The sequence below is a fragment of the Actinomycetota bacterium genome (assembly GCA_018333515.1).
Taxonomy (GTDB): Bacteria; Actinomycetota; Aquicultoria; order Aquicultorales; family Aquicultoraceae; genus Aquicultor.
On sequence record JAGXSZ010000022.1, the window covers coordinates 1 to 57399 of the forward strand.

At 54.8% G+C, this 57399-nt stretch carries 57 protein-coding genes; 8 read left to right on the forward strand and 49 right to left on the reverse strand.

The genetic code is table 11. The features are described 5' to 3' along the window. Window positions 1–280: 280 nt before the first annotated feature. The 4 genes from KGZ93_04660 to KGZ93_04675 all read left to right on the forward strand — a co-directional run bounded on the left by KGZ93_04660 (window position 281) and on the right by KGZ93_04675 (window position 4795). Window positions 281–1831, forward strand: coding sequence for a hypothetical protein (locus KGZ93_04660; GenBank protein ID MBS3908900.1), 1551 nt, complete (start codon window positions 281–283; stop codon window positions 1829–1831). Window positions 1832–1837: 6 nt separating this feature from the next. Next, entirely contained in the window at window positions 1838–2458 is a 621-nt protein-coding gene (locus tag KGZ93_04665; protein ID MBS3908901.1) for a hypothetical protein, read from the forward strand. Between the two features lie 325 nt (window positions 2459–2783). Beyond that, a complete protein-coding gene (locus KGZ93_04670) occupies window positions 2784–3131 on the forward strand; it encodes a hypothetical protein (protein ID MBS3908902.1) in 348 nt (115 codons plus the stop codon). A gap of 62 nt (window positions 3132–3193) precedes the next feature. Continuing rightward, the gene (locus KGZ93_04675; GenBank protein MBS3908903.1) at window positions 3194–4795 is read left to right on the forward strand and encodes an O-antigen ligase family protein; all 1602 of its coding nucleotides are present in this window, start codon (window positions 3194–3196) and stop codon (window positions 4793–4795) included. Window positions 4796–4869: 74 nt separating this feature from the next. Here KGZ93_04675 and KGZ93_04680 read toward each other — a convergent pair whose 3' ends face one another. Then, window positions 4870–5028, reverse strand: a complete 159-nt coding sequence (locus tag KGZ93_04680) for a hypothetical protein (protein MBS3908904.1) — start codon at window positions 5026–5028, stop codon at window positions 4870–4872. A gap of 123 nt (window positions 5029–5151) precedes the next feature. Here KGZ93_04680 and KGZ93_04685 point away from each other — a divergent pair, with 123 nt between their 5' ends. After that, on the forward strand, window positions 5152–5496 hold the full coding sequence (locus KGZ93_04685; protein ID MBS3908905.1) for a DUF2304 family protein: 345 nt from the start codon (window positions 5152–5154) through the stop codon (window positions 5494–5496). Between the two features lie 89 nt (window positions 5497–5585). Continuing rightward, window positions 5586–5942, forward strand: a complete 357-nt coding sequence (locus KGZ93_04690; GenBank protein ID MBS3908906.1) for a hypothetical protein — start codon at window positions 5586–5588, stop codon at window positions 5940–5942. 5 nt (window positions 5943–5947) lie between these two features. Here the strand turns inward: KGZ93_04690 and KGZ93_04695 are convergent, their stop codons facing one another. Next, complete coding sequence (locus tag KGZ93_04695; protein ID MBS3908907.1) at window positions 5948–6409, reverse strand: transposase; 462 nt, start codon at window positions 6407–6409, stop codon at window positions 5948–5950. 255 nt (window positions 6410–6664) lie between these two features. Here KGZ93_04695 and KGZ93_04700 point away from each other — a divergent pair, with 255 nt between their 5' ends. Then, entirely contained in the window at window positions 6665–7021 is a 357-nt protein-coding gene (locus KGZ93_04700) for a DUF5615 family PIN-like protein (GenBank protein MBS3908908.1), read from the forward strand. A 117-nt stretch (window positions 7022–7138) separates the two neighbouring features. Here the strand turns inward: KGZ93_04700 and KGZ93_04705 are convergent, their stop codons facing one another. The 4 genes from KGZ93_04705 to nrdR all read right to left on the reverse strand — a co-directional run bounded on the left by KGZ93_04705 (window position 7139) and on the right by nrdR (window position 10935). Beyond that, complete coding sequence (locus tag KGZ93_04705; protein ID MBS3908909.1) at window positions 7139–7870, reverse strand: anaerobic ribonucleoside-triphosphate reductase activating protein; 732 nt, start codon at window positions 7868–7870, stop codon at window positions 7139–7141. Further along, window positions 7861–8106 (reverse strand): thioredoxin family protein, encoded by a 246-nt coding sequence (locus tag KGZ93_04710; GenBank protein ID MBS3908910.1) that lies wholly within the window; start codon window positions 8104–8106, stop codon window positions 7861–7863. The genes KGZ93_04705 and KGZ93_04710 overlap by 10 nt, the downstream gene beginning before the upstream one ends. 17 nt (window positions 8107–8123) lie before the next feature. Beyond that, a complete protein-coding gene (gene nrdD / locus KGZ93_04715; GenBank protein ID MBS3908911.1) occupies window positions 8124–10322 on the reverse strand; it encodes an anaerobic ribonucleoside-triphosphate reductase in 2199 nt (732 codons plus the stop codon). A gap of 166 nt (window positions 10323–10488) precedes the next feature. Continuing rightward, entirely contained in the window at window positions 10489–10935 is a 447-nt protein-coding gene (gene nrdR / locus KGZ93_04720; GenBank protein ID MBS3908912.1) for a transcriptional regulator NrdR, read from the reverse strand. 277 nt (window positions 10936–11212) lie between these two features. On the opposite strand from nrdR, the gene lexA reads away from it, so the two are divergent. Beyond that, window positions 11213–11833 (forward strand): transcriptional repressor LexA, encoded by a 621-nt coding sequence (gene lexA / locus KGZ93_04725; GenBank protein MBS3908913.1) that lies wholly within the window; start codon window positions 11213–11215, stop codon window positions 11831–11833. 85 nt (window positions 11834–11918) lie between these two features. Here lexA and KGZ93_04730 read toward each other — a convergent pair whose 3' ends face one another. The 43 genes from KGZ93_04730 to KGZ93_04940 all read right to left on the reverse strand — a co-directional run bounded on the left by KGZ93_04730 (window position 11919) and on the right by KGZ93_04940 (window position 57347). Then, window positions 11919–12323, reverse strand: coding sequence for a BlaI/MecI/CopY family transcriptional regulator (locus KGZ93_04730; protein MBS3908914.1), 405 nt, complete (start codon window positions 12321–12323; stop codon window positions 11919–11921). Between the two features lie 178 nt (window positions 12324–12501). Next, window positions 12502–13797, reverse strand: a complete 1296-nt coding sequence (gene hflX / locus KGZ93_04735) for a GTPase HflX (protein MBS3908915.1) — start codon at window positions 13795–13797, stop codon at window positions 12502–12504. A gap of 41 nt (window positions 13798–13838) precedes the next feature. After that, window positions 13839–14996, reverse strand: a complete 1158-nt coding sequence (locus tag KGZ93_04740) for an LL-diaminopimelate aminotransferase (GenBank protein MBS3908916.1) — start codon at window positions 14994–14996, stop codon at window positions 13839–13841. 174 nt (window positions 14997–15170) lie between these two features. Further along, window positions 15171–16010 carry a diaminopimelate epimerase gene (locus KGZ93_04745; protein ID MBS3908917.1) on the reverse strand — a complete coding sequence of 280 codons (840 nt, stop codon included), beginning with the start codon at window positions 16008–16010 and terminating at the stop codon, window positions 15171–15173. Between the two features lie 2 nt (window positions 16011–16012). After that, a complete protein-coding gene (gene miaA / locus KGZ93_04750; protein ID MBS3908918.1) occupies window positions 16013–16957 on the reverse strand; it encodes a tRNA (adenosine(37)-N6)-dimethylallyltransferase MiaA in 945 nt (314 codons plus the stop codon). Beyond that, window positions 16950–18320, reverse strand: a complete 1371-nt coding sequence (amrA, locus tag KGZ93_04755; GenBank protein ID MBS3908919.1) for an AmmeMemoRadiSam system protein A — start codon at window positions 18318–18320, stop codon at window positions 16950–16952. The genes miaA and amrA overlap by 8 nt, the downstream gene beginning before the upstream one ends. 40 nt (window positions 18321–18360) lie before the next feature. After that, window positions 18361–19689, reverse strand: coding sequence for a tRNA (N6-isopentenyl adenosine(37)-C2)-methylthiotransferase MiaB (gene miaB / locus KGZ93_04760; protein ID MBS3908920.1), 1329 nt, complete (start codon window positions 19687–19689; stop codon window positions 18361–18363). A 73-nt stretch (window positions 19690–19762) separates the two neighbouring features. Further along, complete coding sequence (locus tag KGZ93_04765; protein MBS3908921.1) at window positions 19763–20581, reverse strand: PHP domain-containing protein; 819 nt, start codon at window positions 20579–20581, stop codon at window positions 19763–19765. A gap of 139 nt (window positions 20582–20720) precedes the next feature. Next, on the reverse strand, window positions 20721–20981 hold the full coding sequence (locus KGZ93_04770; protein ID MBS3908922.1) for a stage V sporulation protein S: 261 nt from the start codon (window positions 20979–20981) through the stop codon (window positions 20721–20723). A 161-nt stretch (window positions 20982–21142) separates the two neighbouring features. Next, window positions 21143–22237 carry an ATP-binding protein gene (locus KGZ93_04775; GenBank protein ID MBS3908923.1) on the reverse strand — a complete coding sequence of 365 codons (1095 nt, stop codon included), beginning with the start codon at window positions 22235–22237 and terminating at the stop codon, window positions 21143–21145. Between the two features lie 221 nt (window positions 22238–22458). Next, window positions 22459–24003, reverse strand: coding sequence for a ribonuclease Y (rny, locus tag KGZ93_04780; protein ID MBS3908924.1), 1545 nt, complete (start codon window positions 24001–24003; stop codon window positions 22459–22461). Between the two features lie 322 nt (window positions 24004–24325). After that, window positions 24326–24973 (reverse strand): RecX family transcriptional regulator, encoded by a 648-nt coding sequence (locus KGZ93_04785; protein ID MBS3908925.1) that lies wholly within the window; start codon window positions 24971–24973, stop codon window positions 24326–24328. An 8-nt stretch (window positions 24974–24981) separates the two neighbouring features. Continuing rightward, window positions 24982–26016 carry a recombinase RecA gene (recA, locus tag KGZ93_04790; GenBank protein ID MBS3908926.1) on the reverse strand — a complete coding sequence of 345 codons (1035 nt, stop codon included), beginning with the start codon at window positions 26014–26016 and terminating at the stop codon, window positions 24982–24984. 274 nt (window positions 26017–26290) lie between these two features. Beyond that, window positions 26291–26851, reverse strand: a complete 561-nt coding sequence (thpR, locus tag KGZ93_04795) for an RNA 2',3'-cyclic phosphodiesterase (protein MBS3908927.1) — start codon at window positions 26849–26851, stop codon at window positions 26291–26293. Further along, window positions 26851–28119, reverse strand: coding sequence for a competence/damage-inducible protein A (locus KGZ93_04800; GenBank protein MBS3908928.1), 1269 nt, complete (start codon window positions 28117–28119; stop codon window positions 26851–26853). Before KGZ93_04800 ends, thpR begins: the two co-directional genes overlap by 1 nt. A gap of 26 nt (window positions 28120–28145) precedes the next feature. Continuing rightward, complete coding sequence (gene pgsA / locus KGZ93_04805; GenBank protein MBS3908929.1) at window positions 28146–28697, reverse strand: CDP-diacylglycerol--glycerol-3-phosphate 3-phosphatidyltransferase; 552 nt, start codon at window positions 28695–28697, stop codon at window positions 28146–28148. Continuing rightward, window positions 28681–30039 (reverse strand): 30S ribosomal protein S12 methylthiotransferase RimO, encoded by a 1359-nt coding sequence (gene rimO / locus KGZ93_04810; GenBank protein ID MBS3908930.1) that lies wholly within the window; start codon window positions 30037–30039, stop codon window positions 28681–28683. The genes pgsA and rimO overlap by 17 nt, the downstream gene beginning before the upstream one ends. 162 nt (window positions 30040–30201) lie before the next feature. After that, on the reverse strand, window positions 30202–30882 hold the full coding sequence (locus KGZ93_04815; GenBank protein MBS3908931.1) for a dienelactone hydrolase family protein: 681 nt from the start codon (window positions 30880–30882) through the stop codon (window positions 30202–30204). 223 nt (window positions 30883–31105) lie between these two features. Beyond that, a complete protein-coding gene (locus tag KGZ93_04820) occupies window positions 31106–32194 on the reverse strand; it encodes a hypothetical protein (GenBank protein MBS3908932.1) in 1089 nt (362 codons plus the stop codon). Window positions 32195–32384: 190 nt separating this feature from the next. Next, complete coding sequence (locus KGZ93_04825) at window positions 32385–33647, reverse strand: insulinase family protein (GenBank protein ID MBS3908933.1); 1263 nt, start codon at window positions 33645–33647, stop codon at window positions 32385–32387. Between the two features lies 1 nt (window position 33648). Further along, window positions 33649–35811, reverse strand: coding sequence for a polyribonucleotide nucleotidyltransferase (locus KGZ93_04830; GenBank protein ID MBS3908934.1), 2163 nt, complete (start codon window positions 35809–35811; stop codon window positions 33649–33651). Between the two features lie 75 nt (window positions 35812–35886). Continuing rightward, window positions 35887–36156, reverse strand: coding sequence for a 30S ribosomal protein S15 (gene rpsO, locus KGZ93_04835; protein ID MBS3908935.1), 270 nt, complete (start codon window positions 36154–36156; stop codon window positions 35887–35889). A 190-nt stretch (window positions 36157–36346) separates the two neighbouring features. Next, window positions 36347–37285 (reverse strand): bifunctional riboflavin kinase/FAD synthetase, encoded by a 939-nt coding sequence (locus KGZ93_04840; GenBank protein MBS3908936.1) that lies wholly within the window; start codon window positions 37283–37285, stop codon window positions 36347–36349. 136 nt (window positions 37286–37421) lie between these two features. Further along, window positions 37422–38330: a tRNA pseudouridine(55) synthase TruB gene (gene truB, locus KGZ93_04845; protein MBS3908937.1), complete on the reverse strand. Its 909-nt coding sequence runs from the start codon at window positions 38328–38330 to the stop codon at window positions 37422–37424. Window positions 38331–38335: 5 nt separating this feature from the next. Then, window positions 38336–39310, reverse strand: a complete 975-nt coding sequence (locus tag KGZ93_04850) for a bifunctional oligoribonuclease/PAP phosphatase NrnA (GenBank protein MBS3908938.1) — start codon at window positions 39308–39310, stop codon at window positions 38336–38338. Further along, entirely contained in the window at window positions 39303–39662 is a 360-nt protein-coding gene (gene rbfA, locus KGZ93_04855) for a 30S ribosome-binding factor RbfA (GenBank protein MBS3908939.1), read from the reverse strand. Before rbfA ends, KGZ93_04850 begins: the two co-directional genes overlap by 8 nt. Before the next feature lie 110 nt (window positions 39663–39772). Then, on the reverse strand, window positions 39773–40066 hold the full coding sequence (locus KGZ93_04860; protein ID MBS3908940.1) for a DUF503 domain-containing protein: 294 nt from the start codon (window positions 40064–40066) through the stop codon (window positions 39773–39775). Window positions 40067–40068: 2 nt separating this feature from the next. Beyond that, window positions 40069–42372 carry a translation initiation factor IF-2 gene (gene infB / locus KGZ93_04865; protein MBS3908941.1) on the reverse strand — a complete coding sequence of 768 codons (2304 nt, stop codon included), beginning with the start codon at window positions 42370–42372 and terminating at the stop codon, window positions 40069–40071. Between the two features lie 16 nt (window positions 42373–42388). Further along, entirely contained in the window at window positions 42389–42649 is a 261-nt protein-coding gene (locus KGZ93_04870; protein ID MBS3908942.1) for a YlxR family protein, read from the reverse strand. A 33-nt stretch (window positions 42650–42682) separates the two neighbouring features. Then, the gene (nusA, locus tag KGZ93_04875; GenBank protein MBS3908943.1) at window positions 42683–43858 is read right to left on the reverse strand and encodes a transcription termination/antitermination protein NusA; all 1176 of its coding nucleotides are present in this window, start codon (window positions 43856–43858) and stop codon (window positions 42683–42685) included. A 23-nt stretch (window positions 43859–43881) separates the two neighbouring features. After that, window positions 43882–44352, reverse strand: a complete 471-nt coding sequence (locus KGZ93_04880) for a ribosome maturation factor RimP (protein MBS3908944.1) — start codon at window positions 44350–44352, stop codon at window positions 43882–43884. 181 nt (window positions 44353–44533) lie between these two features. Further along, a complete protein-coding gene (gene hpt / locus KGZ93_04885; protein MBS3908945.1) occupies window positions 44534–45112 on the reverse strand; it encodes a hypoxanthine phosphoribosyltransferase in 579 nt (192 codons plus the stop codon). Window positions 45113–45179: 67 nt separating this feature from the next. Next, complete coding sequence (locus KGZ93_04890) at window positions 45180–45593, reverse strand: hypothetical protein (protein ID MBS3908946.1); 414 nt, start codon at window positions 45591–45593, stop codon at window positions 45180–45182. A 73-nt stretch (window positions 45594–45666) separates the two neighbouring features. After that, window positions 45667–46443: a ribonuclease HII gene (locus KGZ93_04895; protein ID MBS3908947.1), complete on the reverse strand. Its 777-nt coding sequence runs from the start codon at window positions 46441–46443 to the stop codon at window positions 45667–45669. 36 nt (window positions 46444–46479) lie between these two features. After that, window positions 46480–47130, reverse strand: coding sequence for a signal peptidase I (gene lepB, locus KGZ93_04900; protein MBS3908948.1), 651 nt, complete (start codon window positions 47128–47130; stop codon window positions 46480–46482). Between the two features lie 29 nt (window positions 47131–47159). Continuing rightward, on the reverse strand, window positions 47160–47504 hold the full coding sequence (gene rplS / locus KGZ93_04905; protein MBS3908949.1) for a 50S ribosomal protein L19: 345 nt from the start codon (window positions 47502–47504) through the stop codon (window positions 47160–47162). Between the two features lie 69 nt (window positions 47505–47573). Then, window positions 47574–48326: a tRNA (guanosine(37)-N1)-methyltransferase TrmD gene (gene trmD, locus KGZ93_04910; GenBank protein MBS3908950.1), complete on the reverse strand. Its 753-nt coding sequence runs from the start codon at window positions 48324–48326 to the stop codon at window positions 47574–47576. A 218-nt stretch (window positions 48327–48544) separates the two neighbouring features. Further along, window positions 48545–48982, reverse strand: coding sequence for a heavy-metal-associated domain-containing protein (locus KGZ93_04915; GenBank protein MBS3908951.1), 438 nt, complete (start codon window positions 48980–48982; stop codon window positions 48545–48547). A 162-nt stretch (window positions 48983–49144) separates the two neighbouring features. Next, on the reverse strand, window positions 49145–54181 hold the full coding sequence (locus tag KGZ93_04920) for a hypothetical protein (GenBank protein MBS3908952.1): 5037 nt from the start codon (window positions 54179–54181) through the stop codon (window positions 49145–49147). Window positions 54182–54184: 3 nt separating this feature from the next. Beyond that, window positions 54185–54871, reverse strand: a complete 687-nt coding sequence (locus KGZ93_04925; protein ID MBS3908953.1) for a tetratricopeptide repeat protein — start codon at window positions 54869–54871, stop codon at window positions 54185–54187. 196 nt (window positions 54872–55067) lie between these two features. After that, window positions 55068–55646: a hypothetical protein gene (locus KGZ93_04930; protein ID MBS3908954.1), complete on the reverse strand. Its 579-nt coding sequence runs from the start codon at window positions 55644–55646 to the stop codon at window positions 55068–55070. A 30-nt stretch (window positions 55647–55676) separates the two neighbouring features. Continuing rightward, window positions 55677–56945: a SpoIIE family protein phosphatase gene (locus KGZ93_04935; protein MBS3908955.1), complete on the reverse strand. Its 1269-nt coding sequence runs from the start codon at window positions 56943–56945 to the stop codon at window positions 55677–55679. 12 nt (window positions 56946–56957) lie between these two features. Continuing rightward, on the reverse strand, window positions 56958–57347 hold the full coding sequence (locus KGZ93_04940; GenBank protein ID MBS3908956.1) for a PAS domain-containing protein: 390 nt from the start codon (window positions 57345–57347) through the stop codon (window positions 56958–56960). Window positions 57348–57399: the final 52 nt, after the last annotated feature.

The window sequence follows — 57399 nt, forward strand, 5'->3', positions numbered from 1 at the left end:
AGCGGTATCCCGTAAGAGCGATATCGCTAATTTTTAGCAACGCTTAGTGCCCTTATTCACAATACTAGACGCAGCCTTCATTTTGAAAACCTTAAGACCAAACCCGACAAGCGAAAAAGGATAGTATGGGTGTTTTTTACTCCATAGCAAGTCAAATACCGCGCGTTCCCACTTTTTTAAAGTTTGAATACTCTATTTATTCTATTCCCTGTTGAAAGGAGGTGAAATATTTATGAAAGATGTTATTAAATCGATTTCAACGAAAAAGGAGGTGAAAAGTATGAAAAAAGCATTGGTTATAATGATGGCTTTGGCGTTGTTGTTCGCGATGGGCGGCATGGCGCTCGCGAAACAGGAGCCCGCAGGCGCTCCGGGCAATATCGTCGCTAGCGACTATGATATTTCCGGCAAGAACTGGTTGTACTACGAGGAAGGCAAACCCGCTACCTCAGGTTCCTACACCGGTTCGACGGGTTTTGGCTTAAGCACCCACCCCTACGGCACCTGGAACAGCCCGTATACGGCCGGCGTTGACGGCTACAACTACAACGACGCCCAGGACTACGTTGCGGGCGGCAAGATGGTCGACCGCGACGGCGACGGCGAATTTACCGATGACGGCGTATTCACGTCCGGCCCGCACGGCGGCTACCTCACATCCACCCACAGGTGCCGTGAGTGCCACGCGGTCCACCGCGCGGCGGGCAAGTTCAAGTTGCTCCGCTCGGACACCAGGTTCGAGGCGTGCGATTGGTGCCACGGCACCGGCGCGGGCTCTGGATACAACATCCAGATGGACAACAACGACGCCTTTACCACCGAGTACAACGTTGGCCACACCATGGGCTTCGGCATAAGCACCGGCAAGTGGAAAGCGCCGGACGATACCTACCCGGCATTTACGCCTAACTACTGGCAGGGCGGTTTCTCTTGCTTCGACTGCCACAGCCCGCACGCCAACCCGGCGCGCATGCTCGGCTTCAACAACGCCGGCAGGCCGGTCGGTATCGTCGCTATCGACGGAACCGGCAACGTAAAGGGCCAAGTATACGGTATCGTAAACTCAGGCGGTGACGACTGGGCTACCGCGCTCAAGAAGGATGACAACCCGCAGGGCACCAACAAGCCGTTCTGGAAATCCGGCAGTTGGCTCTTGATCAAGAACCCGGACCGCGAGATCGCAAGTACTACGTCGACAATCGAGAGCGGTATCTTGAAGCTCGGCGGCAAGAAGATGTCGGAGATAACCTTCGACGCGAAGAACCAGCCCATACTGGACGCGGAGGTTTCCTCGATTACCATCAATCCGGGCCAGGAGATTCCGGACAACATAGTTGGTGGTTTGCGTGAGTTCGACAAGAACACGAGCTATCCGGTCAACAAGATAGCCATCGACTGGGACGCCCCGATGGGTAACGCCAGGACGCTCTGGAAGCATACAACGGCCGGCGTAACAGCGAAGTTCCCCAAGAGCACCGGTGAGGCAATCGGCTTCCTCGGCATGAACGTGCGCCGCTCAGAGGCAATCGCTACCTGGATCAACACAGATACCACAAGCGACTATACCTTCACCGAGAAATACACGACCGACGCTACCAATTCGAAGGGTGTCGCTTTCAGCGCGACAGCACCGTGTAACGTCTGGAGCGTAAGCGACTTCTGCACCGACTGCCATGACGGTAACGCCGGCAAGCACACGGTGCAAGCCCCGCTCTTCAGCGAGGACCGCGCGCTCAGGGGTACTACTACCTCGGGAAGCGACGGCAACACGGTTAACGACAGGGCGCACTACGACCTGGCATACGGCCACGACTCGCAGCCAAGGCACTGAGGCCGCATGATGGTGTTCAATCCGGAGGATGAACAAAATTTCGGCCCACACTGCCGCAACTGCCACAAGGGCTCGAGCAGGTGCGCAACGTGTCATAACACGAGCAGCACCGGCGCTGTCGTAACCAACGCCATCACGGCTTCCGACAACACTACAAACAAGTCGACCTACACGATGGGCGCGACCAGCGATGGCCAGCCGAACACGCTCGCTCAAAACATCGGCTCGCTCGAGACAAGCAGCACCTCGTTCGCGTTCTTCAAGAAGTCCCGCACCGCTAACTGGAATTCAGACTGGAGGCAGAGCGGTACCGCGAAGACCGCTGCCGACATCGATGCGATGTGCGCCGACGACGGCTTCAGCTGGCCGCACCGCACCCTCGGTTGGAAGATGCTCAAAGACGACCTCTTCGGTCTCGACTTTGACAACAACAGGTGGGTCGGTGTTGGTGAGACAAGAACCGCTCCTAATGGCGTCGTCGCTGTCGCGCACGACCTCGACAGCGTCTGCTTGGACTGCCACAACCCGACAGTCTGGAACGCTACGAGCGCAAGCGATCACATCGATTCGCCGACGCTTACTACAGACAACCACGACGACGAGTTGCTAACCCGCGGCTTGCCGTAAAGTTGAGTTGTTGGTTTAACAAGGATTACTCGCAAAGGCTTGCAACGGATGACATAACTAAATATCGCAACGGATGACTTGCAACATAGAATAAAATAGAATAAAACACAAAAGAGACCCGCATAATGCGGGTCTCTTTCTTTTAAGGTGTGAGAATGGTGTTTCGCAAAGAAACATCTTATGGCTTGATGCTGGTCTTGTCGCTATACTAACAACTAGTGCAAGGAACCGGCTTGTTCCCTGAACCGCAATAAAAAGCAGCCAAGAGTGTAGGTCGCTGACTACAAGAGATATAGCCTCTCTCAAGCTGGATGATTTCTGGAGTATGAAAGTGCAAATAACCCTCGAGAAGAAGTTGAACGAATGGATGCTCTATGCCCTCCTGTCCATTGCCTTTATTATTCCCCTTGCGATATCGAGACCTCTATTGATGATGCACGACCAGTTCGACTTACCAAAACTGTTAATACTTCGAATACTAATATTGGCCGCTCTGTTGATTTTGGCCCGCAAGATACAAGTCTCCAAGAAGCTGGAGTTCAGATGGAGCAATATCGATTTCGCGCTTATCGGTTTTCTGGCGCTGGCGCTGGCTTCAGCTGCGGCCTCATTCACCTGCCGACCGCGATTCACGGCCGGTATGAGCGCTATGAGGGGCTCCTTACTCTGCTAAACTACGGTATTCTCTATATGCTCGCCGTGCAAGTATTCTCAGACTACGGAAAGCTTTCCCGATTGAATAAGACAATAACGATGTCCGGCCTGTTGGTTGCGCTTTACGGGGTTATGCAATATTTTGGCATAGACCCGCTGCCGTGGACCATTGTGCCGTTTGAGGAGCGCCGAAGCTTTTCCACATTCGGCAACCCGGACTTGCTCGCGGGTTTTCTGGTGCTGGCAATTCCGATAGCTTTGGTCGAGTTTATGCGAGCTAATAGCACCAAAGATAATGTTATCTTTGGGGGCAGCCTGTTTCTGCTTTTCGTCTGTTTGCTGACCGCTTTTACCCGCAGCGCGTGGATTGGTGCGGTGATATCGCTCTTTGCGTTTATAGCGTTTGGTGGCCGTGCGATTCTGGTAAATCCTCGTAAGATAATATTTATAATCATTCTTGCTGCCTCCGTTTTCGCCGCCTTAGCCGTCTTTTCGATAAGTTCCGGCCATGATGTCACGAATCTCGTTGAGCGCATAATATCCACAGTTCAGATTGCTGAGGGCAGCGCGAAACAACGAATCGAGATTTGGAAAGCCGGGTCGAAAATGGTTTCTGACAAACCCCTTCTCGGTTTTGGGCCGGATACTTTTAGGCTTAGCGCTAGTCGATATGAAACGTTAGAATTTGTTAAGACGACCCAAGGCGCAACCGTCGCCGACAACGCTCATAACTACATCGTGCAGCTCGTGACGACCGTGGGCATCCCCGCTGCCGTGTTACTGGTGCTTTTCTTTGTCTTAGCCCTCTTTCTATCGGTCAAGCGTGCGCTACAGGTAAAAGAAGGCGAAAGGCTGACTTACCTAGGTTTGCTAGCAGCGTTTATTGGCTACCTTGTCCACTTGCTCTTTGGCATAAGTGTTATTGGCAGCAGCGCAGTGTTTTGGATTATATGCGGGGCGCTTATAGCAGCGACCGCGAGTGTCAAGAAGACAACTGTAAACCTCGACGATGCGCGTTCCGCTAGTTTCAAAGTCGTATTGTCCATAATGGTGTTATTTTCGGCTGTCGCGGCTTATTTCTCGTTCACGATGGTCGCGGCCGACCACCACTATCACCAGGCATTATATTATACAAATATCGGTAATCCCAATAACGCCGTCATGAGCTATGAAAAAGCCATTAGCCTATACAGGAATGGGAAATACTATGATGATTACGGCGCTTACCTTGAAAAAGTCGGCTGGGAGTTGAGAGACTACAACTTGACTCGCAGGTCTATTATAGTGTTAGAAGAGGCCATAAAGTTCGAGCCCGACGAAGCAGACCATTACATTTATCTAGCCAATACTCTCTTGGGCGCGGCGCCCAGTGCCGCTGCGCCGGAGTTAAATTACGCGGCTCAAGCCCTAGACGTTGCGCTAAGCAAGCGCCCAAGATCTATACCCGCGCGCGTCGTTCTTGCCCAAGTCCGGTTTGCCCAGAACCGGTATGAAGACACAATCAACGTGTTGCGGTTCGTTATGGACGTGAACCCTTATGATATAACCGCAAATATACTTATGGCGAAATCTTACGCGCGCTTAGGCAAGCCTGCGGACGCTCGACTCCATTATGAAAAGGTCTTGTCTGTCCAACCCGACAACCAGGAAGCGAGAGACGCCATGGCTCGGATTGGTGGATAATTGAACCAGAATACCGGCAGCATGAAACGTATGGCCGGCATAGTATGATGAGTAAATTGACGCAGCGACACTCTTTAAAACCTCAAAACAATCTCATCCCCCGCAATTACGTCGTAGTAGAGCCTTGCCGACATCGTCTGCCGGAGCTGTTTAGCCATATTGCCGTCGTTATAGGCTTCGTGTCGGCTCAAACTTCTGACGGTTTTGTTCGGCTCCGGCTCCGGCTTGCCCATTTTAGAGATACCCCCTATCCAGAAGTTCAGCAATGGCGCGGCCACGATGTATTTAAAGCCATCAGCGTTCAGCTATCAGCCGGCAGCCGTCAACAGAACATATAGGAAGGCGTTGAGCGCTAAGTGATAGTCAAGATAATCGCTATGTTGTTCGCAGTATATGCTTGGAGTAAAGTATACAGCCGATACCGGAAGCACGGCGCTTCGATTCAGGAGTTGCTGCTTTGGACATTTCTCTGGCTTGGAATCGTTGCGGTAGTCTTCGCACCGAACAAAACAAACTTATTAGCCCATCTAATCGGCATGGGGCGGGGTTTCGACGCGCTAGTCTTTGTCAGTATGTTGGGCGTCTTTTACGCGCTCTATAAGGTCACCGCTAAGCTAAAACAAGTTGAAACCGAATTGACGCAGCTCGTCAGCGAACTCGCTCTTGCTGGTGACAAGACGAAAGCCCCGGAGCAGGATTGAGAATCCCCTAGCGCCCTTAATGGATAAGATTTTCTTAAGCTTTGGGTATATTTATTGACAAAGTTGTTTGCCAATCATAGCATAAGAGCATGAGCCAAGGCCAAGATAAAATTATCCAAAAATTAACTGAGCACGATCAGCAATTTGAAGCCATCAACGAGCGGTTCGACAAGGTCGATCAGCGGTTTGAGGCTGTCGATCAGCGGTTTGATAAGATCGATCAGCGGCTAGACGGCATTTCCGTGAAATTATTTGAGCACGACCAGCGACTCGATCAAATGGTCACAAAGGATGAGTTTTACGTTTTTCGCGACCAGGTTCTGACTGGGCAAGACGAAATGATAGCCATTTTGCGCCGTCTTGATCAAGAACATGTTTTCGTAATAGAGCGAATCAAGCGAATCGAAGAGGACGTGGAGGAACACAGAAGGAAGTTAGCTAAATAGTTCTTCTACGGACGGTAATCCTTACCACCGTATACGAAGGAATGGGAATAATCCATGGCGCTGTCAACCAGGCCTCCTCTTGCCGGGCTTTCGAAGATAAACAGGGCGGTATCTATTATCTCTTCATGTGATAAAGGATGCTCTTTATAATCAGGTTGCCATATGGGAGTCTGATATCCGCTTTTTGTTGCAAGGTATTCGTATCTAACCCTCAGTAGATTTATGAAGTGACTCGTGAGCAAATCGCCTGGCCGGCAAAGGATATGCACATGATCGGGCATAATACAAAAGGCGAAGAAGCTGTACTTATGAAGGACGGCTATTTCAAATAATAGGTAGGCTAGGTTGTTGCATTTGCCGGAAGAAGTAAAATGAGGCGCTTGGTTGTGTGTTGAAAGGATAACGTGGTAGGTAAGAGGCATTGGACTTACATTGCCGGCTTGCTCCTTTTCCCCTCTGCTGTGCAAGCGTCTGCCCTCCATAAGATATTATAATATTGTAATCGTATGTTTTGTGCAATAACTAAGGACAAAATTTAGATATGTTTCTAAATTTAAACGGTTGCACAAAACATATCACTGGCTTACCGAACAACAACTTAGGTCGGCTATAGGCTATTACAAAGCTTATCCCGAAGAGATTGATGGCTTAATAGCTGAAAACGAGGGCTGGACTTTAGAGCGAATTCAAGAAAGGCACCCTTATCTTTCGGTTGGTAGATCGTGAAATTCTACCTGGACGAGGACTTAAGCCCTAAAATCGCTAAGATTCTAAGAAAACAGGGGGTTGATGTGGTGAGCTGCCACGAGGTTGACATGGTCCAGGCCTCTGATTCAGAGCAGCTAGAATATGCCGTATCGCAAGGAAGACGTCTGGTGACCAGAAACCGTAATGATTTTATTATGCTAACGGTTCAATTCTTCAATGATTGTAGACCACACTCCGGAGTGCTTATCGTGCCGCACTCTCTTCCGTCCGATAGATTTGGCCTAATAGCCAAAGCGCTTGAAGTATATGCGTCAAAACACCAAAAAGAAGCAGGGTCCTACTCAATAAACTTTTTAACCCGAACCCTTTGAGACGGGGTTCACTCGCGCAGTCTAAAGACTAACTGGTGAGGCAATGTGTGGGATTATTTACAGGGTTCAGGGTTGCTATAATCTAAAACTAAAAATTAAAGACCTGACCCTATACTACTATACTATTGCGGTGGCCGGGACAATGCTCGATATCTCCGCTGCGAGTTTCTCAAGCGCGTCTTTTCTGAGCGGTTTAATGGAGCCCGCCTCCGCCCGCATGACCGTCTTCGGGTTGAACTGTTGCAACATATAGCGTCCAGCTCCCGCGTCTCGCAAATATTGCGCGACCTCGATTACGTCTTCACGCTCGACGATAGTCGGCACGACGGTAGTTCTGAATTCGGCGTCGAGCAAGCCTTTAGCTTCGGCCTCGACCAGTAGGTCGATACTCGCCCTCACCCTGTCCGCCGAATCAGCCGTTTTTGACACCAGAGAGTATTTATCAAACGACGTTTTGATATCCATGGCTACCGCATCGATCAACCGCTCTTCCAGGAGCTTCTTCAGCACATTCGGTCGGCTCCCGTTGGTGTCGAGCTTGACTTTAAAGCCGAAACTCTTTACGCGCCGGAGCAGCTCGAAAAGCCCCTCGCTCAGGGTCGGCTCGCCCCCCGATACGCAAACGCCGTCTATCCAGCCGGCTTTGTCCGCAAGGACGCCCTCGATGATCCCCCAGGCGACATCGGGGAGCCGACCCGCGCCGGTCACGAGTTCGGCGTTATGGCAGAACGGGCAGTGGAAATTGCAGCCGCCGAGAAAGACGGTCGTAACGAGCCGGCCCTCCCAGTCGAGCATGCTAAGCGGAATATAGCCTTTTATGGCGAAATCCTGCTCTGTTCTTACAGCCATTCAACGATGTCCTTTTTGCTCGGTACCTCACCGCGCCACGCGGCAAGCTCCCGGCCGTCGTTGTCGGTCACTATAATCGAGGGAGTAGACATCACTCCGTAAAAGGCGCCCTCGGCCATCCCGTCGACCTCGTCGAGATTGAAGAGTTCGGCGTTACCGCTCCCCGATACGAGCGTTTTGGCCGCCGGGCACTTCGGGCACTCGTTTTTCCAAAAGACCTTGACCTTCCGCGACATTTATTGCATCCCCCAGTCTAACACCCATACCCATTACCGGAGACGCTCGTCTCCGCAACCAGTCCGGTCCTTATTCTATCCACCAGTTCGCCCGCTTTGCCCTTGTTCCAAGTCGGTATCTTAGAGTAATACCCTACGATTCTGGTTATGCCGTAGACCTCTTCCGAACCGCACTCCGGGCAGGCCTCCATGAGACCCCGAGTTGTACGCCGGCAACCTTCGCAGACCGTAAACTCCGGGCTGAACGCGATTTGCTCGGCGTGCGTGCCCTTGAACGTCTTTAAGACGAAGTTCTCAATCGATTTCGGCGAAGGCTCTTTCTCACCCAGCCAGACATGTATTATCGCTCCCGCCTCTATCAGCGGGTGGAAGAGGCTCTGCTTTCTCACGCGCTCCACATAGTCTACCGGCGCCTCGACCGAGATGTGGATGCTGTTCGTATAGTAGTACTCGTTGCTCTCGACCTTGCCTTTGATGACGTTTTTGGTCTGTGTCGGATAGTACTTCATATCGAGCTTGGCGAGGCGGTAGCCGGATGATTCGGCCGGCGATTCCTCGAGAACCATCTTGATATCATATTGCTCGGAGAGCTGCCTGCACTTCAAATTCATGTGCGAGATGACTTTGAGGCCGAATTTCAGGGCTTCGTCGGAGTCGTGAAGCTCCATGCCGGTGTGCGCCTCGACCAGCTCGTTTAGCCCGAGAAGGCCGCAGAGGTAGGTCAAACGATCCATCCTGAGATACGGCTCCCCGTCGCGGGATGAGCACAGCATCGCAAGCGGTCCGCGCGGACCGAGATCCATCAACTCGCCGATGAAAGCCTTCTTCTGGACGTGCGCTTTAGCCACCATCTCCATCGTCCGGTTTAGCTCGGCGAAGAGCAATTCGTCGCTGCCCATCGCCTTATACGCGATTCTGGGCAGGTTGATAGTGACATTCTGCAGCGCCGAGAACCGCATCTTCTCAGGGGCTTTGGCCTCGACCAGGTCCTGCTCGCCTAATTTCAGTTTGAGGCGGCAGCACTGGCTCACCGTTACCTCATCGCCTCGGTCGAAGACGAAATATGTGATGCCCTGTTTCGACGCGACGAGGCACGCCAGCTCGAGGAACTCTTCCCAACCGGTCGTCTTGAAAAACTCGTCGTTGATGTGGAGAAGCGGTTTCGGGAAGACGAAGGTCTTGCCGTTCGCGTCGCCCTCGAGATAAATCTCGAACATCGCCCTGACGAACGCCTGCGCTTCTTTTTCATACTCTTTATAGGTCTTGCCGGTGTACTCCCCGCCGGGACCCACGGCCGGCGTGTCCGCGAAGTGTTTCGGGATGTTCCAATAGAGGTTGAAATCGGTAAAGGTGACCTGCGAGCCTCTCGCACCGGCGAGCTGGTTAAACTCGTATATCAGCATCTGCGCGAGCTGCTTGATGTTATCGTATGTCCGGCCGACGAGATACGGCGCGAAGAACATGTTGACGGCTTCCCAGCCGACCGCGCCCGCGTAGTGGGCCTGTAGGCTCGAGGCCATCTTTACCATGTGGCCGATTAAGACCTCCGGGTGGCGCGCCGGTTTCGAGGTGCTCGTTATATTCGGAAGCGACAAGCCGAATTTCTTGATGTATTCGAGCGAGTGGCCCCCGCAGTATGGCCTGATTATGAAGCCGAGGTCATGGAGGTGGACATCGCCCATCAGGTGCGCGAGCGCCACATCTTCGCTGAAGACCTTGCGCAGCGCGAACTCTTTAAGAATCGTCTCGGCGAGCGTAAGGTTTATAGACTCCGGATTGTGGGTCGTGTTGCTGTTTTCGTTGTTGGCGTTGTTTATTATCTCTTCCACATCGAACATCGGCAGGCCGAGGTGGGAGTGTTTTTTGTGCATGATGGTCAAGTTTCTCTGGAGCAGCTCCAGGTCGACGAGTTCTCTGATAATACTCGTCGTTATCGAGCTGAAGTTGCTCTCGAAGAGCTTGCGCTCGACCGCGTCGGCTATTTCGCTCGCGAGGCTTTCGCCCGCCCCGGTCTCTTTGATAAGCGAGTTCGTTATCTTCTCTTTGTCCCAGATGTTTATTTCGGCCTTGGATGAGGTGCTGACGAGGAGCGCGATATCGGTGGCGCTGCCCTCTTCGGGATGGGTCTTGACGACGTTTATGATTCTCTCGTGCTTCAGCTTACTGTCAGGCTCTCTCGCTTCCTCGGTCTCTGCTGCGACGCTCAACTCGGACATGACTGCTATTACCTCCTATGAAACCGCCCGTACATTAAAAATACGCTTTGCCTCTGTTAGCTTCGAATATCGCTGTTTTTAGTAATGCGAAAAAATAGTATGACTACGGCTGACTGTTATGACAAGAATTACTCCATTATGATCATAGATTTTGCTTCTAATCGGACTACGTTAGTATCTTCAATTCTTGTGTGAACTCTTCTAAATCTTTAAAGTCCCGATAAACAGAGGCAAAGCGAATATAAGCCACTTTGTCTACTACCTTTAGAGCCCTGAGAACCCTATCTCCGAGTTCTCGGGATGCGACCTCGTGCCGAAACTCGTTCCTTAGGCTGCTTTCGATATCGTCTACTATCCGCTCGATTATCTCCCTTTCCACACGCCTCTTAACAAGCGCTCTTAAGATACCTTCCAGCAGCTTAGTTCTACTGAACGGCTCGCGTTCCCCGTTCTTCTTGATGATGGTAAGCGGTTGCTCTTCTATTCTTTCAAAGGATGTTACCCGTTTGCCGCATTCCAAGCATTCGCGCCTTCTCCGAGTCACGTCGCCCGCTTCGTTCAGCCTCGAATCGATCACCTTTGAGTCAGCATAACCGCAGTAAGGACACCTCACGTTCGCACCTTGATCACTGGTTATCCACAGGTTTATCCACAACATATTGCGTTGTTAACTAAGTATACCACTATATATGGTGTCTACAATCCATATTTGGAAGAAACTTTTGCGTTTCTGAAATAACCGCTGGGTAGAGCGGTTAAAAAATTTCAAGCGCTCCATTGCCGATCATATGCATGGATGCGACGCGGTCGTTCAATCGAACCTATGTTTGTGGGGAACATAGTTTTGTGTTATAGTTTTTACAACGATTTGCCGTAGCGGAGGAGGCACTATGGAGCGGACCGATTTGACCCGGCGTCAGCAGCAGGTATTAGATTATATTCTTAAAGAGATAGGCAGAATCGGATATCCGCCGTCGGTTAGAGAGATAGGGCGGGCGGTCGGGCTGACGTCTAGTTCGACTGTCCACAGCCACCTGGCGGCGCTCGAGAAAAAGGGTTACATCAGGCGCGACCCGACGAAACCGCGCGCCCTCGAAGTCTTGGATTTTCGCGCGGGCACGGCGGGCGTGAGCGCGTCCAAGGTCAAAAGCCTTCCGCTGGTCGGACGGGTCGCGGCGGGCATGCCGTTGCTCGCGCAGGAGAACATCGAGGACATCATCGCGGTTCCGGTAGAGATAGCAGGCGAGGACGGCTTTCTTCTCAAGGTCAGCGGCGAGAGCATGATAGACGCGGGCATATACGATGGCGATTACCTTGTCATACGGCAGCAAAACAGCGCCGATAACGGGGATATCGTTGTGGCGCTCGTCGAAGACGAAGCCACCGTCAAGCGTTTCTTTAAGCGAGAGAAGAGCTTCGTGCTCAAAGCCGAGAACCCGCGCATGGAGCCAATCGTCGTCGACGACCTTACCATACTCGGCAAGGTCGTAGGCTTGATGCGGAAGCTCTAGCAAGAAAGCTAAAGCGGGCTTTCGCTTTTTGGCGCCAACGCTCGTAGTCCGGGGTTTTAGCCCTGACAATCGGTCCCGACAGTTGCTATTTGGCGGCCGACAGTTTCCGTTCCAAGGCCGTCAATTCTTCCGGCGTGAAGGTGTGCTTTTTTATAATATCTATCAGGATGTCGGCGCTGACGTCGCCCAAGACTTTGTCGACGACAGAGTTTATCATGCTCTCCGCCATCTCGTCCCGGCTGACTTTCGCCTTATAATAATAGGTCTTCGCCGCTCGGTCCTGTTCGAGAACGCCCTTTTCGGCGAGCCTTCTCATTACCGTCATTACGGTCGTGTACGCAAGACGTCTCTTTGGATACAATTCGATAAAGACGTCCTTAACCGTGTTTACGTTCTTATCCCAGACAATGCGCATTACCGAGGCTTCCAGTTCGCCGAGGCCTATATCGGCCAGGGCCGGGGTTTCCTTCGTTTTAACTTGTCGCGCCATAGTCATCTCCCTTGAGGTATAGATTATTAGTATTTATATACTAGAGTAGAATGCATGTACTATGCAATAGCAAATACCAAGGCTGTTCGGCGATACGGTATGAATTCCCTTTAGAGCAGGGAGTACGCTTATTTGGTCGCCTGTTTGGACGCGGGCGGCTCTTGTCGGGGCTTTCGGGCTAACTTCCAGAGAGTTCGAATTGCGCGTATTCGCCGAGGTCGCCCAGGGGCATATCGACGACGAGTTCGGTGCCGTCGGCGGTATGTGTCTCGGATATGATGGTACCGGTGCCGTAAAGGCGCTGTAAAAACGACCCTTTTGTATAAGGGATAAGCAGGTGGAGCCGGACGGTGCGCTTTTGCAACTCTCGCTCGACAGCCCCCCGTATCCCCCCCAGTCCCACCCCATTGACCGCCGAGACGAGAACACTCTCGGGGTAGACCCTTTTCAGCCGCTCACGGTCGGCGTCGTCGAGGAGGTCTATTTTATTGAAGACTAGTATCTGGGGTTTATCCTCGGCTTCGAGTTTGGCCAAAACATCTTCGACCGCCCTTATCTGCCCCTCCATGCGCGGATGGCCGGCGTCGACGACGTGCAAGAGCAAGTCGGCCATTCTTACTTCATCCAGGGTCGAGCGGAATGCGGCCACGAGCTGATGCGGCAGCTTTTTTATGAACCCGACCGTATCCGAGAGCACGACCTCTCTTCGATGGTCGACAGCGAGCTTGCGGGTCGTCGAGTCGAGCGTGGCGAAGAGCTTATCTTCGACCAGGACATCCGCTCCGGTCAGCGCGTTTAACAAGGTCGATTTGCCCGCATTCGTATATCCGACCAGAGAGACGTTGAAGACGCCCTGTTTTTGCCGTCTCTGCCGCTGAACCGACCGATTCCTCTTTAGCTCCTCTATCTCGTTCGTAAGGCGCTGGATTCGTTTGCGAATCATCCGCTTGTCCGACTCGAGTTGCGTCTCTCCCGGCCCCCTAGTGGGCCCTCTGGTGCCGATTCCGCCCGATAGGCGTTCGAGGTGTCCCCACATCCCTTTAAGGCGCGGCAGGATGTAGTTCATCTGCGCCAGCTCGACCTGGAGCTTGCCCTCGGCTGAGCGCGCGCGCTGTGCGAAGATGTCTAAAATCAAGCCGGTGCGGTCGAGAATCTTAATATTCGGCATGATGTCTTCAAGATTCTTTTGCTGTGACGGTGAGAGGTCGACATCGAATAGGACGATATCCGCGCCGGCCCCCTTTGCCGCCTCGAATATCTCCTCGGCCTTGCCCGGCCCGATAAAAGTGCGCACGTTCGGCTTGGATAGACGTTGGCTCACCCTGTCGACGACTTCGGCACCGGCCGTAGAGGCGAGATGTTCGAGTTCGTTTAAGGTCTGCTCGGCCTCCCAATCGGTCTCGGCGCCGACTTGCACGCCGACTATGACGGCCTTTTCGGCCGCTTTTTCGGTCACGAAACTCGTCTGTTTGATTCGCTTTCCCCCGTTAGCGCCGGCGTTAGTTAAAATATCTCCTAAACCAGCGTCTTTATCCTATCCAGCGCCTCGACTAGGCGGTCGTCTTGGATGCTCAAGCATATTCTAACGTATCCCTCGCCGGATGGTCCGTAAGCGTTGCCCGGCGATACGATGACGCCGACGCTGTCGAGCACATGTGTCGCAAAGCTCGCCGAGGTATAGCCCTTCGGGACTTTGACCCAGACGTAAATCGTCGCCTTCGGCTCACGACATCCGAGCCCCAGCTTGCCGAGTACATCCATGACCAGGTCGCGGCGCTTCCGGTAGATGTCGCACATCTCTTCGATGATATCCTGCGGACCCTCGAGCGCTTCGATACCCGCGTATTGTATGGCGTTGAAGATGCCCGAGTCGATGTTGGTCTTGACCCTGCCGAGCGCTTCGATTACTTTCGCGTTTCCGCAAGCCCAACCGATTCGCCAGCCGGTCATATTGTAAGTCTTCGACAAGGAGTTGAATTCTATGCCGACCTCTTTGGCCCCCGGGTATTGGAGAAAACTGGGCGCGACGTACCCGTCGAAGGTGATTTCCGAGTATGGGTTGTCATGGGCGATTATGACCTGGTTTTTCTCGCCCCAACCGATGAGGTCCTTGAAGAAGTCGTCGCCGGCGACGGCCGAGGTCGGGTTGTTCGGGTAGTTCAACATCAGCATCTTCGCCGCCTTGCTGGTGCCCGCGTCGATCGCGTCGAGGTCCGGGAGAAAGTCGTTCTCCTCGACCAGCGGCACATGAACGGGGTTGACGCCGGCGAGAATGGCGCCGGTATTATAGACCGGATAGCCGGGGTCGGCGATGAGCGTCGTATCGCCGGCATCGAGAACGGCGAAGTTTATATGAGCGATACCCTCTTTCGAGCCGATGAGCGGCAGGATTTCGGTCTCCGGGTCGAGGTCGACATCGAAACGCTTTTTGTACCAACCGGCAATCGAGCGCCGGAAGTCGGGCATGCCGAAGTAGGACGGGTAGCGGTGGTTCGCGGCGTTTTCGGCCTCTTTCGCAAGCTTGTCTATTATGTTTTTCGGCGTCGGCTCTACTGGGTCGCCTATCCCCAGGCTTATGACGTCTACTCCCTGCGCCCGTTTTTCCGCGACCCTTTTATCGATCTCCGCGAACAAATATGGTGGAAGGTTGTCGATTCTCTTTGCAAGTTTCATTACCGCTGCGTCCTCCTCATTTCTATCCTGTAACTATATAGCCCACTCGGTCGGCACAACAATTTGCTTTTAAAGCTAACATATATTGCCCTGGTAATGCTAGGCATATTCGCGCGCAACCAGAAGCGATTTAAGGCTTTAGCTCTCTTTTCTATCGGCTAAAGGGCCGTAGCCCTACTTCACGTCTATGGTCCCCGTGAAGACTTTTTTGGCGGGCCCCTCCATCAGTACACGACCGTCTTCATTCCAGGTAACGGAGAGGTCTCCGCCGGGCAGGTGTATTACGGCGAAACGGCCGGTCTTGTCGTTGAGCGCGGCGGCGACCAGCGTGGCGCAGGCGCCGGTTCCGCAAGCGAGTGTCTCCCCGCTACCCCGCTCCCAGACACGGAGCGCGATCTCGTCTCTCGATATGACTTGCGCGAATTCGACGTTGGTCTTCCGCGGAAAGTAGTCACTCGTCTCTATAACCGGCCCAAGCGTTTGAACAGGCGCTTCTTTTACATCATCGACGAAGATGACGCAATGCGGGTTGCCCATCGAAACACAGGTCGCTCTAATAACGGTATCGCCGAAGCTAAACCGCTCATCTATCGCTCGCTCGGCTTCGGTGCGAACCGGTATCTTTAGCGCTTCGAGTTCGGGTGCGCCCATGTCTACCTTCGCCCCTATCGCTCGTCCCCTGTCCAGCACCAGCTCGACCTGTTTGTCTCCGGCCCTGGTCTCGATAATAAGGGTGGACTTGTCGGTCAACCACTCGTCTACCAGGTATTTAGCGTAGCACCGGATACCGTTGCCGCACATCTCGGCGAGCGAGCCGTCCGAGTTGTAGTAATCCATAAAGAAATCGGCGCTCGCCGAAGGCCTGGCGAATATCAAGCCGTCGGCACCGATTCCGAAGTTGCGGTCGCAGAGCGCGGCTATTTGCTCGACAGTCAGAGTAACCGAGCCGTCCAAGTTTTTTATTATTATGAAGTCGTTTCCCAAACCCTCATATTTGGCGAAATTCAGCAACATGGTTACCCTTTCAAGTAAAATCCGCCTCCGAGACGGGCTAATATCTCTTCGGCAGCCGCGCCGGCGGATTTCTCCGTCATGTCGACCCACGTTATGCGCGGGTCGGCTCTGAACCATGTCATCTGGCGTTTAGCGTATTGCCTGGTTCTTGCTTTTACCGTCGAAATCGCGTCCCCTAAAGAGGTCTCGCCCTTAATATGGCGAATAACTTCTTTATACCCTATGGCCTGCTGTGATGTCAAAAATTGTTCGTAACCGGCGTCGATTAGTGAGCGGGCTTCTTCGAGCAAACCATCCGCGACCATGCGGTCCACACGAACGTTAATGCGCTCATGAAGCAGTGCCCGCTCTATTGTTAAACCAAACATCGCCAGGTCATAATGGGAGACCCGGTCTGACCAAGCCTTATGAAAATCGCTAAACGGCCGCCCGGTTCGCTCGATTACCTCGAGTGCGCGGATGATGCGGCGCTTGTTTTTGGGGTGGATGATATTCTCGGCCGCCGGGTCTTTAGTGAGCAGCTCTCGGTAGAGCGTCTCGGGCTCTGTGTCGGCCGCGCGGTCCTCCAGGCGCTCCCTTATCTCGGATGCGAGGTCTCCCGCCGGGAATTCCAGTTCGTCTATGACGGATCTGATATACAAACCGGTGCCGCCGGCCAGGATAGGCAGTTTGCCGCGCGCAGTGATGTCTTTTACGGCGGCGTCCGCGAGGAGCCGGTACGCGGCTACGCTAAAAGGCTCACTGGGCTCGATGATGTCGATGAGATGGTGTGGCACCCCGGCCATTTCTTCGGCGGTCGCCTTTGCCGTTCCGATGTCCAGGCGCCGATAAACCTGCATAGAGTCGGCCGATACGATTTCGCCGTCGAGCGCTTTCGCGAGCGCCGTCGAGACGGCGGTCTTGCCGCTCGCGGTGGGACCCGCGATTACGACCAGTTTACTATTCATACCTGGTCACCTTGAATCTATACAGGTCGGCTCGGTCATGTATGGGGATGCCCGCTTTTTGCTTGGCGATAGCCAGTTGATGCTCGACCGTATCGACGCCCTCTATGTTGGGCAAGAGCAAGCCGGTCTTCGCGCCTTTTCTGACGATTACTCCGTAAAGCTTGGGGTCGAGGTGTGAAGTCGAATCTATTTTTTCGGGCGCGCCCAGGATGTCCACCGAGTATTGAAGGAGCGGCAACTCCGCTTCGCCGACCGGCGTAAAGCGGGGGTCGGCCTGGGCGGCCTGGACGACATTGGCCATTATTTCGCGGGCGATGTTCTCTTCCGTAGGCAGAATCGTTCCGACGCAGCCCCTCAGCTCGCCGGCGATTTTAATACAGACAAAGGCTCCGGCGCGCCTGTCGAGCAATTCCCGGAGGGTATTATCGGGCGGCTCGACGACTTGCCCAAGACCGATATATTGCTCGAGGCTGAGTTTAGCCAGCCTGACAGGCTCGCTCAACTCTTCTTCGAAATCGAGTACCATAAATTCGCGCTCCGGGTCGGGTCGACCGGGGAGAACCGATGCCACCAGGTAGCCTACACCGAACGGTCCCTCATAAGAATGGATACTGGTGTGAACTTGCCGCCCGTTAAAGCATCCCGCGAGCGCGTATATCGAACGTAGGCCGCATTCGCCGGCATCTTCGACGAGCATCGGGTCGAGTTCGAAGAGTTCGTTGAAGTCTCCGGTCTCGATTATCTCGATTATCTTCGCGTCGAAGTCGATTCCGCGCGGGTTAAAGCCGGCCGGCGCACCCGGGGTGAGCCGGTGCGAGAGGTCGCCGCTGGCGATGACGGCGACTCTTCCGCCGGCGCGGTTAGCGGCTTTCTCGATAGCGGCGCCCAGCGCGTAGTGCTCGTCCGCTCCCGCGTAGCTGACCGCGAGCGATACCACCGGGACGTCGATATATCTTTGAAGGAAATAAAGCGGCACCAGGACACCGTGGTCGAGCGCTTCGGACTGGAACAGCTTGATGTGGTCATTCCCGATTTTGGTTAGCGATACTCCGTACCTCTCGGCCTCTACCAACAATGCGGCGAGCAGTTCTTCGTCGAGATTTGCTATCAGGCGGATATTGGGGGCTCCGAAATCTTTAAACGATCCGGCAAGAATCCGGGTCGTTTTGACCGCAATACTGTCGGCAAAGCCGGCGCTGTGCGGCGATATGAAGACGAGCGTTTCAGGATTGGCCCTAGCGACTGCCGCGCATATGGTATCCATCGCCCGCATAGTCGACGACACGCGGTCGATATTATCCCTGCCTATCTCGGGGATAATAATAGGCGGGTGAGGCATCAAACAACCGATTACAATAGGCATTGGCTCCCCCTTTGCCGCTTAGAACGGCATGACTACGACGCTAACCCTTAACCGCTACTTCGAGCAGTTCACCGCGTAAAGACCACGTTTTAGCTTGGGTTATTCGGATAACCGCCTCAGTATGGACTAAGTCGGCGGACCCTTCGAAATTGACTACTTTATTGGTCCGGGTTCTCCCGGTCAGTATGTTCTCGTCCCTCTTGCCGACGCCTTCGATAAAGACCTCCAGCTCTCGGCCAAGGAGCGCCGAGTTGTTCTCGAGGCTTATCCGGTTGAGCGAGGCCAGAAGCCGGTCGAATCGCTCCGATTTTATACCGGCGGGGACCTCGTTCTTCATTTTCGCAGCCGGCGTGCCTTCGCGCGGCGAGAAGATAAAGGTAAACGCGGAGTCGTAACGCGCTCTTTCGACTATATCCAGGGTGTGCGAAAAATCTTCCTCGGTCTCACCTGGAAATCCCACCATAATGTCGGTTGTGATGCCGACTCCGGGTATCGCTTCATATATCTTCGAAATCGTCGCCAAATATCCTTCTTTTGTGTATTTTCTGTTCATAGCGCTAAGAAGCCTGTCCGAGCCCGCCTGAACCGGCAGATGAATATGTTCGCAGACCTTATCACTGTTCGCGATGGCGTAGATGATGTCATCGGTCAGGTCCTTCGGGTGCGATGTCATAAAGCGTATGCGGAGCAGTCCCGACACGCCGTTGAGCCTCTTCAAGAGCTGCGCGAACCTGCTTTCGCCATAGATGTCGCGCCCATAGGAATTGACGTTCTGGCCCAGAAGCGTTATCTCGATGACCCCTTCGGAGACGAGTCGCTCGACCTCATCGACTATGTCCTCTTGCGTTCGGCTCGTCTCGCGTCCGCGCGTACGCGGGACTATGCAATAGCTGCAGAAGTTATCGCAGCCGATAATGATGGGAACCCACGCATGGTGCGCCTCTTCGCGCGCGCTCGGCACGGCGGTCGACATTATCTCTATCTCATCGGCGACCGCGCAGACCGCGCGCCTGCCTTGTTCCGCCTCCTCGACCATAAAACCCAGATTTGGCATATTGTGGGTGCCGAATACGATGTCGACATGGGGCGATTTCTCAAGGATACGTTCGCGCTCGGCCTGCGCGACACAGCCGCCCACCGCGATGATAAGGTTCGGGTTGGCTCTTTTATCGGCCTTCAGGTTGTTTAGGTTTCCAAAAAAACGGTCTTCGGCGTGTTTGCGGACAGCGCAGGTGTTGAAGACGATGACATCGGCTTCCGCGGGGTCGCCGCAGGGCGCGTAACCGCGCTCTATGAGGAGTCCGGCCATACGCTCCGAATCATGCTTGTTCATCTGGCAACCAAAGGTCGCTATGTGGAATTTCTTCATGGCAAATATTGTAACAAATGTGCGACGAAACTACAGCAGCCGGTCGCCGCTTCCGGCAAGGCTAAGCGCTATATCAGCGCCTAGCGGCCGCTGAGAGAGAATCGACGACCTCGTCGGGGACGAGAAACCGGCCAAGTCGCTGACCATGCGTCGAGACCGGGCCATGGCAATCGGACCCTCCGGTCACCAACAAACCTTTTTTCTCGGCGAGCCTTAAATAGCGTTTGGTGTCTTGCTCGGAGTGCTCAACATGGTACGCCTCGAATCCGTCGAGGCCAAAGGCGATGAATTCATCGATATGCTCGTCAAGTTTAGCCAGCCCGGGGTGAGCGAAGACGGCAAGGCCCCCGGCGTTGTGAATAATCTCTATCGTCGCCTGCAGCGGATAGACGAATTTCTCCAGGAAACAAGGCGCCCCTCTCTTTAAAAATTGCGTGAAAGCCGTCCTGAAGTCGCTTACGTAGCCGCTTCCGACCATTGCCCTTGCGATATGAGGTCTGCCGACCGAAGAGTTCTTCGCTTGCTCAAGGACGTTTGAGAAGTCTATATCGACGCCGATACCTTGGAGACATTCGATGATGCGCACGGCGCGTTCTTCTCTAGCGGCGCGAAGACGCTCGAGCGACGCTAACAGTTTTTCGTTCTTGTCATCGACATAGTATCCGAGGACGTGGATGTCCTTGCCCTTATAGCGCGAACTCAGTTCGATGGCGGGTATTATGCCCACACCGAGTTCGGCTCCATAGCGCCGGGCATCCTCTAGCGCCGCTACCGTGTCGTGGTCGGCGACGGCGATCGTCCGCAGGTTCGACGCGGCGGCGATTTCGACGACCTCTTTCGGCGTGAAGCTTCCATCTGAAGCCGTTGTATGAATATGTAGGTCAACCGGCATGCGCGCCCCTTAAATCGAGGGTGGTCAAAGAGCTTGGCTATCGCACAAAAAAAGGCTGTGCAAAGTTTATCTTAGCACAGCCTTATACGTTTTATTAAACCGTTAACAAACTATTAGATATTTATCCAATAGCCGATTGCTACTTAGGCTCTACAAGCAACTTGATAGCGGTTCGCTCTTCGCCATTGATCGTAATGTCCGCGAATGACGGCTTGCATACCAGGTCGAGCCCGCCGGGCGCCACGAATCCACGCGCGATGGCTATAGCTTTTACCGCTTGATTGAGTGCGCCGGCGCCTATTACCTGCATTTCAGCGGCTCCGCGCTCTCTTACCACCCCGGCTAGCGCTCCGGCCACGGAGTTGGGACTCGATTTCGATGAAACCTTTAGTACTTCCATAAATTCCTCCTTAGCGGTCTACGTCTAAATATTATGACAAGCTGTAATACTGTTATTCGATGCTGTTCTAAGTTTCAACTCACGCCCCCGCGCGAGGGGCTACGCGAAAGCGGATATTCGCGCGCCTAACTTAGAACTCCTGCTATATTTTTGCAGAACTGTTAATAATTCCCTTTTGATTGTAGCTTAATCGTTACCCTAATACAATCCCTACCCGCATAAACCTCTGGATCGGGCAATATTTCCATAAAATACTTGTCGCCAATAATTTTAAGTTCATCGCTAACCTTGTGCGCGATATGCTCAAGGTCCGCCTGTGATATCCTTTTTGCCAGAGGCTCCGTCCTCATCAGGTCTATGATCTTGCGGTCGGGCTCTTCCGGTTCTGCTTGCTTGGCTGTGAGTGTCTCGAGTAACGGCTTGAGCGTGACGATTCGCCCGCTCATGATGCGCTGCGCGTTTCTTATAGAGACCCTTAGGCCGAGCCTGCGTTCCGCGATATCCGATAGAATGCCGGCCGCTTTAATCGGTTTCAAGCACCGCCAGATCTTGTAGTCCTCGGATTTCGCGCCTGTCCCGCGCGTATTCTCGTCGAGGCACATCAGGTGCGCTGTCGCCAGCGCTTCTGTCGGTGAGCCGAGATATATTTCAAGGTGCTGGTGGTCGAGGTTGAACTCGAGCACCGTTCGTATGATGTTATGCGGTCCCTTGATGATTATCGGCTCGCCATTGCGATACTTTATAGTCGGATAAGTCGACTGGTCTTTTCTCTCGCTTAGAAGACCCGTGCTGGTCTGCACTCTAAATACAGTACCCCTTCCGGGGGATGAAAAAACCAAGTCGAACTCGTCAGAGGCTTGTTTTATCGAGAAGAGCGCCATGCCGCGCCCGTGGATTCCGTACCGGTCGGTAATGAGGTTTTCGAGCTTGGATGTTACCCGCGGCTCGAAGACTCTCTCGTGAAGCTCGGCGGGGATGCCGTCCCCGTCGTCGATTATCGTCACTTTGCGGATAAGGTTGTCCTCTTTGGTCGACGCAATGAAGATTCTGGACGCGCCGGCGTCGCGGGAATTTCTCAGCATCTCGAGTACGATGTCTTCCATCGATTGGATATCGTGTTTAGCTTGGCGGCGTTCGGCCTCGCTTATGTTGAGGCGAACGAAACCCTGACCGAGGTTTTCCTCTACTTTGAGGTATTGGTTTCCGGTTAGGTTGGCTACGAAGTTTATTAGGGGGTCGTTCTCTTTTTCTGCCATGATTATACCTGTCGCCGGCGCTATGTATTAATCTCTATTGTCCTGGGTAAATAGGGCTTTGTCAAATATTAGACGGCGGGCGGGCGCGATTTCGGCTTATTCCCGCGTCTCTAATTCGAAGGCATAAAGACGTGTTGTTGGGCCCGATAACCGTATTGGCGTTGAATGAGCGCATAAAAAATGGAGGACCGTTGCCGGCCCTCCATACATTCGCCTTTATCCTACTTCGCGTACTCTACGGCGCGGTGTTCCCTGATGACTATGACCTTTATTTGTCCCGGATATTCGAGTTCACCCTCGATTTGTTTGGCGATGTCTCTGGCCATCAAGTCGGCCATCGCGTCATCGATGCCCGCCGGTTTTACCATAATTCTCAGCTCACGCCCGGCTTGCATGGCGTAACACTTCTCGACGCCGCTATGTGATTCGGCGATTGCCTCGAGTTTCTCAAGACGCTTGATATAGCTCTCGAGAGTCTCCCTGCGTGCGCCGGGTCGCGCGCCGGAAATCGCGTCCGCGGCCTGAACGAGCACCGCTTCCACGGTATTCGGGTCTATCTCACCGTGATGAGCCCCGATGGCATGGACGATTTGCGCCTGCTCATTGAAGCGCTTCGCGAGTTCGGCGCCGATTACCGCGTGCGGTCCTTCGACTTCATGGTCGATGGCTTTGCCAAGGTCATGAAGGAGTCCCGCTCTTCTCGCAAGCTTTACGTCCGCGCCCAGCTCCGCCGCCATGATGCCGGCCAGATGCGCTACCTCAATCGAGTGCTGCAGGACGTTCTGACCATAGCTCGTCCTGTACTTGAGCCTGCCCAAGACCCTGATAAGCTCGTGGTGGAGACCGTGAATATCGGTGTCGAATGTCGCTTGCTCCCCGACTTCGCGGATATGAGCGTCGACTTCTTCGCGCGCTTTCTCGTACATCTGCTCGATGCGCGCCGGATGAATCCGTCCATCCGCGATAAGCCGTTCCAGGGTAAGCCTCGCGATTTCGCGCCTGACCGGGTCGAAGCTCGACAGGATGACCGCCTCGGGAGTATCGTCGATGATCAGGTTGATTCCGGAGATATTCTCGAACGTGCGGATATTGCGTCCTTCCCGCCCGATGATACGCCCCTTCATCTCGTCGCTCGGCAGGGGCACAACCGAGACGGTCGTCTCGGCTACGTGATCCGCCGCGCAACGTTGGATGGCGAGCGCGATAATATCACGTGATTTCTTATCCGCCTCGTCTTTGGCTTTAGCCTCGATTTCGCGGACCATCATCGCTGTTTCGTGCCTCGTCTCATCCTCCACTCTCTTCAAGAGCAGTTGGCGTGCTTCCTGCGCGGTCAAGCCCGCGATTTGCTCGAGAAGGCGCATCTCTTTCTCGTAAATCTCGGACAATTCACCTTCGATTTTCGCCATCTCTTTTTCTTTGTCGGTCAAGCCGCGTTCTCTTCTGTCGAGCCCGTTAGACCTTGAATCGAGCGACTCCTCTTTTTGAGTGAGGCGCTTCTCTAATCGCTGGATCTCGTTCCGCCGATCGCGCATCTCTCGCTCATTTTCTGAGCGGATTGCATGAATCTCATCCTTGGCATTGATCAAAGCTTCCTTTTTTCGCTGCTCAGCTTCCTTTTCTGCTTCAGACAATATTCGCTTTGCGGCTTCTTCGGCGGAGGCGATTTTAGCTTCGGACGAAATGCGACGGATGGCGTATCCTGTCGCAACGCCGGCTGCCGCGGCTATAATGCCTACTAAAACATAAACTAGCACTTGGTCCATTGCTGCCTCCTTCCATTTAAATAAAAAATACCGAGCTATTGCTCGGCAAAAATCTCTATCTAAGTTAAAATAGCGTCCCTTAGCCGGCTGCGGCTATGCACTCGGCTCGTTGCCGCACCATACAGGCTATTTATCGTTTCTTTAGTTTTTGTAATCTATGTAAAACTAAATGTCTTTACTTAGTAGAGCATTTTTGCCTTCTACAACTACAATTATATACTAAAGCTCTAGCATTTTAGTGTCAAGGAATTTGCCGGCGCGGCGTTATCGTTGAGGAGAGTCTGAGGATTGGCGGCGGCAATCAATGTCGCGCGAGGTTCAATCAGCGTTCGGCGAAAATGTCTCTGCAGACCCGATAAGCGATTGCCGAGCTATAGCCTCTTCGCATCAGAAATCGGCCCAGGCGCTGCCGTGACTTTTGGGCATCCGCGCCCGCATAGGAGCCTACTTTTCCTTGCGCCGACTTAAATGCCCTCGCATATTCACTATCGTCGGATGAGTGCGCCGCCAAGCGCTCGTCTATCATGTCGTCGGCAATTCCTTTTAGTTTAAGCTCATGTTTTATGCGGTGTCTGCCGTATAGCTTAGTTTGGATACGGTTTTGAAGCCAGGAGTCTGTGAAATCGTGGTCATCGAGATAATCGAGGCTCAGTAGCTTCTCGATGACCTCCGCGACGACGGCAGCCTCAAAGCCCGCGCGGGCGAGGCGTTCCGAGAGTTCTTTGGTGCTGCGAGCGCGATGCGATAGCAGATTAAACGCCCTCCCCAACGCTTTTTTAGTTTCGAGCGCGTGGCCCAGCTTGCTCAATTCTTCATCTGAAAGGCGCTGCCCTTCACGGAGCCCGAGTTCGGCGACGATTTCCGTGTCTAGCGCGCGCCAAAAACTACCATCTACGAATATCGATGTTCGCCGCGCCCGTCGCTCCTGTTGGGCCAATGAGGTTATCGTGTAAGTCTTTTGCCTCCCCATTTGCCGGTCTACTCTTCGGTCGGCGCCTCAGCGGCCTCTTCGGAGGTCGCCGGCGGTTCCGCGAGGCCGACTTTCTCTTTGACTTTAGTCTCTATCTCATTCGCCAGGTCATTGTTGTCGACGAGCGTCTGTTTCGCCACCTCACGGCCTTGTCCGAGACGCTCTTCGCCGTAGGTGTACCACGAGCCGCTCTTCTGGACGATGCTGTGCTCAACCGCTAAATCGAGCATGCTGCCGGCCTTGGAAATCCCTTCGCCGAACATGATGTCGAATTCTGCTTGCCGAAATGGCGGTGCCATCTTGTTCTTGACGACTTTTACGCGGACGCGGTTGCCCATGATATCCGTTCCCTGCTTTATCGAATCGATTCTTCTGATATCGAGCCGGACCGAGGCGTAGAACTTGAGTGCGCGCCCCCCCGGCGTCGTCTCAGGGCTGCCGAACATCACGCCGATCTTCTCTCTGAGCTGGTTGATAAAGATGGCTGTGGTTTTGGATTTGTTGATGGAACCGGCGAGCTTGCGCAGCGCCTGGCTCATCAGGCGCGCCTGCAAGCCGACGTGCGAATCCCCCATCTCACCTTCTATCTCGGCTCGCGGCACGAGTGCCGCGACCGAGTCGATGACGACAACGTCGAGCGCTCCCGAGCGTACCAGCATATCGGCTATCTCAAGGGCTTGCTCGCCGGTGTCCGGCTGCGATATGAGCAGCTCTTCGGTATTTACACCGAGGTTGCGCGCGTAAATCGGGTCGAGCGCATGCTCCGCATCTATAAACGCGGCGACTCCGCCGGTTTTTTGCGCTTCGGCGACGATATGGAGGGCCAGCGTCGTCTTACCGGACGATTCCGGGCCGTAGATCTCGATTACCCTGCCTCTCGGGACGCCCCCGATGCCGAGCGCGATATCGAGCGCGAGCGTACCGGTCGGTATTATAGCGACATCCATGCGTGACGGGTTCTCGCCGAGCCTCATCAGCGAGCCTTTGCCGTATTTTCTCTCTATCTGTTCTTTGGTTATCTCGATTACTTTGTCGCGATCCATATCTCCTCCTCAGGGTTAAAGGGCTATGATTTCTACCACCACCATAGCATATGCGAACACGTGTTCGCTGTCAAGCGGTCAGGCCCGGCAATGCTAAAAAACGGCGCGGGCCGCATGACGCATAAAATGTCCGGCTCTGTGGCCGGACCCGCGACCTGGTTTCATCGATAAAAACCCGTGATGCCCACTATTAGCACAACAGCATAAGTATACATATCATAAATTAGAGCGCCCGGCAATAGCAATATGATTATATTTGAACCATGATGCTGGGCTATTCTTCGAGCGGGATGAACGCACGGGAGGCGTATTCGACGCCGGCGGGCTTCAAGTGGCTTTGAAATATGGTGATTCCCTCTACCGGGATGTTTCGCCCTCGATATGGGGCTTCCGGGACCGTTTTTAAGGCTTGCTCCACAGGCTTGGGCGGGTTGAGGCGCGCCAGAGTTATATGGGGCGTAAACGGCTTATCGTCGCGCGTAAAACCGAGGGGCGCAAGGGCATCTTCTACGAGCGTGCTAAGCTCGACAAACTCCCGTCCGCCGCGCTCGACGCCGACCCAGAGGACGCGGGCCCTCTTTTGATTCGGAAAAGCGCCGAGCGCCCCGCACTCGAAGGAGAAACGTTCGAAGCCGGCGGCTTTGGCTCGCAGGGCGGTTTCGATCTCGGCCGACTGTTCTTCGGGTACCGAGCCCAGGAATTTAAGAGTTAGATGGATGTTGTCTCGGGCGACCCATCGAGCACCCTCGATGGTTGCTTTGAGTTGCTCGGAGACTTCGAAAAGCTCGCTTTTTAGCCGACCCGGCAGGTCGAGGCCGATGAAGATGCGCGGCATTAAGACGCGTCGCCTCCAGTCCGCTCGAAGTTGTCCAAAATATAATAGCGGAGCATGTCGAGAGCCGCGTTCGCGCTCTTTATCCGCACGGTATCACGAGAGCCGAAGAAGATAAAGCGGTTGCTGTAGTTGGTCACCTGATGAGATAGGGCGACGTAGACCAAGCCGACCGGTTTTTCCTCGGTGCCGCCATCGGGACCCGCGATACCCGTTATCGAAAGACCGACGTCCGCGTTGAATCTGTCGCGGACACCGAAGGCCATTGCCAGCGCGGTGGCCGCGCTTACCGCCCCATGCCGCACGAGTGTCTGGCTCGACACGTTTAAGAGCGATTTTTTAGCGTCGTTATTGTAAGCGATGATACCCCCGCTGAAGTACCCGGAGCTGCCCGCGATATCGGTCAGTTTTTTGCCGACCAGGCCGCCGGTACAAGATTCGGCGACGGCGAGCGATAGGCCGTATTTGAGTAAGAGTTTGCCTGTGACCTCTTCGAGCGTCTCATCGTCGTAACCATAGACGATATTGCCGAGGCGTTCTCTCAAAAGCGTCGCGGCATCGCCGACTATATTTTTCGCCTCGTTCATGTCCGCGCCTTTTGCGAAAAGCTGTAGTTGTATCTCACCTGGGTACGCCAGTATACCGACATCAACGCCATGGAGGGACCGCACGAGGTCTTCTATGGACTCTTGGAGGGAGGCCTCGGACTTGGCGGTGGTGCGCAGCACTCTGACCGCGTGGGCGACCCCGCGACAAAATCTCGTCTCCAGCCACGGGACGATGTTTTTCTCCAGCATATCGGCCATCTCACGGGGGACGCCCGGCAACGAGAACAGGAACTTCTCGTCTTCGCTGATGATGATACCAGGGGCGCTGCCAAGAGTCGGGATAATTGCTTCGGCGCCTTTTGGCAGGTAGGCCTGGCGATAGGTTATCTCGGGCAGCGGAATCGCGCGGTTTCCGTAGCGCTCCTCGATGATTTCGCCGAGCCGTTCACTATACTCGAGTTCGCGTCCGAGTGCCCGGCTGACGGCATCCCTCGTCAAATCGTCTATGGTCGGCCCAAGCCCGCCCGTTATGATGACGCCGTCGGCCTGCGCGAGCGACTCGCTTATAGCAACGGCGATGAGGTCGATCTTGTCGGGAACACTGACATGGCGCACGCAGGTAAACCCGTGTTTTCCGAGTGTCTTTGATATGAAAGCGGCGTTTGTGTCGACCGACAGTCCAAGAGTAAGTTCAGAGCCGACCGTTATTATCTGGTACCTCATGCCACCTCCTTTTAGCTGTTAAAGCGCTACTTCAGCCGCGCGCCGCCGTTCAGTACCCGCCAGGACTTCAAGAAGTAGTCGGCGCCCGATATCATCGTCAGAACGACGGCTATCGCCATAAGCCACAGACCGAGTGTCATTCCGCCGAAACCGATAGGCATATTAATCATAATAGCGATAATCGCCACGATCTGGGAGATGGTCTTTATTCTGCCCCACAAGCTTGCCGCGATTACTTTGTTCTCGGTCAGCGCGAGAAGCCTTAAACCCGAGACGGCGAACTCCCGCGCGATTATCAGAACCGCGACCCATGCCGACAACAGGCCCAATTGCACCAGCGATATAAGAGCCGCCGACACCAGAAGTTTATCGGCTAAGGGATCCATGAGCTGCCCGAAGACGGTTATCTGGGATTGGCTGCGCGCTACATATCCATCGATGGAGTCGGTTATCGCCGCTATCGTGAAAATGGCGGCGGCGATATACGCGCCCACCGGCTGCGGGGCCGACAGCAGAAAGACCATGAATAACGGTACCAAGAGGACACGGGCTATCGTTATCTTATTTGCCAGGCCCACTAATCAACCTCCCGGTATAGTCACAGCCATCAAACTCTTCGAGCGTTACCGTCACTATATCACCAATCGCCGGCGTCGTTGTCTGCGCGCCGGCTTTCGCCCCGGCAATCGTTCTGAAACGGATGAGGCCATCGATCTCTGGTGCCTGCCAGCAGCCTCTACCCTCGAGCAAACCGGGCTCGATTTCGGCTTCGACCAGCACATCGACTGCCTGGCCGATTCTCTCTTTATTTCGCTCTTCACCGATGGAATCCTGCAAGGCTGTCAGTTGGTGATAGCGCTCTGCAATGGTTTCTCGAGGTAGGTGGCCCGCGATGCTCGCAGCTGCTGTCCCCTCTTCCCGGGAGTACTCGAAAATACCGAGATGGTCGAGTTGCGCCTGCTCAACGAAATCGGCCAGCTGCCCGAAATCATGCTCGGTCTCGCCGGGGAATCCGACGATAACGGAGCTTCGTAGAATGACACCGGGTATCGCGCGTCGCAGCCAGGCTATCTGGGTCAGAAAATCATAGCCCGCACCGTTGCGGTTCATAGCTTTAAGAATCTTAGGGCTTGCGTGCTGGAACGGGATATCGAGGTATGGCACGATAAGCTTGTTTGCCCTGATCGCCTCGACTAACTCGTCGTTGATATGTTGCGGCTGCAGGTATAATAGCCGTATCCAGCGAATATTCGAGAACCCGGTGAGTGCGCTTATCAGGTCATGCAGTCTGAGTCTACCGTAGAGGTCGTAGCCATAGCGCCCGGTGTCCTGTGCTATCAGGTCGACTTCAACGACCCCGCTCTCGTCGAGTATACGGGCTTCTTTCAGCACCTTCTCCAGGGGTTTGCTCCTGAAGCGGCCGCGAATAAGCGGGATGGCGCAGTAGGCGCACCAGTTGTCGCAACCGTCCGCGATCTGCAAATAGGCGAAAGGATGGCCTGTGAGCTTGCGCGCCGGATATGAGGCGAAATCACGACTAGCGGTGTTGGGCGCGATGCTTGCGAGTTCGTCGCTCGCGACCATCGCCGCGATGTCCCATTCGTCGTCGATGCCGACGAGCATATCTATCTCCGGCATCTCGCGCGCGAGTTCGTCGTAGTACCGCTGCGCCAGGCAGCCGGTCACGATAATCTTCTGCGGGCCGGTTTCGTCTTTCAGTGCAACCGCCTCGAGGATAGTGTCGATGGATTCCCGCCTGGCCGCCTCGATGAAGCCGCAGGTGTTGATGATTATATAATCCGCGTCGCGCGGGTCTTCGCAGACCTCGATAGCTTTTTCGAGTAGTGAGCCCTGGATGTGCTCACTGTCGACCGAGTTCTTCGCGCACCCCAGCGTTATGACGGCGACTCGCTTAGACAAAATGAATTGCTCCTCCCAACGTATTGCTTGAATACGATTATACGGGTGCGGTGACAGGCGGTCTAGTTGCCGACCTGTGGGCAAGAGAGAATGACACCCGGAGGAGCGAGACAAGCCGGGCGAATGAAGCGTATTGGATTTTGCTACCGGGCGCGGCCTATCTCAGGCAGCGCCGTGCGTCGCGGATGCCCCGAGGTATTTGACAAACCAGTCGCGGGCCAGGCGTGCGACCTCCTCAAGTGTTCCCGGTTCCTCGAAGAGATGGCTTGCCCTGGGGACGATGGTCAGCTCATTATCTATTGATGGCGGCATGTTCTTGAGTGCTTGCTCATTGAGCTGGATGACCCGCTCATCGTAGCCTCCGACTATGAGCAGTGTTGGCGCTGTGACCTGTGATAGGGCGCGCTCAGCTAGGTCGGGGCGCCCCCCGCGTGAGACGACGGCGTAAACGCTCTGCGGTCTAGCCGCCGCGGCTATGAGTGCCGCCGCCGCGCCGGTACTCGCGCCGAAACAGCCTATCTTCAGGTGGCGCGTCTCTTCATAGGTCGCAAGCCAGTCGATGACCTCGATGAGCCGGTCGGCAAGGAGTCCGATGTCGAACCTTAGCTCGGCGGTTATCATATCGACGGCTTCTTCCTCCTCGGTGAGAAGGTCGAAAAGGAGCGTCGCGAGGCCGGCATCGTTGAGGGTGCCCGCCACAAAACGGTTCCTAGGGCTGAAACGGCTGCTGCCGCTTCCGTGCGCGAATACGACTATCCCGCGAGCCCCGTCAGTCAGTTGCAAGCTTCCCAGGAGTTGTATTTCGTCGAGCGGAATCGCTATTTCCCTTGGCATCGAACCCATTATCGCACCCCACTTCGCTCGGGCCCGCACAGAAGCTTTTGCTTGCCACAGCCATTTTTGAAGCGTCACCATTGACAGCAGTTTCGCAAAGCCTGCATCGGCAGACCGATGTCCTTTCATCATTAAAGTACCCAAAGGAAGCGGTTTTTACTTATAAGGCGAGCACTAAGAGTAAAGAAAAAGGCCTCGGGGAAAACCCAAAGCCTTCGTGAAACTCTTAAAACTAATTGATAAAGAAATCAAGAGCGTATTTCGTCAATACGTTTTTGCAATTAAGATCGGTTATTTTACCATCGGTACGACTCTTCTCGTGAATATGAGGAATTATCTCATCGCGAATATTCTCTATCGCCTCGTCGATTTCGCGAAAGCGCGCGGTTTCCTCCGCTGAGAAATCGTAGACATCTTCATCCTCTTTGTCCGCAAGCGCAACCCTAGACAGCTCATCCATTCCAGTTTTCATCTTGTGGCGCTCGTAGACTACTTTATAGATGGCCTGCTCCACTTCGACCAGCCCATTGGCTTTGGACTCTAAGGCATCTATCGTCTCCGTAGCCGCTTTGTTTATCGCCATGTTCTCGCGCAATTCTTTGTCTATGAGCGCGAGCAGTTTTAACCCTTGCTCTTCGATGAGTAACCGCATGCCTTTCCAACCGGCCAGTTGTTTGAGTAAAATACGGCATTCTTCTTTCGCAAGCTCGAGTTCTTCCCCTGTGGCGTCTTTATGCCTCATGCGGAACCCCTGCGTATACGCCATGGCGAACCGAATACCCACATAAGGCTCCTCCGGCCTTTTCCAAAGCTTGGCCGCGAAGCCGGTCCAGAAACCACTGGTTTCGCTGTCTTTTGACAGAAGCTCTCCCATGTCGGGGCCCGTGTCGGGGTTTTCAACCAAGCGTGCCTCAAAGAGATTCTTTGGGCAATGGTAGTCGAACTTTATGCCATAGAGGACAGTGACGACATCGATGGCCGCGGGAACGTTTTCGATGATGTCTTGCCAGTATTCGGAATCGGCGAATATTTTCGCCACATATCCCTCTTTATATGTGAACCAGGGAGAATATGCGATTATTCTATTTAAGCCGAAGTTGTTTCCGAAACAGCCTCCGTCGGTAGCCAAGAGGTGTCCCGTCGGCTCGCCTTGACCAAAAAAACCGTCTACGGCATCTCTGATTATTAATTTCTCTCCCGGTTTGACCTTGCCGTTATCGATCAGGCCCTGTCTGATGTGGTCCATAAACGCCCAATGCGCTACCCGTTCGTTCTTATGGACAATGCTGGTTTTTGATTTCTTCCCCGTGTTTGTAGCCATAGCAACCGCTCCTTAATCGATCCCCCAACCAAGCTCCCACTTGTCGATTCATAAGCATAACAGTATAAGGATTAATGTTCAATCAACGCTCGGCCGGTCATTGACCATGCGGGTTGCACGGGTTGTGGGCGCTGGGTCGACAAATAGACGCGCGGTCGCGCATCTATTGATATTCGCTGATGATATAGGCCTAGCCCAGATGCGCCAGCTTCTCAAGCTCGAACGGGCCGATGACGGTGAGAACCATCTTCTCCGGTTTGAAGAGTTCCCGCGCCAACTCGGTTACCCCGGCTCGCGTTACCGCGTCGATTTTTTCGACCAGTTCGTCGAGCGAGAGGATATCGTTATCGGTTATCTCGAGCTTACCGAGCCTGGTCATGCGCCTTCCGGTACTCTCTAGCCCGAGGACGAGATGACCCTTGATGCTCTCCTTGGCTCGATATATCTCCTCGTCGGTCGCGCTTCCGCTTGCGAGGCCTTCGATTTGCTCCTGAACGAGTTCAATAACCTGTTCCGTATTGTCCGGAGCGGTGCCCGCGTACGCCGCAACCATCCCGGTTTCGGCGTAGAGCGAATGATAAGAGTAGGTACTGTAAGCAAGCCCTCGCTTCTCCCTCACCTCTTGGAAGAGGCGCGAACTCATCCCGCCCCCCAGGATGTTATCGAGAATCGACAGGGTATAGCGACGGTCGTCGTTCGCCGGGATTGCCTCGGTGCCGAGGCATATGTGCGCCTGTTCGGTCTTCTTGGTGTAAACCTCGAGCTTCTTATCGACATGCGGCGCTATATGCTTGCGCCCGGCCCTGTCCCCGCCCGAACTCGTAAAATGCTTTTGCGCGAATTCGACTATCATATCGTGGTCGACGTTTCCGGCAACCGCTAGAATCATGTTTTTCGGGATGTATTTCTCCCGGTAATAGCCGAGGACGTCCTCGGCGGTGAAATTGCCGACGGTCTCGGCGTGGCCGAGTATCGGCTTGCCCAGCGCGTGCGTCGGCCAGAGCGCTTCCATAAAGAGGTCGTGAATTCGCTCGTCGGGGCTATCCTCGTGGAGATTTATCTCCTCGAGGACAACCTTACGCTCGGAGTGTATGTCGTCCACAGCAAAGAGCGGGTTTTGTATCATATCCGACAATATCTCTATGCCCGTCTCGACATGCTCGTCGATTAAGCGCGTATAGTAGCAGGTATACTCTTTGGCCGTAAACGCGTTGAATTCGGCTCCTAAAGTATCGAATGCTTCCGAAATTTCGCGAGACGAGCGATTCTTCGTACCCTTGAAGAGCAAGTGCTCGATAAAGTGCGACATTCCGCCTACCTCGTCGACCTCGTCACGAGAGCCGACGCCGAGCCAGTAGCCGAGCGCCGCCGAGCGCACCTGAGGCATATACTCGGTCATCACCCGCAGGCCCGACGGCAACGTAGTTTTTTTGAAGAACCTCTCGCCCGGCACTCTATTGGCCCGCTTTCGGCTCTTTATATTCGAGATTTAACGCCCGCAAACCGATCTTTCCCTGGTCGGTTATTTCGACGACTTCCACAAGGACCTTGTCGCCGACATTGACAACCGACTCGACCGTTGGAACGCGCTGTTTTGTCAATCGCGAGATATGCACAAGCCCCTCTTTGCCGGGGAGAATCTCGACGAAGGCTCCAAAGCCGGTCGTTTTGGTGACCGTTCCCATAAATTGCTCGCCGATTTTAGCCTCTCGCGTGATAAGCTCGACCAGTTCGCGCGCACGGTCGCCGGCCGCGCCGTCGGTCGCCGCAATGAAGACCGTGCCGTCCTCTTCGATGTCGATGGTGACGAGGTTCGAGCCGACCTCCTCGATGATAGCCCGGATATTCTTGCCCTTCGGTCCGATGAGGTCGCCGATTTTATCCTGCGGTATTTTAACGGTCATGATGCGCGGCGCGTACTTCGATAGGTCGGCGCGCGGCTCGGGGATGACCTCCAAGATGCGGTCGATGATATAGAGGCGGGCCTGGCGGGCCTGTTCGAGCGCTTTAGCCAAGATCGCTCCACCGACACCCGTGACCTTCATATCCATCTGCAGCGCGGTGATGCCCGCGGCCGTGCCGGCTACTTTGAAATCCATGTCGCCGAGAGCGTCTTCGAGGCCGAGAATATCGGTTATTACCGCGACTTCATCGCCCTCTTTAATAAGACCCATCGCGATACCGGCGACCGGGGCCTTTATCTTGACTCCGGCGTCCATTAAAGCGATGGTGCTCCCGCAGACGCTCGCCATCGACGAAGAGCCGTTCGATTCCAATACCTCGGATACGATACGAATCGTATAGGGAAACTCGTCCTCTTTCGGGATTACCGGGAATATCGAGCGTTCCGCAAGCGCGCCGTGGCCTATGTCGCGCCTTTTGGGGCCGCGCATGAAGCCGATTTCGCCGGTGCAAAACGGCGGGAAGTTATAGTGGTGCATAAAGCGCTTGGAGTCTTCGACGCCGAGCCCGTCTATCATCTGCTCTTCACGGACGGTTCCGAGGGTCACGATGGAGAGTACCTGCGTTTGGCCGCGTGTAAAAAGACCGGAGCCGTGCGGGCGCGGAAGCGCGCCGGCCCGAATCAGAATCGGGCGGATATCGGTCGTCCCGCGGCCGTCCGCGCGCACTCCCTCATCGAGAATCATGCGGCGCATCTCTTCTTTTTTGATTTGCTTGAGCGCTTTTGAGACATAGGATTCCTTGTCTTCGACCAATTCCGCAAGCTCAGCGAGGACTTCTTCGGCGATAGCGTCTTGTTCGCGGTCGCGCTCTAGCTTGTCGGGGTTTCTCAGGGATTCCTTTATTTTGCCGGTAGCGAACGCGCGGACGCGCTCCTCTATCTGTGCGTACGCGGGATCGGGTTGTGCCACCTCGATTACTTTGCTTGAAGGCGGCTTGATGTCGGCGTATGCGGCTTTGAAGCGCTCTTGAAAATCACAGAGTGCGACGATGGCGTCGTGCGCCAAGTCCAGCGCCTTAACCACGTCGGCTTCGATGACCTCGCCGGCGCCTGCTTCGACCATGAGAATAGCGTCGCGGTTGCCCGCGACTATCATCTCGAGGTCGCTCGCGTCGAGGTCGTCAAAGGTAGGATTGATGATAAACTTACCGTCCACCCTGCCGATTCTTACACCGGCGACCGGGCCGCTAAAAGGGGCGTCCGCCAGAAGCAGCGCCATCGAGGCGCCGTTGAGGGCCAGGATATCCGGCTGGTTGGCGAAGTCGACCGAGAGTATGGTCGCCAGCACCTGAATCTCGTTATAGAAACCTTTGGGGAACGACGGCCGAAGCGGCCTGTCGATAAGGCGCGCGGTGAGCGTCGCTTTCTCGCTCGGCCTGGTCTCCCGCTTGATAAAACCGCCCGGAATCTTGCCGGCGGCGTACATCTTCTCTTCTACGTCTACGGTCAAGGGCAGAAAGTCTTTGCCCTCGGTCGCCTTGCTTGCGACAACGGCTGTCACCAGCGTTATCGTCTCACCCATTTGAACCGTTAGCGCGCCGTCGGCCTGTTGGGCCAAGAGGCCGGTCTCGAAGGCGATTGTCTTTCCATCGAGGTCGAACTCTTGCCTTAAGACTTCTCTTACTTGCGTACCGTTTTGTTGATTAGGCTCCATAAATTTTGAGAACCTCCTAAAATATTCTTCAATATAGATTTAGGGCAACCTATGGAGGTTGCCCTTCGAGGACTCTTAAGCTCTTAGCCCCAGCTTGACTATGAGTTCCCTGTATCTCTCGATATTCTTGTTCTTGAGATAGTTGAGCAGTCTTCTGCGATGGCCGACCATCTTCAGAAGACCACGGCGCGAGTGATGATCCTTCTTGTGTTCTTTCAGGTGTTGCGTAAGGTCATTGATTCGCCTGGTGAGCATCGCTACCTGCACCTCCGGTGAGCCGGTGTCTCCGTCGTGGACTTTGTGCTCGTCGATGATGCTGGTTTTGAGTTCTTTACCGAGTGCCATGGTGTCACCTCCTTGTTTTGCCCGAACAAATCGACGCTCGACGCCGATGCTTTTGCCCGGCGCGCCCCGATATCGGGTTTGATTCACCGCAAACCAAGTAACCGTAGGTGAATCGGTAACCTAGTGAGCGGTAATTCCTCATTCTTTACCTATCAAATATTAACATAAAGTCGAACCTGCGTAAACGCAATTAAGGTCGATTTGCGAGCAGGCCTTTCGCTCGCTCGATATCCTTGCGGATGTTGGCCTTCAATTCTTCAACGCCGGAGAAGGTCATCTCGTCGCGGAGGCGGGCTTCTATCTCGACCTCTAGAGTATTACCGTAAATGTCTTTATTGAAACCTAAAATATGGACATGCATCTCCGCTTTGCGCAGGTCTCCAAAGGTCGGCGACGACCCGATATCTATGACACAGGGGTAGCGCTCGCCGTCGGTGAGCGCATATCCCGCATATACCCCCGGTCTTGGGGTCAACTCGTTATGGAAGGTCTCGATGTTGGCGGTGGGGAATCCGATTATCGAGCCGCCGCGCCCGAAGCCTCGGGCAACCCGGCCCCGGAATTTGGGGTATCGCCCCGTAAGCGCTCGCACGCCCTCGATGTCGCCTTCTTTAAGGCGTTTTCTCACCTCGGTGCTGCTGATGATAGTATCGCTCTCTCGCACATGCTCGACAGCGATTATGTCGAGCCCCTTCGGAGCACCGTAGGAACGCAGAAAATCGACGGTGCCTTGACGGTGCCTGCCGAACGAGAAATCCTCCCCTATTACCACATATAGCGCGTGCAGCTTACCGAGAAGGACGTCATCGACAAAATCCTTGGCTTCCATGTCGGCGATTTCGCCTGAGAAAGGTATTACCAGAAGAAAGTCGGCGCCGAGTTCCGAGATATACTCCGCCTTAAGCTCGGTAGAGGTCAACAGGGCCGGCTCGCTTCCCGGCTTGACGATGGCGAGCGGATGCGGGTCGAAGGTGACGACGACGCTCTTTCCGCCTATCGAGGCGGCGAGTTCGACGGCTTTTCGAATAATCGTCTGGTGTCCTAGGTGGACGCCGTCGAAGACGCCGATGGTGACGACGGTCGGGCCGCCGATATGTTCGATGCCGTCGATTCCTTTTATTATTTCCATCGTTCTTGCTCCCGGACTAAATCGTTACATGATATAACACCGCAATATTGCGGAGCCGATACATAAGAGTTATTGTACCCCGCGACAGAATAACCGATATTTATAAAAACCGCGGCTTCTTGCCGGCGGTGGGCGCTTATTGGGCCAAGACCACCTCGGGGGCGACTGAGAAGCCTTCACCCACGCGCACTCGGCCAAGCCCCAAAAACTCCCCATCGGTCGTCTTTATCCGAAGGTACGATTGCGGGGCGGCGTCTTCGGGATACGCTATCAGGACGTCTTTATCGAGCAGGCGGCCGTTCTTGACGAAGGAGACGGCATCCGCCTTGATTGTCGCCTCTGCCAGGTGATTTAGCGCGTCGTCGATGCTTAGCAGGTGCTCCGAGATAGCGTTCGAGTCGTCGTGCAAAGCGTCTACCGTCAGGGCATGCTCAAGACCGAACCGGCCGACCCGTGTTCTCCTTAGAGCGCTTAACGCGGCCCCGCCTCCCGCCCGCTCGCCCAGGTCGTGGATGAGCGTTCGCACATACGTACCCCCCGAGCACTCCACCTCGAAGACGGCCTTGAGACGTCCTTCCGCTTCTAATGACTCGAGAAGCTCGAAGCGGAAGATGTGAACGTTTCTCGCGGGACGCTCGACTTCGCGACCCGCCCGGGCCAATTTATACAGCTTCTTCCCCCCGATTTTTACCGCCGAGACCATGGGGGGAACCTGAAGTATGTCACCGGTAAACTCCGGCAACAGCCGTTTTATAGTCGCTCCGTCCGGCATCCCGGCGGATTCGCTTAAAGTTTCTCCGGTGATGTCCTGCGTATCGGTGGTGATTCCAAACGCGGCCTCCGCGATATACGTCTTCGGCTCCAGCTCCAGGAAACGGCTGACCCGGGTGGCCCTGCCGATGAGGACGACCATGACTCCGGTCGCCATTGGGTCGAGCGTGCCGGTGTGTCCAATCCTTTTTATGCCGGACTTGCGCCGCAGGATGTCGATTATATCGTGGGAGGTCGGGCCGGATGGTTTGTCGATTACTACAACGCCTTCCATCCCTTCTACGACCGGGCCTGTGCCGAAATGCGCGCGGATATCCAGGCGACGGCCTCGTCGAGAGGCTTGTCCGTGGTCAGACCCGCGGCGTTGCGGTGGCCGCCACCGCCTCCTTCTCTCGCGATCGAGCCTACATCCACCACGCCCTTTGAGCGCAGGCTAACCTTGAGCTTGCCCTCGGGAACCTCTTTCAGAATGGCCGCGACCTCCGCCTCTCTTGCCGTCCTCAGGTAATCGATAAAGCTCTCGGTGTCGCCGAGGGAGGCTCCGGTCGCCTTCAGGTCTTCATCGCAAACATATGAAAAGACTAGGCCGGAGTCGTCGATAAATACGGCGCGCTCGAGAATAGCCCCGAGCCATTTGAGTGAAGCGAACGGCATATTCTCATAGATGTATTGGAATATCTCATTAGGTCTGACCCCCAAGCGGATGAGTTCCGAAACGGTGTCGTGGGTTTTTGCGGTCGTGTTGGAGTACTGAAAGCGGCCGGTGTCGGTGACTATGCCGGTATATAGGAGTGTCGCGACTACCTCGTCGATAGCGGCTCCCTTCGCCATGAGGAGGTCGTAGACTATCTCACAACTCGCGGACGCCTCGAAATCTAGGACATTGAGTGTTCCGAACGCCGAATTATCGATGTGGTGGTCGATGTTGACCACGGTTTTGAAGAGCGGCAGTTTCTCCGCAATAAAACCGAGCCGTTGTTCGTTTGCGCAGTCGAGCGTGAGAAGCAGGTCGGCTTCGATGCACGCGCCGTACTCGACTATCTCCTCGACACCCGGCATCCACCGGTAGTGCGCGGGTATGCGTATCTCCTCGCCCCACGTTACACAGACCCTCTTACCGGCTTGCCGCAGGTGGCGGCCGATCGCCAAGATGCTTCCAAGAGCATCGCCGTCGGGCTGAATATGCGTTGTGATTATAATCGAGGAAGCGTTTTCGAGCGCTTCGGCGGCGTCCGCCAATACTTTTTTATCCATTAGTATCCTCGTCTTTATGGAGATTTCTTATCAGCTTCTCTATCCTTAAACCCTTTTCAATCGACGGGTCGAAGTGAAACTCGAGTTCCGGCAGATACTTAATCTTGATGCGCTTAGCGAGGAGCGTTCGCAAGAACCCGCTTGAGCTGGTCAGACCCTGCAGGGTGCTCCGCTGTTCTTTCTCGCTCCCAAGAACCGTGATGTAGACGTCGGCATGTTTGAGGTCGCCCGTGACATCGACACCGGTAATCGTTACGAACCCGATTCGCGGGTCTTTCATCTCTTTCTGAATGATGTCGCTTATTTCTTCCTTTATCAGCTCGCCCACGCGACGAATGCGGCCTGATGCCATGACGGACTCCCGTTCTCTCTTATGCGATGTTGCGTTGTCAATCACAAAATCCAGGGCGGCGACTTTATATCCCGGCCCCGGACTTGCCGTGAAATCGTATCCTCTATGTCTCATGTCTCGGGAGAGAACAGCAGAATCTCCCGCTCGGTAATGACTGCTTTATCCAGGCCTTCGACGTAGCGGTCGACGCTGTCCAGAACCTTCTTTGTCTGTTCGCCTTTCCGGGCTACGTGCGCTACGGCGATGGTGACCCTTTGCCATAGTTCGTGATGGTCGACCTCGGAGATCGACACGTTGTACCGGCTCTCGACTTTGCCGATGACGCTCTTGACGATTTGGCGCTTTTCCTTAAGCGAGTTCGTCCCGGGCAGATAAAGCTCTAATCTGAGCAGACCGACGACCATTGCTATTCACCCAACCGGCGTTGCCTTTCAACAAGCTTATAGCTCTCCAAGATGTCGCCTTCTTTGATGTCCTGGAAGTTTGCGAGCCCGATACCGCACTCGAAACCCTCCTTAACGACTTTGACATCGTCTTTAAAGCGACGGAGCGAGACGATGCTTCCGTCATATATTATTTGACCCTCGCGGACCAGGCGAATCCGTTGGTTTCTATCGACTTCGCCCTGTTGGACGTAGCAGCCCGCGATAACGCCTAGTTTTGGTACCTTAAAGGTGGCTCGGACTTCGACGCGGCCGGTATCCACCTCTTTTATCTCGGGCGCCAGAAGGCCGCTGAGCGCTTGCGTAATATCTTCGACGACCTTGTAGATAATCCGGTATACGCGGATATCCACAGTCTCTTTCGCCGCCATGGCCTGCGCGTTTACGTCGGGTCGAACATTGAAGCCGATGACTATCGCATTCGACGCGGCCGCGAGCATGATATCGGTCTCGGAGATTCCGCCGACGCCGGTATGGATGATTTTTATCTGAACCTCTTCGGTATTGAGCTTGTAGAGCGCGTCTTTTATGGCCTCGACCGAGCCTTGCGTGTCCGCTTTGATAACCAGGTTCAGGTCTTTTATCTCGCCCTCTTGGATTCTCGCGAAGAGGTCTTCGAGCGTCACCCTGCTCCGTTCTTCCTGCGCGATCAAGCGGCGTTTAAGGGCCCGCTCTTCCGCTATATGGCGCGCTTCTTTCTCGTCGCCGACTACTTTAAGTTCCTCGCCGGCTTGGGGCAACGCCGATAACCCGACTACCTCCACCGGTTGCGCGGGCGTAGCCTTCAAAACCGTTTTGCCTTTATCGTCGCTCATCGCGCGCACTTTACCGTAAACGGCGCCGGCGACCACCGCATCTCCCACCCGGAGCGTGCCCCGGTAAATCAAGACCGTCGCTACCGGGCCGCGGCCGCGCTCGAGTTTCGCCTCGATACACGTCCCCCGCGCCCTGGTGTTCGGGTTGGCTTTTAGTTCTTTTATATCAGCGACGAGCAGAACCATCTCCAGCAGGTCCTGGATGTTGAGTTTTTGTTTTGCCGATACGTCGACGAATATAGTGTCCCCGCCCCACTCTTCGGGGATGAGGGCATATTCGGTAAGCTCTTGGCGTACTCGTGTGGGGTCCGCGTTCTCCTTGTCGATTTTATTGACCGCGACGACTATGGGAACATTCGCCGCTTTCGCGTGGTTGATAGCCTCGACGGTCTGAGGCATAACGCCGTCGTCGGCTGCGACCACGAGCACGGCGATATCGGTTACCTGCGCGCCGCGCGCGCGCATAGCCGTAAACGCCTCATGGCCGGGCGTGTCTATGAAGGTGATCTTTCTCCCGTCCAGGACTACCTGGTACGCTCCTATATGCTGCGTGATGCCCCCCGCTTCGCCCGACATGACATCGGTTTTGCGGATTGCGTCCAGCAGCGACGTCTTCCCGTGGTCGACATGGCCCATAACCGTCACGACCGGCGGCCTTGGAACGAGATTCTCCAAATCCTCTTCGAATTCTTCCTCTTCTTCCAGCTCTTCGGGGCTGATTATTTTGGGTTCGTAGCCGAGGTCGTCCGCGAGTATTTCGATAACGTCAGCGCTTAGAGACTGGTTTATCGTGACCAGCTCTCCCAGCTTCAGTAAGGTCTTTATAATAGCGGTCGGCTCTTTGCCGACGAGCGCCGCGAATTCCTTGACGGTCGCGGCTTGCGGTATCTCCAAAATTTTAGCTTTTTCGGCCTGAGGAGCCGCTGCCTGCGCCTCTTTTGCGGGAGCCTCGACTTTTACTTCAGCCCGCGGCTGCGGCTTTTGCGTTGGCGCGGGCTTCGCGACCACCGGAGCGGGTTTTGCTTCCGGCTGCCGCGCCTGCGGACGCGATACCGGCTTAGGACCCGTTTTCGGGCCGGCCTTAGGAGCCGGTTTCGCGGGTGTTCTCTCAGCGGGCCCTGGCGCGGGTTTTGCCGGAGCCTTGGCGGCGCCGCCGGCGGGTTTGACCGCCTTATCGCTCGCCGCTACCGGCTTCGACGCCGGTTGTGCTTTGGCGGGTTTAGCCGCGGCCGCCTGCTTAGTCGCAGCGGGCTTTTTGTCTCCCGCCGGTTTATTTTTCTTGACTTCAATTTGTGGTGACGAACCGGCACTCCGGGCAGCCTGAAGCTCCTTTACCACCGAGGGTTCGATGGCGGCAAAGTGATTCTTTACCTCGACACCTAGTTTTTGAAGTCTGTTCATGAGTTCAGTGCTCGATACGCCCATTTGTTTAGCCAGCTCATAAACTCTCATCCGATCACCACCTAATCTATTTCGTGCCCTTGTCCCCTAGAAGGGCTTGAACATCATTAATTATGCGCTCCAACGTCTCTTTCGCGATATCCGTATCGAGCGCCTTGGCAAGCCTGCCGCTCTTTGTCGCCGCCGTAAGGCATTCCCGGCTCGGGCAAAGATATGCGCCCCGCCCGTTAGCTTTTCCCGACGGGTCGACTATTATATCGCGCTCGGGTGTTCTCACTATGCGTATCAAATCTTTTTTAGGTTTAACCTGTCGACATCCGATACACATTCTCCGGGCGGGAACCTTCGTTTTCGCCAACGATTACCCCTCGGCTTCCTCGAGCTTTTTATGGACACCGCAATAGGCGCTGCCTGGGCGTGCCTTGTTTGTACAGCCCTCACCAGAGGACTTTATGGCCCGGCAGAGCGCATCCGCATCCGCCGCCGTTTCGGCTCCGGACGGTGACTCCGCAACCTCTTCACCGGCACCGTACGCCAGTATCCCTTCAGCCTCGCCAGAGTCCTTTGCTTGAGATTCGCTCTTAATATCGATGCGCCATCCCGTCAATTTCGCGGCAAGACGCGCGTTTTGACCTTCTTTACCGATAGCCAGCGACAACTGGTTGTCCGGGACTATGACCTCGGCGGTATGGTCCGCTTCATTTACCTTGACGGTCTTTACCCTCGCCGGGCTGAGTGCGTTCGCCACAAATTGCGCGGGGTCTTCGTTCCACTCTACGACATCTATTTTCTCACCGCGCAGCTCGCTTACGACCATGCGAACTCGCGAGCCCTTAGGCCCGACGCACGCCCCCACCGGGTCGATGCTCGCGTCCCTCGACGCGACGGCAATCTTAGAACGATAGCCGGGCTCGCGAGCGACCGACTTTATGTCGACATAGCCCTCGTAAATCTCCGGTACCTCGAGTTCGAAAAGACGTCTCAAGAGGCTCGGATGGGTGCGCGATACTATTATCTGCGGCTCTTTTGTCGTCCGCCTTACTTCGACGATATAGGTCTTTATGCGCGTGCCGTGGTCATAGCGCTCGGTCGGAACCTGTTCTGTCGGAGGCAATAACGCTTCGACTCTTCCCAGGTTGACCAAGGTATAGCGCTGGTCGCTCTGCTCGACGATACCGGTAACGATGTCGCCTTCGCGGTCGATGTACTCCCGGTACATGTTTTCACGTTCCGCCTCGCGAATTCTTTGCAGAATAACCTGCTTAGCGGTTTGCGCGGCGATTCTGCCAAAATTATCCGGCGTTATCTCCTCTTCGATAAGCTCGGGCTCGGCGCCCTCCTTCTCGACCCACTCCTGCGAAAAAACGCTAATCCGCCCGGTTTCGGGGTGGATGTCGACCCTTATCTCTTGTTCCGCGCCGAAGTTGCGATTGTATGCGGACGCAAGAGACGTCTTAAGCGCTTCCAGAACCGTATCCGGAGCTATCTGTTTTTCGCGTTCAAGTTGTTTGAGGGCTTCAATCAACTCACCGTTCACGTTATATGGCTCCTTTCACAAGCTTAAAACTCTATATCTACCCGGAGGCGCGCTGTGGCCACGTTGTCATAGGCGATCTCGAATTTCGCCCCGTCTGTCTCGACTACAAAATCCGAATCACCGGCTTCGATGAGGCGACCCGTAAAGTTTTTCCTCTTATCTATCGCCTGTTCAGTCTTGACCGACACCTTCGATCCTACAAACCGTATAAAGTGCTCGGGCTTGGTAAGCGGCCGCTCGATACCGGGAGAAGAGACTTCCAGCGTAAATTTCCGCTCTATCAAACCCGTCTCGTCGAGTAGCCTGCCGATATCCTTGCTCGCCGTCGCGAGGTCGTCGATACCTACCGCGCCCGCTGTGCCGTCGAGTAAGATTCTAAGTACCATGCCGACGGCTTCGCGCCTTAACTCGATATCGACCAGCTCTAGGTCGCCGCCGCGCAAAACGGGCATAATCAACTCTTCGACCTGGTCGATTTTCGCGTCTCGCCTCATTAGCGGCCACCCTCATAATTAAAAGAGTGGGTATTTACCCACTCGCAAAATTACCCACACTCAGTTCTGCCATATCATATCATAAGGTAATATATTGCGCAATTCGCACAAACCAGCCTCTTAATATATTCATTAAGAGGCTAAACACACCTGTTTTATACCCCAAAACGGGTCGAAATTATTAAAGTCCGGCTTGCGGGAGCCGCTCTTTGAGGTCGAAATCGTAGATAGCTTTCTTGAGAATGCCGATGTATGGCAGATTGCGGTATTTCTGCCGGTAATCCAGGCCATAGCCGACTACGAATGCGTCCGGGACATCGAAACCTTTATACTTGATGGGCAGGTTGTCGAGTATGCGGCGCGCCGATTTGTCGAGCAGAACGCATACGCTAAGGCTCGCGGGCTCGCGGGACGAAAGGTTCTTCAAAAGGTAGCCGAGGGTCAGCCCGGTGTCGATGATATCCTCGACGACCAGGACGTGCCGGTCATGAATATTCTCCTCAAGGTCCTTGACGACCCGGACCACGCCGGAAGATTCGGTCGACGGACCGTAGCTCGAGATAGCCATGAAGTCGACGGTGACCGGTATCGACATCTTTCTGATGAGGTCGGAGACGAAAATTACGCCGCCTCGAAGCACGTTGACGATGACGAGGTCTTTGTCGGCGTAGTCGCCCGAGATCTCTTCGCCGAGCGCGATAACCTTAGCCGCGATCTCATCTTCGCTTATGAGGACCTTTTCTATGTGGTCGTCGAGCATTTCGCCTCCCGCGTCGGATATCGTTTATTCGGTATTATATCGGAAACTTCGGCGCGCAATAAAGACCTTACGGCGTCTCTTCGCGGGGCATTCCGTATTTTAGAAGAAGGTTTTTGAAGTCCTTCTGGTAGAAGATCTTGATGTTGATTTCGGGGTGCAGCTCGCGCAATCGTCTGACCTTGCGGTTTTTCTTAGTAACGAGCTTCTGGCTCATTGTCGTAAGCTCTATGTAGAGGTCGAGGTCGGATAGGTAGAAGTCGGGGGAAAAGCTTTGCGTCACATTTCCGTCCTTATCCCATTCGATTGGAAAGGTACGCGGCTCGTATTCCCACTTGACCCCGTAGAAATCGAGGATCCTCGCGCAGTGCTCCTCGCTGGGGTGAGCGAATTCGATTCCGTTGTATACGATTTTCTCGGGAGGGGCGGCTAGATCATCCCCGGCCTCGTTGTTTTCTACTTCTTCTTTGATATCGTCGCTCATGCGGTTCGCACACCAATAGCTTTTTCATTATGCCGGCGGCGCATCCGCGGAATGCGCCAATCGATTGATTATATCAAAAATTCAACTGTCTTGCCTTTGCGACCGGCTCGAAGCATAGCCTGTGAATAGGCGACGGCCCATGCTCTTCGAGCGCTCCGCAATGATCGTCGGTACCATATCCTTTATGTCTGTCAAAACCGTACCGGGGATATAGACGGTGTTGCTCGACCATTATCCGGTCTCGCGCCACCTTGGCCAGCACCGACGCCGCCGCTATGGTCAGCGATAAGTTGTCGCCCCCGGTTATAGCGAGATGCGGAGCCTTAAGCGACGGGAGGGCGAAGGCGTCTGAAAGAACGTAGTCCGCCCGCGGAACCAACCCGCGAACCGCTTGTTCGAGCGCGTGCAGGTTCGCCCATTGAATTCCGTTTGCATCGATGAGACCGGCGTCGACTTCTACGATATGCCATGCGCGGGCGGTCTCCTTTATCGGCTCGAATAGTTTATCGCGCTGGTCGGGTGTTAGACGCTTGCTGTCGCGCAAGCCATGGAGTCGGGAGTTTATGGGGAGGATGACGGCGGCCGCAACGAGTGGGCCGGCCAGGGCCCCGCGCCCGGCTTCATCGACACCGGCGACAAACCCGAAGCCTTGCGCCCCGAGCATTCGCTCGTACCTGGTCAGCTCGCGCAACCTAGTGTTTTCTCGGGCCAAGCGCTCTTTCTTGCGCCTCCATAATGAGGCAAGCGACCGAAGACCGGCCCTGCCGTCGCGCTCGATAAGCTCCAAAAGCATATCGGCTTGGCGGTCGTCGACCGATGCGAGCCGCGCCTTGATCTCCGCGATAGTCATCTTCGAAAGACTCATAAATTTTTGGGCTTGGTCGACTTATTCGAAAAGGCTTATCCGGCCTAACGGCCAATATATCATGAACGCTTTGCCTAGTATGGCGTCTTCGCGCAACTGGCCGAATACGCGCCCGTCCGCGGAGTTGGGCCTGTTGTCGCCCATCACCATGACATGGTCTGTTCTGATTACTTCCGGGCCCCAGTTACTATAGTCGCCCGGCATCGTCTCGTAATCTTGGGCGACGGGTTTATCGTTGACAAGCAACTCGCCTTCCCGCACCTCGACCTTGTCACCCTCGACCGCGACAATTCGCTTGATGTAATCGCGCTTATCTCCCGCTGGGGCCACGAAGACGATTATGTCATCCGCTTTAGGGTCGACAAACCGGTAAATGAATTTGGCGACCAGAACCCGGTCGTTCGGTATTAGCGTCGGCTCCATGGATGGCGACGGAATATAAAAAGGCTGCAATATAAGCCATTTAACGACATAGGCTATTACTACAGCCGTGATTATAAGAACCGGCAATTCTTTGAGGAAAGAAATGAAAGATTCAACCTCGTTATTGCGCGCCGGTGACTCGCTTTTACGAGCGACAGAAATCGTATCGCCGGTATTTTTTCGGTCACCAACAGTATTATCCGAGCGTTCTTCTCCGTTATTCGCTGTGTTTTCGCTCTCGTCCGGCATATGATCAGACATCCGTATCAGATTCTTCTCTAAAATCTCTTTTCTTTTATGCGGGCCTTCTTGCCGATCTTCTCTCTAATGTAGTAGAGTTTCGCGCGCCTTACTTTTCCTCTCGATAGAACCTCTATCTTAGCGACTTTCGGCGAGTGTATGGGAAACGTGCGCTCGACCCCGACCCCGAAAGAGATCTTGCGGACCGTAAAGGTCTCGCGGATGCCGCCATTTTGCTTCTTGATCACCGCTCCCTGAAAGACCTGGATTCTCTCGCGGCCCGCTTCAACAACCTTATAGTGAACTTTGACCGTGTCACCGGCTCTAAAGCTGGGGATGTCGTCTCGAAGCTGCGCCCTTTCAATGCTTTCAATAATATCCATATTACCCTCCTTTTCGGCACAACATTCAAATTATAGCTAAAGAATATAGATATATCAATAGACTTATGCTTAATCGCCCGCGTCTTCCATGGCCGCGAGCAGCTTCTTGTCGGCATCGCTCAAATCGGCGTGCGCCAACAAGTCCGATCGCTTAGACAGCGTGGCGCTCAACCGTTTTTGCCGTCGCCACTTCGCGATTTCCCCGTGATGTCCCGAGAGCAAGACCTCGGGAACCCGCCAGCCCATAAACTCTGCCGGGCGCGTATAGTGCGGATATTCGAGAAGCCCCCCGGTGAAACTCTCTTCGGTCAGCGATTCTTCGCCCCCGAGGACACCCGGCAAGAGGCGCACGACCGCTTCGGTCAGAGCCATCGCCGGTATCTCGCCGCCCGATAGCACGAAATCTCCGAGCGATATCTCATCGGTGGCGATATGTTCATGAACCCGCTCGTCGATTCCCTCGTAGCGGCCGCAAAGCATCACCAGCCGTTCCGTCTGAGCCAGCTCCTCGATGAGCCGCTGATCTAATACTTTGCCCCGAGGGGTAAATAGGACGATGCGGGCCCTATCGCGAGCCTCTTCTAAACTCTCGCTCGCCGTTATCTCCAGCAACGCCTTATAGAACGGCTCGGGCTTCATGACCATACCGGAGCCGCCCCCGTACGGCACATCATCGACCTGGCGATGCTTGTTCTCGGTCCAATTGCGCAAATCATACACGGCCACCTCGGCGTAACCCTTTTCCCGCGCTATACGAACTATGCTCTCGCTTAGCACTGCCTCGAGCATGGCCGGAAAGATAGATACAATATCGATTCTCATATAATATCGCCTTCGTTGTTGGTATGCGTTCAGACACACGGGCGTAACGTGATGCATGCCTATATGGATTCGTCCGGATGCGTCGCCGCCCCGCCCGGCATGAACCCTTTCCGGGGGTCGATGACGGACATATCGCCGTGGGCAATGAAGTATTGGTAGACGCCAAACACCGGGATTCTTTGGAAGGCGGGCACAGTCGGGCGCCCGCGAGGAGTCCTTTACGAGCCGGTTATGGGCTTTCCGGGATGTCCGACTTTATTGAACACCCCGAGGATCTTCTCCTCGTTCAAGACCGCGGAGTCGTATTCTACCTCGAATTGTTTTGTCGTCAGGTCGCAACGTATCTTGCCGATGCTCCCCAAGGCCGCTAAGGCGTTAGCGACATCATTCGCGCAGTTCTCGCTATCGAGTTCCTGGAGCTGCACCTTGAGCGACTTCGCGGTCGTTGGATTGATCTGCGAGATCTGGCCCTCTAATACCGTTTCGGACCCACCGGCCTCTTCGGCTCCCTCGTCCCCATGGACTTTCCCACAGTCTGGGCAGACCTCCCCGCTCGCCTGCTTCTTGACGGGCTCAGCCGAATACGAATACGCCACGAGGCCGACAACGGCTACGAAAAGAATTAGAAAAAAAGCGGTTTTCTTGTTCTTGTCCATAAAAAACTCCTAAATCGGCGGACCTGGATTTGTCGCATCCGGCGGTCAATACCGACTTAGCCACCCCATGCTTACCTGTAATTCTACTATAAAACACTCGTCCTTCCTAGTGGGAGTGGGCGGGCTTTCGATATAGACATCTGTTTATCCCGCGGTTCGTCGTTAATTGAGCGAGGCGGTCTGGTGGCAACCGACGCAGATATTGTCGACTTGTATCGGGCTGCTTCCGGCCTTTAGCATGGCGGGCGCCGAACCCGAAGTGTGCGGAAATTTAGCCGCTACCGCCGGGTTCCCGCCGTCGGAAGGGTGGCATTGCTTGCAGGTAGGGCCGTTGTTGATTTGGTCATATGAGTTCACAATCACCTTGCCGGAAGTATCGGTCGCGATACCGGCGCCCGATGACGCGTGGCTGGCCGCGCGGCCGGTAAGCGCGCCCAGCGGGACGATTTTGTGTTCGATATCGCCGCTTGCGCCGAAATTCGCGTTGTGGCATGTCGAGCACCACTGGCTGAGCGTCTGGGTGCTCTCTCCAACGACCGGCGTGTAGTATAGATAGCTCTTGCCCGGATTCGGATTCGACTTAAGGAGCTTGTTAGAGCTATATCCGGCCGGCTTGATGCTTTGGTTGTCGTGGACCGAGTGGCATTCGAGACAGCCCCACATGGTCGATGGAACCGTGTATGCCGGGTCGGTATCGCCGGGCGCGATGACCGGTTTGCCGATTTTATCGGCGCTTATACCATGACCGTTGGCGTCCAAGATAACCGTTTTAGTCGCGGCCCCGCTGACACCGTGGCAAAAATTGCACGAGTCTCCCCTGATATCGGCCCTGGTGAGTCGATACATGCCAAGCGCTCTATGCCCGGCATGGCAGTCCTTGCATCGATTGGACGCGCTGGTATATCGTCCATGGGGGCCGGCCGGCGTTTCGGTGTTGACGAGGGGGTAGTTATATCCGCCGATAGGGGTCATGTCGGTGGCGACATACCCCGAAAATTCGATGATACCATCATAGCTTATTACGTTGCCGGTGCGGGTGTAATTGCCGCCCGCTACCTCGACCCACGTGCCGGCGCTGGTGTAATGATAAATCCTTGTGCCCTCAGTTGCTTTATCGGCGCAGCGTAAAGCTATGGTTAGTGGCGGATTGAAAGGCGGCGTCGCGTCGAGCGTAAAGGTATAGTAATAAGCGCTCACGATACTTAGGCCCGCCGGTTTGGCCTCTGTTTTTACCGAAAACTGCTTGCCGGCGTATTCGGCCGGGATGTCGATTTCGATAGACCCGTCCGCGCTCTCGATTGTCGTGGTATCGCCGGTTGTCGGCAGCGTCAGCTGAATGTCGACGCTCTCGGCCTGCGCGGGCGCGCTTTTCACACTTTCGCCGGTTGTGTTGACGGCGCCGACTTTATAGGAATAGGTCCCTTTCGCCGGAACGGTATCGATAAAAGAGCTGGTGGAGGTATCACCGATGTATGCGTAATCCCCTCCGCTCGCCGCTCGAAAAACCCTGTACTTGGCTATATGCTCGGAGGCGTTGTTGACGTTCCAATCGAGACGGAATTGGAGGTTGTTCACGGCTGAAACTTTCAGGCCGGTCGGGGCCGAGGGCGAAAGCGGTGTCAGCGTACTCAGCAAGCCGGAGAGCGGTGTCGACGACAATGTAACGATGTCGGGGTCGGCCACCGCGACGCTGCCGGTATTCTCTATCGAGGCGCCTATGGTGCGGCCGATGACGGCGTCGAGCGCTACCGACGCCGTTACCAAAAATCGCTTAGGTCCGGCGCTCGTCACCTTCATTCCCGCAATATTATCGAACCGGACGCCCCCGCCCGTAAATGTGGCGTTGGCGGAAAGCCGCACATCGGCTAGCGATTTAATCCCGTTCTTGTCCGCGTCGTGCCAAAGCTTAATCCCGCCGGGTTGCGTATCGCTGTCGAGGGCCGTGCCGATTCTTTTTATATCGAGGCGGGTGATGTCGACGTAGTCTTCGTTTACCGACAGGTCGAGTATTTGTATGACATTATCCGTAGTCCCGAGGGTGATATTGCCGCCGCCGACCTCGATTTGAACGATGCTTAAGGTATCCGGCTTGTCGAGGACGGTCAGCGTCGCGCCGCTCAATGCCGTGAAGGGTTCGAGGGTATCGGGCGCGCTAACGGTCACGCTGCTCTGGTTTGCTAAATTAAGTTTTATTGTCGAACCGACAGTCGCCGAGTCCGCTACCCGCGCCACAACAAATACCGTTTCCGTGGTATTTTCCGCAACATCCAGCGAGAAGGCGAAATTCACGCCGCCGTTAGCAAGCGTTGCCGACGAAAGCTCTTGGTCGCCGACGGGATCGAAGCTCGAGTTTCCATTCGTATCCCTAAAGAGGCTTATCGATGTTATGTCGGAGGCCGTCGCGGAGCCGACTTGGTCGAGGCGAAGGCCGGTAATACGGCCGCCATCGCCGGACCTCGCCGCGAACCTAAGCAGGTCTACCACGTTATTTTGGGTGCCCTGTTCGGCGCTGAAGTTGCGCGGGGCTTCATGCGAAACGTAGAGTACATCCGGCAAGGAGGTGAGCGTTAAGGTGTTAGAGCTGTAATTAGAAAAGTTATAGACTTGACTCGCGCCGGTTATCCCCAGGGAATTCTTGTCGGCGATATTAGCCCCCAAGGTAACCGAGGTGTTAGATGTACCCGAAATATTGTAGACCACCAAAAAGCTCGACGCCGTGGTTCCGATGGCCCGCGGCGCGAAAGTTATGACGGCGGACCCACTTGAAAAAGTATTGCTCCCTATTTGTGTATCCTCCGCGTCTATTACCCCATTGTGATTCAAATCGGTGTATATGCCCACGCTTGCGATGTCGGAATCGGCCCCGGTACCGGTTCTGTCAACCTCAATCGAATCCAGGGCGACCTCCGAAAAGGTGGTGCTCAAGCCGAGCCTTTGAGTAACGATATTTGTTTGCCCCTGGTATATGTCACCGGTCGCCACAGCGGTGTTTGTGACGGTAACCGACGCGCCGGGTATCGCGGTATCGGCGTTAATGCCCGGGGTCACGGTTGTATTCCAATTTCCCGCCGTGTCACGGGTGAAGCACGCGTAATGGTAGGTGGTTCCGTTTGTCAGCGGCCCCAGGTCGGTGTAGGTCGTCGCGATAGGCGGCGCGAGGTCTTCCCAGACGACGGTCGCTAGGGGGTCGGTCGGCCCGGTCGGATACAGGCCGTCGCCGCGGCGCAGGATTCTTAAGCCGGCAAAATCGGCGTCTATGGGGTTGACCCAACTAAGGGTGGACTGCCGGTCTCCTCCGTCGGCCGCGACAAAACCGCTGACCGAACCGGGAGGCGAGACATCGATAGCGACGCCGGCGCTGCCCGCGTCGCTCAGCCGCAACGTGTTGGTAGCGACGGCCGCCGTCACGGTCCCCGTCAACACCGAGTCGGTCGCGGTCGGGGCGAGGTCGAAGACGATTAGGTACTGCCGAGCGGTCTTGTCGACCGCGATATTCAGGCCTGTGAAATGTACTTGGTTGCCGGAGAGCGCCCCGGTGGAGACCAAGCTGTCCCCGGCGTCCCACTCGTTCGCCGTCCCACCGTTATCTCTGTATATGCGAACGTTGCTCACTTTACTCGAATCGAAGGCGCTATTACCGGTGAAGGTGATATTCGTTACGGTATCGATACCGGTATTCGCGGCCAGCGTGAAAGCGTCGATGCCGATGTTTGTCGCGCTCGCCGTGACCGTTTTGTTCGACGGGTTGGCGCCATCGCCCACCATCGTCAACGCGTATCTATCGTAAACGAAATCGAACGGCGTGAAAGCGCTGCTTAGGTTGAGTTCCAGGGCCGTAGTTCCGCTGGTGTTGGCCCAGTTCGCGCCATCGTAAGTCTTAGCCCATAGGTCGTTGTTGGTATCCCCGACGGTCACCATTAGCTTGTTCTCGCCGGGCTGCCTATCGATATCGATAGAGCGGAGGTACCCGAGTAAGTGGCCCGGGTTCCAGTCGGCCGGCGACGTCCAGCCCGCGCTCGTCCAGCGCCGCCAGTGAATAGCACTGGTCGCATTATCCGCGTAAACGACAATGGCGACCGCGGAAGCGCCCGCAACAGCCCACCCGGCGGCTACCGGCATCGTTCCGGCCCAGTTTGGCAAGGCGTACATAGTCGTATCGGCGTTTGCTACCCGGTTGACCCAAGCTCCCCCGTCCCAGACGGCGTATTGCATATCTTGCACTTTGCTGTCCGCCGTGACCGCGACGATACGGTCGCCTCCGGGCTCGGCCGCAAGGTTGACTACCGTCGCTTCATCGGCCCAGGTCCTAAAGTTGGCGGCGGCACCCCATGCGCCGCCCGGCGCTTTTCTCACAAATCTTGCCGCAAGGGCGTTATTGGTAAGATTGTTCCAGCCAAAAACTACGATAAGCTCGCCCGAGTTTTCGTAAGCGGCATCGAACGACTTAGTATCGCCTCCCGTGACGGCAAAGGCAAGGTTCGTCTCGAGCGCCGCCGATTGCGTGCCCCAGGAAGCACCGTTCCAGATAATCCCCTTTAATGTGTGGCCGCCCACACCGTCGTTTATCGCGTAAAGGAGCGCGATTTCGTTGCTGTTCGGCCTAGCCGTCAGCTCTATCCATTCGATATTGCCGGCTTCGGCTGCCCCCAAGACGTTCGCGGCGTTCGTCCACGTCGAGCCGTTCCATGCGCGAAATTGCGGATTCGTTCCGGTAGAGTAGACGACCAGCGCGTTTCCCGAAGACTCTTCGTAGGCTATATCGAAACTTCGCCTGGCGGCAAAGTTTCCGTTCGCGCTTGCGATATTCCACCCGGTTGCCCAGCTTGAGCCGTTCCATCTCCGTATGCGCAGGTCGCTCCCGCTCCCGCCGTTGGTCGTCAAGATACCGGAGATATTTTCCTTCCGGTTTTTGGCGGTCTGGTTGATAACCCAGTTTATGGTGGCGCCGGCGACAGCGGAGTCCGTTTGGTTGCCCCAAGAAGACAAACCATGGTCCCATAGGCGATGTTTGGGGGCACTGTCAGCGCCCGCTCCATAGACGAGAAGCCCGTCGGTCTTATAGGCGTAAGAATCTTTTGCGTAGCCTATGAAAAACGCGGTTATCACAAGCGCGATCGCAGCGGCGGCGATGTACTTGGCGCGAGAATACCGCCGCGGCGACAAGCTGGGCTTGGGTTTAGGCTTGCGCTTGCCCAACATCGATTACCTCACCGCCTTCGACAAACGCTCTTTCGCGTAGGCGTCGTCCGGGTTTACGGCGAGCGCTTTTCGGTAGGAGACCGCGGCTTTTCTCGTCACACCGATACCCATATAAATATCGCCGATTTTCTTGTGGATCTCGGCGGCATGGGGCTCGCCCCTCGGCAAGAGGTCGAGCACGTTCTTCCATTCGGCTTGCGCTCGTCGGAAATTTTTTGTCTCGGTGTAAACATCGGCCAAGCGGTAATGATACTGGACGGTGTTGGGTTTTGCGGCTATCGCTTTTTCCAGGTAGGCAATGGCGTCCTCTGGGCGCTCGGCGTCGAAAGCCAGGCAGCCCGCCCGGTATAATGCGTCGGGGTCGAGGGGTCTTAGTTCAAGGGCGGCTTCGGTTTCGCGGAATGCTTTCTCCGTTTCTCCGAGCTGAACATAGCATGTCGCGAGAGTACTCCGCGCTTCGAAATCGTTGTCGTGGTCCTTTAAGTAATCCTCGAGCCCGGTCTTTGCCGTGTCGAAATCGCCGGCCTTATATGCTTCGTATGACCGCTCTTTTACGCCATCGCTCACCGTCCGCGTTGCGTTGTAGGCGATGACATAATAAGCGACCATTGCCGCTACCGCAAGCAAGACCGGGATTGCACCGTACACTATAAACGATTTTTTCGGCGTTTTCGGCGACAGGTAATCCATATCTCTAACGTGATTAATACTTGGTTGCCGGTATGTTCGATTAGTTATCCTTTGATTGTTTATTTAGACATTATACTTTAATAGAGCGCTATTGGCAGATTAATATCGCTTCAGCCGAGGGGCGTGAGTCCGCGTTATCGAGAAGACCAGCGGGGGTTGAAACGCCCGGCGGCAGGGTCGTGCGACAACCGTTGTCTCAACCGAGTCGCCGGTTACGTAGCGATTTCAACAAGCCCGCGACTAAGTTGAAAGAAGGAATAGCCTCCGCATACTCGTCGTATTCGAAGCCGAGGTTTAAAAGATTGTGCTTATCTTCTTCGGCGGCGGAGACATAGAAGGCGGCGGCGGCCGGTAACGCAAGGAGTACAATGGCCGAATTCGCCATCATGCAAGCGACGCCGAGCGCGGCTAGGATGCCGGCGAGTTGGATCGGGTGCCGAATAACGCCGTAGACACCTTGGGCGAGAAATAGCTTTGTGCTTCCCCACTCCGAAACGATTCCGCTTATTTTTCTCTTGGAGAGGAATGTCGCGGTCAAGAGCGCGGCGGAAGTCACAATCAAGAAAAGGCCGAACCCTTGGAGAGCGATGTTAACGCTCATGTTAGTGCTCTCCCGGAAGAATTCGCCGGAGTAATTGGCGACGACAAATATTTGCGTTGTGAGAATACCGACGCCTGCCGCTAAAAATGATTCGAAATAGCGGCCCTTTAGGGCGGTATATGCTACGCGGTAAGCGATAAAGGTGACGAATGCGCCAAAAATGACGAGTTCCATCAAAAAAAGCCTCCGACATTACCTCGATTTTTATGTCGTTCCCGCAACTCGTTTTATAACCAGCACCACGATATCGTCGGTAAACTTGCCGGCGGCAAACTCTCTTGTAGCGTCTATAATCGAGTTGGCGATTTCTTGTGCGCCTTTCCGCGCGTTTTTTAGAACGACGTCGGCGAGGCGGCCGGCGCCGTAGAGGTCTTTGTCGCGGCGGAGTTCGATGATGCCGTCGGTATAAAAAACCATGACGTCATCCGGCTCCAGCATTATCCCACGGCTTTCGTACACATTGTCGCGGACAAGGCCGAACGCGGGGTCTTCGCCCTCGACGAACTCCACGCTTTGCAGCCGAGAACTGTAATGGATGGGATACGGGTGACCCGCGATACCGAGGTCGAGTTTGCCGGAGCGGGCATCATAAACCCCGTAAACCAGTGTCACAAAATGGCCGTTTTTAAGCTGGGCGTAAGCTACCGCGTTGCTCTTGGTCAGCGTTTTCGCGGGGTCGGGGTCGCCGAACAATGCGGAGTGTAGCGAGTACTTGACCATGGCCGCATCGGCGGTCGCCTCAACGCCCTTGCCGGATGAATCGCCTAACGCCAGAGCCATCGTCTCTTTGCTCAACGGTATGAAGTCGTAAAAATCACCGCCCACCACAGCCGCTTCAGTAGCCGACGCGTAGAAAATACCGAAATCCGTCTGTGACATCACCGGTGTTTTGTCCGGCAAGAAACCTCGTTGCAAAACGTCTGAGATATGTTGCTGTTCGACAAAGAGATTGATATTGTCGATCGATACCGAGGCTTGAGCGCCGAGAGACTCGAGGAGGACCATATCGTAATCGGTAAAAGTTTTATCCGTTTTCCGGCTTGCCGCCCACAAGACTCCGAGAGTTTGTCCCCGTAGTCCCCGCGCTATCAAGGGGACGAGCGCGAGTGAGCGTATGCCTTCGTCGTGTAAAACATTCAACGGGTACGGCGCTTCCTTGCCCGGCGAGACGATGCTCGACCTTTCTGTGCTAATTGTCTCGCTGAAGATATCGGAATTATGTCTGATGCTCTTATGGGTGATACTTTCCGGCAAGTTGTGGACAAACGGAAACCTTATGACATGCTCGGAGTCGTCGAATATGGCGATACCGCCGGCATCGCACGAGAGAAGCCTGACCGCGCTCTTTACTATCGTGGCATAGAGTGAGGTCATGTCCCTGCCGGATGATATGTCGAGCGCCGCTACTTTGAAAACCTCCAGGTCTTCGATGCGCTTGCGGATCTCGCTCTCGGCTCTTATCTGCTCGCGCAAGTCATGACAGATTCAGTGGCCGATTTGTTTACCGTTGACCTCGGTAAGCCTGCCCGTCTTTTCGACCGGTATCAGGGTCCCGTCTTTTCTGCGCAGGTGGAGGTCGCGCACGGCAAATATCCCCCCGTCTCTAAGATATTGAGCGACGATTTCCTCGGCGCGCTCGCGTTCTTCTATCGCATGCAAATCGTAGAAATTTTTTTGGCGCACCTCTTCGATAGTAAAACCGAGTTGCTCAAGGCCCCAAGGGTTCATATCGAGGATTTTCAGATCGTCGATGTTGAAGATATATATTGTGTCGACAGCCGTGTCGAAGACCGCTTGCCTTGCTTGAATAAGCTCGGCGTGCGTAAATTTACCTAAAACATCGATTTTTTCGCCGGTCGTATCCTGATCGCTCATATGTTATACCTCGAGATTTTGCTCTTATTCATACCCATGCCAAGTGAAACAG

What these genes read in the sequence shown, in the direction of transcription:
- KGZ93_04930 (MBS3908954.1), bottom strand. Translation starts at nt 55,646, where the DNA reads ATGGAACTCGTCATTTTTGGCGCATTCGTCACCTTTATCGCTTACCGC.
- KGZ93_04800 (MBS3908928.1), bottom strand. Translation starts at nt 28,119, where the DNA reads ATGAGGTACCAGATAATAACGGTCGGCTCTGAACTTACTCTTGGACTG.
- truB (MBS3908937.1), bottom strand. Translation starts at nt 38,330, where the DNA reads ATGGAAGGCGTTGTAGTAATCGACAAACCATCCGGCCCGACCTCCCAC.
- KGZ93_04850 (MBS3908938.1), bottom strand. Translation starts at nt 39,310, where the DNA reads ATGGATAAAAAAGTATTGGCGGACGCCGCCGAAGCGCTCGAAAACGCT.
- KGZ93_04815 (MBS3908931.1), bottom strand. Translation starts at nt 30,882, where the DNA reads ATGGGTTCGATGCCAAGGGAAATAGCGATTCCGCTCGACGAAATACAA.
- rplS (MBS3908949.1), bottom strand. Translation starts at nt 47,504, where the DNA reads ATGGATATTATTGAAAGCATTGAAAGGGCGCAGCTTCGAGACGACATC.
- KGZ93_04940 (MBS3908956.1), bottom strand. Translation starts at nt 57,347, where the DNA reads ATGAGCGATCAGGATACGACCGGCGAAAAAATCGATGTTTTAGGTAAA.
- KGZ93_04730 (MBS3908914.1), bottom strand. Translation starts at nt 12,323, where the DNA reads ATGGCGCGACAAGTTAAAACGAAGGAAACCCCGGCCCTGGCCGATATA.
- KGZ93_04785 (MBS3908925.1), bottom strand. Translation starts at nt 24,973, where the DNA reads ATGGGGAGGCAAAAGACTTACACGATAACCTCATTGGCCCAACAGGAG.
- KGZ93_04920 (MBS3908952.1), bottom strand. Translation starts at nt 54,181, where the DNA reads ATGTTGGGCAAGCGCAAGCCTAAACCCAAGCCCAGCTTGTCGCCGCGG.
- KGZ93_04860 (MBS3908940.1), bottom strand. Translation starts at nt 40,066, where the DNA reads ATGGTCGTCGGTCTGCTCAGATTAGAGCTTTATCTGCCCGGGACGAAC.
- KGZ93_04870 (MBS3908942.1), bottom strand. Translation starts at nt 42,649, where the DNA reads ATGTGTATCGGATGTCGACAGGTTAAACCTAAAAAAGATTTGATACGC.
- KGZ93_04710 (MBS3908910.1), bottom strand. Translation starts at nt 8,106, where the DNA reads ATGTCGCGGAAGGTCAAGGTCTTTTGGAAAAACGAGTGCCCGAAGTGC.
- KGZ93_04705 (MBS3908909.1), bottom strand. Translation starts at nt 7,870, where the DNA reads ATGGCTGTAAGAACAGAGCAGGATTTCGCCATAAAAGGCTATATTCCG.
- miaB (MBS3908920.1), bottom strand. Translation starts at nt 19,689, where the DNA reads ATGAAGAAATTCCACATAGCGACCTTTGGTTGCCAGATGAACAAGCAT.
- KGZ93_04740 (MBS3908916.1), bottom strand. Translation starts at nt 14,996, where the DNA reads ATGAAACTTGCAAAGAGAATCGACAACCTTCCACCATATTTGTTCGCG.
- KGZ93_04925 (MBS3908953.1), bottom strand. Translation starts at nt 54,871, where the DNA reads ATGGATTACCTGTCGCCGAAAACGCCGAAAAAATCGTTTATAGTGTAC.
- thpR (MBS3908927.1), bottom strand. Translation starts at nt 26,851, where the DNA reads ATGCCGCGCATCTTCATCGGCCTCGACCTGCCGGGTCGGCTAAAAAGC.
- KGZ93_04890 (MBS3908946.1), bottom strand. Translation starts at nt 45,593, where the DNA reads ATGAGCGACGATATCAAAGAAGAAGTAGAAAACAACGAGGCCGGGGAT.
- rny (MBS3908924.1), bottom strand. Translation starts at nt 24,003, where the DNA reads ATGGACCAAGTGCTAGTTTATGTTTTAGTAGGCATTATAGCCGCGGCA.
- KGZ93_04840 (MBS3908936.1), bottom strand. Translation starts at nt 37,285, where the DNA reads ATGGAAATAATAAAAGGAATCGACGGCATCGAACATATCGGCGGCCCG.
- hpt (MBS3908945.1), bottom strand. Translation starts at nt 45,112, where the DNA reads ATGCTCGACGACCACATAGAAAAGGTCCTCATAAGCGAAGATGAGATC.
- KGZ93_04680 (MBS3908904.1), bottom strand. Translation starts at nt 5,028, where the DNA reads ATGGGCAAGCCGGAGCCGGAGCCGAACAAAACCGTCAGAAGTTTGAGC.
- KGZ93_04775 (MBS3908923.1), bottom strand. Translation starts at nt 22,237, where the DNA reads ATGGCAGAAAAAGAGAACGACCCCCTAATAAACTTCGTAGCCAACCTA.
- KGZ93_04665 (MBS3908901.1), top strand. Translation starts at nt 1,838, where the DNA reads ATGATGGTGTTCAATCCGGAGGATGAACAAAATTTCGGCCCACACTGC.
- amrA (MBS3908919.1), bottom strand. Translation starts at nt 18,320, where the DNA reads ATGCCTATTGTAATCGGTTGTTTGATGCCTCACCCGCCTATTATTATC.
- lepB (MBS3908948.1), bottom strand. Translation starts at nt 47,130, where the DNA reads ATGCCGGACGAGAGCGAAAACACAGCGAATAACGGAGAAGAACGCTCG.
- nrdD (MBS3908911.1), bottom strand. Translation starts at nt 10,322, where the DNA reads ATGTCCGAGTTGAGCGTCGCAGCAGAGACCGAGGAAGCGAGAGAGCCT.
- rbfA (MBS3908939.1), bottom strand. Translation starts at nt 39,662, where the DNA reads ATGGCATCAGGCCGCATTCGTCGCGTGGGCGAGCTGATAAAGGAAGAA.
- KGZ93_04830 (MBS3908934.1), bottom strand. Translation starts at nt 35,811, where the DNA reads ATGGAGCCTAATCAACAAAACGGTACGCAAGTAAGAGAAGTCTTAAGG.
- KGZ93_04895 (MBS3908947.1), bottom strand. Translation starts at nt 46,443, where the DNA reads ATGACTATCGCGGAGATCAAGGCGCGGCTCGCATCGGTCGACGACCGC.
- KGZ93_04670 (MBS3908902.1), top strand. Translation starts at nt 2,784, where the DNA reads ATGAAAGTGCAAATAACCCTCGAGAAGAAGTTGAACGAATGGATGCTC.
- KGZ93_04770 (MBS3908922.1), bottom strand. Translation starts at nt 20,981, where the DNA reads ATGGAAGTACTAAAGGTTTCATCGAAATCGAGTCCCAACTCCGTGGCC.
- KGZ93_04690 (MBS3908906.1), top strand. Translation starts at nt 5,586, where the DNA reads ATGAGCCAAGGCCAAGATAAAATTATCCAAAAATTAACTGAGCACGAT.
- trmD (MBS3908950.1), bottom strand. Translation starts at nt 48,326, where the DNA reads ATGAGAATCGATATTGTATCTATCTTTCCGGCCATGCTCGAGGCAGTG.
- KGZ93_04915 (MBS3908951.1), bottom strand. Translation starts at nt 48,982, where the DNA reads ATGGACAAGAACAAGAAAACCGCTTTTTTTCTAATTCTTTTCGTAGCC.
- KGZ93_04765 (MBS3908921.1), bottom strand. Translation starts at nt 20,581, where the DNA reads ATGCCGGTTGACCTACATATTCATACAACGGCTTCAGATGGAAGCTTC.
- KGZ93_04660 (MBS3908900.1), top strand. Translation starts at nt 281, where the DNA reads ATGAAAAAAGCATTGGTTATAATGATGGCTTTGGCGTTGTTGTTCGCG.
- rpsO (MBS3908935.1), bottom strand. Translation starts at nt 36,156, where the DNA reads ATGGCACTCGGTAAAGAACTCAAAACCAGCATCATCGACGAGCACAAA.
- recA (MBS3908926.1), bottom strand. Translation starts at nt 26,016, where the DNA reads ATGGATCGCGACAAAGTAATCGAGATAACCAAAGAACAGATAGAGAGA.
- lexA (MBS3908913.1), top strand. Translation starts at nt 11,213, where the DNA reads ATGGAGCGGACCGATTTGACCCGGCGTCAGCAGCAGGTATTAGATTAT.
- KGZ93_04880 (MBS3908944.1), bottom strand. Translation starts at nt 44,352, where the DNA reads ATGAGGCGAGACGCGAAAATCGACCAGGTCGAAGAGTTGATTATGCCC.
- KGZ93_04820 (MBS3908932.1), bottom strand. Translation starts at nt 32,194, where the DNA reads ATGGCTACAAACACGGGGAAGAAATCAAAAACCAGCATTGTCCATAAG.
- infB (MBS3908941.1), bottom strand. Translation starts at nt 42,372, where the DNA reads ATGAGAGTTTATGAGCTGGCTAAACAAATGGGCGTATCGAGCACTGAA.
- miaA (MBS3908918.1), bottom strand. Translation starts at nt 16,957, where the DNA reads ATGAATAGTAAACTGGTCGTAATCGCGGGTCCCACCGCGAGCGGCAAG.
- KGZ93_04745 (MBS3908917.1), bottom strand. Translation starts at nt 16,010, where the DNA reads ATGTTGCTGAATTTCGCCAAATATGAGGGTTTGGGAAACGACTTCATA.